This is a genomic window from Azospirillum humicireducens (genome assembly GCF_001639105.2).
In the GTDB taxonomy this organism is placed as follows: domain Bacteria; phylum Pseudomonadota; class Alphaproteobacteria; order Azospirillales; family Azospirillaceae; genus Azospirillum; species Azospirillum humicireducens.
This window is the reverse complement of the sequence record NZ_CP015285.1, coordinates 1,097,867-1,154,005: the sequence shown is the minus strand read 5'-3', so window position 1 is coordinate 1,154,005 and position 56,139 is coordinate 1,097,867. Positions and strand designations below refer to the sequence as shown.

Genomic DNA, 56,139 nt, shown 5'->3' with positions numbered 1-56,139 from the left:
TCTTCTACGGCTATTTCGCCGCCCATCATCTGGACGGGCTGAAGCCGCTGCCCGGTGCGGAGAGGCTGCTGGCCCATTTCCACGAGCGCGGGGTCTATCAGGCCGTCGTCTCCAATAAGAACGGCGGGTTCCTGCGGGCGGAGGCCGAGGCGCTGGGCTGGACCCGCTATTTCGGCAGGCTGGTCGGCGCCCAGGATGCGGAATTCGACAAGCCGCACCACGCCCCGGTGCGGATGGCGCTGGAGCCGGCGGGGATCGAACCGGGGCCCGACGTCTGGTTTCTCGGCGATGCCGACATCGACATGGAATGCGCCCATGGCGCCGGTCTCGTTCCGGTGCTAATAGGGCTTGGCGAGGGGAGCGGCTTCGACCGTTTTCCTCCCGCCCATCGCCACACCGACTGTACGGCGCTGCACGGCGTCCTGTATGGCTTGGTGGAAGGCAATGGTGATACCATATCCCTCCAAACGGCTGTCGAGACGGTACCTGCGCGCACCAAACCTACACCGTGAAACGGGGAGCGGACCGCCTTTAGCCAAGGGGTCCCAAGAACATTGAAGAAGGGGGCATGAAAAATGTCTGAAAAAAGCCAGAACGTGCAGGATGTGTTTCTAAATCACGTCCGCAAGAACAAGACTCCCGTAACCGTCTTTCTCGTGAATGGCGTGAAACTCCAGGGTATCATCACTTGGTTCGACAACTTCTCGGTACTTCTGCGGCGCGACGCGCACTCCCAGCTCGTTTACAAGCACGCAATCTCGACCGTTATGCCGGCCCATCCCATTCAACTTTTCGAGCCGCCCAAGGAAGGTGAAAGCGTCTGATCCCTTGACCAATGGTAACGGCGCGGCCCCGGAAGGCGCCGCGCGGGCCATCGTGGTCCACCCCGTCCTCCGCAATGAGGCGGATGGGGATATGCGCCCTCCCGAATCACGGCTTGAGGAGGCGGTTGGTCTTGCCCAGGCGATTCAGCTGGATGTCATCCATGCCGAATGCGCCAAGGTGAACCGGCCGCAGCCATCGACGCTGCTCGGCTCAGGCACGGTGGAGCAGCTGGCGCAGGTGGTGGAGGAGACAGAGGCGACGCTGGTCATCCTCGACCATGCCCTGTCGCCGGTCCAGCAGCGCAACCTGGAACGGTCGCTGAAGGCAAAGGTCATCGACCGGACCGGCCTGATCCTGGAAATCTTCGGCGCCCGCGCCCGGACCAGGGAAGGTATGCTGCAGGTCGAACTGGCATCCCTGACCTATCAGAAGTCCCGGCTCGTCCGCTCCTGGACCCACCTGGAACGGCAGCGCGGCGGCTTCGGCTTCCTCGGCGGTCCCGGCGAATCCCAGCTCGAACTCGACCGCCGCCTGATCGGCGACCGGATCATTAAGATCAAGAAGGAACTGGAGGAGGTGCGGCGCACCCGCGGCCTGCACCGCAAGGCGCGCGCCAAGGTGCCGTACCCGGTGGTGGCCTTGGTCGGCTACACCAACGCCGGCAAATCGACGCTGTTCAACCGGCTGGCGAATGCCGACGTCTTCGCCCAGAATCTGCTGTTCGCCACGCTCGACCCCACCATGCGGCAGGTGACGCTGCCGTCGGGCCGCAAGGTGATCCTGTCGGACACGGTCGGCTTCATCTCCGACCTGCCGCACGGTCTCGTCGCCGCCTTCCGCGCCACGCTGGAGGAGGTGGATGCCGCCGACATCATCCTGCATGTCCGCGACATCGCCCACATCGACAGTGACGCCCAGAAGGCCGACGTCCATGAAGTGCTGTCCGACATGGGCATCGATCCGGAAACGGACGACCGGGTGATCGAGGTGCTGAACAAGATCGACGCGCTGGACGACGAAAGCCGCGCGGCGATCCTGGCCCAGACCGGCCGCAACCCGCGCGCGGTTGCGGTGTCCGCCCTGTCCGGCGAGGGGATCGACGATCTCGACCGCCTGCTGGACCAGCGGATGAACGTCAACCGCCAGGTGGTCGACCTGTCGGTGGAGTTGGGCGACGGTGCGGCTCTGGCCTGGCTCTATGCCAAGGGCGAGGTGCTGGAACGCCGCGACGATGAGGAGCGGGCGCATCTGCACGTCTCCCTCGATCCGGCCGACCTTGCTCGATTCGAAAAGCGGTTCCAACCGCAATCCCAGGCCTGATCCGACAGTGGGGCCGATGCAGCCGAAGCAACCATAGGAAGGTTCAGACTGCATTGGCCAAACGGAAAGGGTGCAGCGGCGGGCTATGACCTGTAGCACCCCACTCCGGTCTTAAGACGAATGCGGCGTGGTCATTTCCCCGTTGGGGTCCGATTATGGGAACGGAGCAACGCGCTCCCCACGAGGAGGACTGCCAATGCGGTTGCAAACCGACCCGTCGTGTTTTTCGATCACGGCTTTCCTCGCTGATCAGGTCGCGCTGGTGGCCCGCGAAGAGAAATTGCCGCCGGGTGCGGCGCTGCTGCGGTTGCAGGATCTGTCGCGCACACCGGAAGGGCGTGCCAAGCTGATCCGCCTGATCGATGCCGCCGCGCAGCGGGAGCAGAATGCCGACGAAGCCGCCAAGATCGCCGCGATCTGCCGCGAACTTTCGGCCTGGGGCTATGGCGAAGGGCGGCGGTCCGCCGGATTCTCCGAAGGAAACCACCGCGCTGCCGCATGACGGTCATATGACACACGCTTGATGGATGACGACGCCGATGATGGCGGGCCATAATGGGCCGTTCGCCATCGCCGCGGTTCCGTCGTGCTCCGTTCCTCCCCCCGCTTCGTCCCGACCGGTGCCGGTCGCCTGCTGGCGGCCTTGCCGCTGCTTCTGGCGCTTGCCCAGCCATCCGCGGCGCAGCCGTTGCGGCCTGGAACGCACCTTCCTCCCGGCTATGTCGAAGAACCGGACGTCCCGCCCGAAGACCCTCTCCCCCCCCTGCCGCAGCCCCTTCCGGTGGCACCTGACGAGCCGCTGGTCATCGCACCGGACGCCGTCGAGCTGCTGAAGGAGTGCAAGCAGCCGGCTTTCACCGACTGTTTCCGGCTTTGGCAGCCGCCTCCACCGCCGCCGGAGCCCGAGAAGGAAACGGCCGGCCCGCCACCTCCGCCGCCCCCTCCGCCGCGGATCGACCCCAATGCGCCCCGGCAACCGGCGCAGGGCGGTCCGGTGCCGCCTCCGCCGGCCGATCAGGCCAAGGAGGCGGCAGCGGCGGCGGCTGACCGCGCCACGCTCGACGCGCTGTCGAAGGCGCTGAAGGACAGCGGCTTGGACGGGAAGGTCCTGCTGACAAACCCCGGCGACGGCGATCCGACATTGAAACTGGACAGTCAACCGGGCAGGCCGGCGGCGAAGCCGTGACCTCCCATCCCCTCGAATTCAGTGAGAGCGCCCAACCATGACGGGTTTCCCGCTTCCCGACATCGACCTCGTGTCCGACCTGATCCGCTCCGTCGCCCGGACGGAGATCATGCCCTATTTCCAAAAGCTGGACGCCTCAGGCATCCGGCAGAAGACCGGACCGACCGACCTCGTCACACTGGCGGACGAGGCGGCGGAACGCGCGCTGACCCCGGCGCTGACGGCCCTGCTGCCGGGCAGCCGCGTGATCGGCGAGGAAGCGGCGTCCGAGGACGAGCGCGTGCTCGACCGCATCCATGGCGACGATCCGGTCTGGATCGTCGATCCGGTGGACGGCACCATCAACTTCGCCCAGGGCCGGCCGATGTTCGCGGTGATCGTCGCGCTCGCCTGCAAGGGCGAGACGGTCGCCGGCTGGATTCATGATCCGGTCGATGGGCGGATGGCGACGGCGGTGAAGGGGCAGGGGGCATGGCTCGACGGGCGTCAGGTCCATGTCGCCCCCGCCGTGCCGCTGCCCCGGATGGTCGGCGCTCTGTCGACCCGCTTCTGCGCCGAAGCGATGAGCCGCCAGTTGGAGGAGCGCAGCGCCGGCCTCGGCGAGCGTGCCTGCCTGTCGAGCGCCGCGCAGGAGTATCTGCGGCTGCTGGAGGGGCGGGCCCATTACTCGCTCTATCACCGGCTGATGCCGTGGGACCACGCCGCCGGTGTGCTGCTGCATGCGGAGGCCGGCGGGTACTCGGCGCTGATCGACGGCACGCCCTATCGGCCGGGCCTGCTGCAGGGCAGCATCCTGCTCGCGCCAGACAGGGACAGCTGGCAGGCGCTGCACGGACAGCTGTTCGGGTGAGTGCCGGGCGGGGGAGTGTTCCCCCACCCCGACCCAATCAGTGGGTCATCAAGGCCGGTATGGAAAGCCCCTCCAGCACCGTGCGGGTGGCGCCGCCCAGGACCAGCTCGCGCAGGCGGGAGTGGCCATAGGATCCCATCACCAGCAGGTCGGCGCCCTGGTCGGAACAGCAGGACAGGATCATGTCGCCGACCTCGCCGCCGGATGCGATCACCGACTGCGGGCGGGCGGCGATGCCGTGGCGGTGCAGCCACTCGGTCAAGGCCGCGGCTTCGTCGCTGCGCTGGCCGGGCGGCTCCACGGTCAGGACGGTGACGCTCTCCGCCGCCTCCAGGAAGGGCATGGCGGCGCGGACGGCGCGGGCGGATTCGCGGCTGTTCTTCCAGGCGACCAGCACATGCCGGCCGATGGCGGCGGTCGCCGGCTGGCTGGGCGGCAGAACCAGCACCGGGGTGGCGGTCTCCAGGGGCAGGCGGTCGGGGATGTTGTGCAGGGAGACGCGTTCCCCCGCCCGGACGGCCGCCGATTGCGCCACCACGACCAGATCGGCATAGGAAGCCCGCTCGGCCAGCAGGTCGACGTGGTCGCCTTCCTCGATCGTCCAGTCGTAGGGCAGGCCGTTCAGCGCCTGCCTCACCTCCTGCTCGATCCGCTCGGCGTTCTCGTGGGCGATGGCGGTGGCTTCCGCCATGAAGCCGTAGGAGGCGGCGCGGCCGGTGGCGCCAGCCGGCATCGACACCGGCGTGGCGATGTAGAGCGCATGGATATGGGCGGAGAAGCGCTTGGCCAGAGCCGCGGCAACGGCCATCCGGCCGGCGTGGGCATCGTCGTTGGCCATGTGCAGCAGGATGGTCTTGATCGGCATGCCCTTGCGTCTCCCGATTCATGCCACCGCCGATCATTGGGCGGCGGAGCGGTTTCCCTCTAGGTAACGCGCCGCCGCCCCGGATGGCAACGCAATCGGATGGCCGGTTACTTCACCACCACCGCATAGTGATCGAGCGGCGCCACCTCCTTGATCAGGCCGCGCGCCTTCAGGAATTCGGCAAAGCGGGTGTAGCGGTCGGCATCCAGGGCGGCCGGGCTGTGGGCGAAACGCCGCAGCGTGTCCGCCCAGGCGCGGCGGTTCAGCTCGTCGTTCAGCTCCGGCCGGCCCTTGACGAAGGCGGCCTGCGACTCCTCCGGATGGTTCAGGATGTAGAGCGTCGCGCGTTCCACCGCCGCCAGGAAGCGCTTGACGCGCGGGTCGCTGGCCTTGGCCTTGTGGGCGACCAGGATCAGTTCGTCATAGGGCGGCACGCCTTCCTCTTCGGGGTAGAAGGCGCGGCCGGGATGCTTTTCGATGTCCAGCTGGTTCAGTTCGAAGTTCCGGAAGGCGCCGACCACCGCATCGACCTGCCCCGACAGCAGAGACGGCGACAGCGAGAAATTGACGTTGACCAACTCCACGTCCTTCAGGCTCAGCCCCTGCTTCTCCAGCATCGCGCCCAGCAGCGCATCCTCGAATCCGGCGATGGAAAAGCCGATCTTGCGGCCCTTCAGATCCTTCAACGTCTTTACCGGACCGTCGCGCAGGACGACGACGGAGTTCAGCGGGGTGGAGACCAACGTCCCGACACGGACCAGCGGCAGCCCTTCGGCCACCTGCAGGATCAGCTGCGGCTGGTACGACACGGCGAGATCGGCGCCGCCGGCGGCGACCAGCTTCGGCGGGTCGTTGGGATCGGCCGGGGCGGTCAGAGTCACCTCCAGCCCGGCGTCCTTGAAGAATCCCTTCTCCTGCGCCACCACCAGCGGGGCGTGGTCCGGGTTGACGAACCAGTCCAGCATCACGGACAGCTTGTCCTGGGCCATCGCGGGAAGCGCGGTCATCAGGCTGGCCGCCATCAGGCCGACGGTAAACAGGTGCTTCATCGGGTTTCTCTCCCCCCTTATCAAGGATTGGCGTCTTCGGCCGGTTGCGTATCGGGTTGCCAGGGCAGGGCGCGGCGGGCCAGCGCGTCGACGGCGGCATAGAGCGTCACCGCGAACACCCCCAGCACCAGCACGGCGGCGAACAGAAGGTCGATCTGCATGCGGGCGTTGGCGTGCAGCATCAGGTAGCCGAGACCGGAGGACGACCCCACCCACTCGCCGATCACCGCACCGATGGGCGCCACCGCCGCGGCCACCCGTACGCCGGACCAGAAGGCGGGCAGGGCGGCGGGCAGACGGATGCTCCACAGGATCGCGGCGGGCGAGGCGCCCATGGTGCGGGCAAGGTCGAGCCAACCGGGATCGGTGCGGCGCAGCCCGTCGAACAGCGCGGTCGTCACCGGGAAATAGATGACCAGCACCGCCATGGCGATCTTTGACGCCATGCCGTAGCCCAGCCAAAGCACCAGCAAGGGAGCCAGCGCGAAGACCGGGATCGCCTGGCTGACCAGCAGAAGCGGCATCAGCCAGCGCCGCGCCGTGCGGTATCGGGCCAGCAGCAGGGCGCTGACTCCGCCCAGGGCCACGCCGGCCACCAGCCCGATCAGAATCTCGGTCAGGGTGGTCAGCCCATGGCTCCACAGCAGGGGAGCCTGCCGACGCATGGCGTCCGCCACGGCCAGCGGACCGGGCAGCAGATAGCGAGGCAGGCCGGTGGCCCAGACCAGCGCCTGCCAGCCGGCGACCAGCACCGCGAGGGTGACGGCGGCGCGCAGCAGCGCCCTCATTCCGCCAACCTCCGCAGCAGCTCAGCCTGCAGCGCCAGCAATCCGGGATCGTCGACCCGGCGCGGCACCGGGCCGGACGGCTCCAGCGCCGGACCCATGATGGCGGGACGGCCGGTCATCACATGCAGGCAATCGCCGATGCGCAGAGCCTCCAGCGGATCGTGGGTGACCATCAGGACGGTGCGGCCGGCCAGCGTCTCCGCCGCCGTTTCCTGCAGCCTCAGACGGGTGAGGGCGTCGAGCGCGGAGAAGGGCTCGTCCATCAGAACCAGCGGTTTGTCCTCCATCAGCGTGCGGGCGAGCGCGACCCGCTGCCGCTGACCGCCGGAAAGCGCGGCCGGGCGGTCGCGCTCCCGCCCAGACAGACCGACGCGGCCAAGCAGCGCGCGGGCGCGTTCCACCCGCGCGGCGTCGGGACGGCGGTGGCGCAGCCGGTCGCCAAGCAGCACGTTGTCGAGAACGGTCAGCCAGGGCAGCAGCAGGTCCTGCTGAGCCATGTAGGCGATGCGGCCGGCGAGCGGCAGCCCGTCGCCGGTGGTGATGGTGGTCGGCGGCTCCGGCTCCGCCAGCCCGGCGAGGATGCGCAGCAGCGTGGTCTTGCCGACGCCGCTCGGCCCCAGCAGACAGGTGGTCCGCCCCGCCGGCAGCTTCAGCGTCAGGTCGGAGAACAGCAGCGTGCCGCCATAGGTCAGCCGAGCACGCGCCACGGTCACCGAAAGCGGCGTCATCGCCCGGCCCTGGCCAAGCCTGGTTGCGAGCCTGGGAGCGGGCAGGGCGGTAGAACGGAGACGGTGCGCTTGCGGTCTGGCATCACTGATCCCTACGCCGGCATGAACCGGATCAGGTTCCAGGGGTCGTCCCGCAACGGGACCTCTCAGCCGCCCATCGGCTCCCCCCAGTGAAGGCCGCGACTATAGGCGCGGACGTTCCGTGACCGCAAGCATTGCCGGAAGCCCTTCCAAGGCGTGGAAGCGCGGGCGGCGCTTGACCGGTGCGCGGCAGCGCCTAGTTTCTGACGGGACCGATGGAGATCCTCCCCTGACCACGCCTCTCCGAACCCCGCTGTTCATCGGCGGCGAGATCTATCGCGGCTCGACCTATGGCCCGAAGCATCCGCTGGCGATCCCGCGCGTATCGACCGTCATCGACCTCAGCCGCGCCATGGGGTGGCTGCCCGACGAGGTCTATCTCGATACCCATGTGGCGAGCGAACGCGAACTGTCGCGCTTCCATTCCCCCGATTACATCGCCGCCCTGAAACGGGCGGAGGCGGAGCAGCGGGTGGACGAGGCCACGGCGGCCCGGCACAATCTGGGCAAGCTGGAGAACCCGGTCTTCGCCGAGATGTACCGGCGGCCGGCGCACAGCAGCGGCTCTGCCCTGCAGGCGGCACGGATCCTGGGCGACCGGCCGGCCGGGCTGGTCTATGCACCGGCCGCCGGCACCCACCATGCGCGCCGCGACCGCGCCAGCGGCTTCTGCTATTTCAACGCGCCGGTTCTCGGCATCCTGGAACTGCTCGACCATGGGCTGGAGCGGGTTCTCTATGTCGATCTCGACGCCCACCATGGCGACGGGGTGGAGGAGGCGTTCGCCGACGACGACCGGGTGCTGACGGTTTCCATCCACGAGGACGGGCGCTGGCCCTATTCCGGCAAGGCGGAGGACCGGGCCGGCGGCATGGCCCGCAACCTGCCGGTCCCGCCGGGCTTCAACGACAGCGAGATGGAGCATGTGATGGCGGCGGCAGTGCTGCCGCTGGCCCGCGCCTTCCGTCCGCAGGCGATGGTGATCCAGACCGGCGCCGATGCGCTGGCCGAAGATCCCCTGAGCCGGTTGGAGCTGTCCAACCGGTCGCTGTGGGATGCGGTTGCCGCCTTGCTGCCCCTGGCGCCGCGGGTGCTGGTGGTGGGTGGCGGCGGCTACAATCCCTGGTCGGTCGGACGCTGCTGGACCGGCATATGGGCAGTGATGAGTGGCAGGGATCCCGCCGCCGTACCGCCGACTGCGGAGGCGGAGCGGGTGCTGCGCTCGCTCACCTGGAACCGTGCCGCCGGCCGCAACCCGCCGGAACACTGGTTCACCACGCTGGCGGACGCTCCCCGGCCGGGACCCGTGCGCGATGCGGTGAAGCGGGTGGCGGAGATGGCCGCATCCTGACACATTTCTGACGAATTTTGAACGATGCCGCGACGATTCGTTGACGGGGTTGGATTGCTCGTTGATCCTCGAAAGTCCGCAGCGATGCCGATCGCGCCGGTTCCGGCTCGTAGGGATGTGCGGATTCCGGGAGGAGAACGGGCGGGCGGATGTCGAACACGACGCTGTTCCTGATCGCCATCGTCATCATCATGCTGGCCGCCGTTCCGGTCGCCATGATGCTGAAGGATTTCCTTCCGAACATCCTGGAGAAGAGCAGCGGTCTGGAGCAGATCGAGAACCGCGTCTATGTGCTGCATGCCGAGGCGCACGAGCTTCAGAACCGCGTCAATCATCTGGTCCAGCGCCGCAACAGCCAGTCATCCGAACGTGCAAGGCTGGAAAGCGACATCCGCAAAGCGGAAAAGCTGATAAGGGACTTGGCGGAACAGCCCCCGCTGTTCGTGCATGAGGTCGGCGATCCCCAGGCCGGCCTGATGAAGTTCGTTGCGACCGTCACGCAGGAGAAGGCGTCGGCCGCCGCAAGGGCCGCCGGCGACCGCGGCCCGGTCAACCAGATCTGGCGCTGCGCCAACGTGGCGGAGGTGTGGGCCTCCAGCTTCGACGAGGCAAAGCAGATGGTCGACGTCGCCTTTCCCTTCAAGCTGGGCTTCCAGAAGTCGTTCATGCGCGGCGACGCGCGGACCGGTGGCGCGAAGGGCGCCGCGAAGGGCGGCGTGCCCCAGCCCCCGGCGACGGCGCGGTCCAAGGCTTCCGCCACATGATGATCAACTTCATCATCGTTCTTGGCATCGTCGCCGTCGGCGCCTGGCTGGGCAACGTCCTGCTGTCGGTCGAACAGCGGGTGTCGCAGGCCCGCCAGCGCGTCCGCGGCGTCCGCGGCACGCTGGACAAGCTGGACGCGACCATCCACCGCCTGCACCGGGAGGAGGAGAGCCTCCATGGCGAGATCGAGGAGCTGGTCCGCGACATGGTGGAATTGCGCAAGAAGCAGGTCGAGGTGCAGCAGCGCCTGACCGAGGCGCAGAGCCGCCGCCGTCCGCAAATCCTGATCCTGACCGACCGCCGCAATCCCGGCGACAAGGAATGGCTGGTCACCGTGGTGAATCAGCAGATTGGCGAGATCGACGCCGCCCATCCGATGGCTGTCGAATGGGCCCGCGGCCGCGATTATCTGGTTTGGGCGGAGTCGGAGCGCGAGGCCGCCGAGCGCGCCACCCGCCGCTTCAGCGCCCGCCCCGGCTATCAGGTGAAGTCGGTGGCAGCGGTGAAGGAAGACCTCTACAGCGCGAGCGCCGCCCGCAACGCGGCGGCCTGATCCCGGCAAAGAGAAAGCCCTTCTCCCGCGGGGGAAGAAGGGCTCCGATCAGCGTCCCTTGCGGACCTCAGCGCGCCTTGGCGGTCGCCGGGGTCTGGCGGAAGGCGTCGTGCAGATACGGCGACAGCGCCTGCCGCATGTTGCGCAGCCATTCATGGATGATGATCAGGGAACGGGAGGCGACGGGCGGGGTCATGCCCAGCTTCACCAGATCCTCGCGGGTCATCGTCGCCACCTGATCCAGCCGGTGCCCGGTCAGGCGGGCCCAGGCCGGGGCGGTGCAGGGCGACATGGAGATGACCTGCAGTCCCTCGCGCTCCACCATCTCCGCCTTGCGGCGGGCGTACTGACTGTCCTCGAGCTGCGAGAAGGGACCGGAGAAGCCGTTCTCCACCAGGACGCGCTTGGCCTTCGGGGCGATGGTCGCCACCCGCTCCAGCGTCGTCATGCCGGTCGACAGCGAGGCGAGATCGACGGTCACCGGCACCATGAAGGTCAGCCGTTCGCCGTCGCCGACATAATAGTCGAAACCCGACACCTCGGCCCAGTTGAAGAACCATTGCGAGATGTTGCCGCCGAAATCATAAAGGCGGCCGCCGCGCTGCAGCTCCGGCCCGATCAGATCCCAGAACTCGTAGAAGCCGTCGCCCGACCCCATCATGTTCATGAAATCCTGGGTGATGCGGCGGTGTTCGACCACGTCCGGGCCGAACAGGCGGGCGAGTCGCTCGTTCACCTCGTACTCGACGACCTTCAGCTGCAGGCCTTCCAGCATGGCGGTCGCCATCAGGTGATGGGACAGCAGCGTCTTGCCGACGCCGCCGCGGTCATTGAGGACGAAGATCGTGCCCAGCATGCGATCGCCTTTCCAGTATGCGTTTGTTGAGTCGTCTTGGTGCATCGGGGGGGACATCAAGGAGCCGGTGTTCTGCGCGGCCGCCGTGGACGTCGGTTGGGGAACCGGCGGCGGGGCCGGCTCAGCTGTCGGTTCGGGTTCGGGATCCGGGGCCTGCGCCTTTTCCGTCCCCACCTCTCGGGCGCCGTCGGGTTCCGGCGTTTCGGACGCCGGCTCCGGCACCGTGTCCGGCTCCTCGTCGGCATCCTTCGCCAGCCGGGCCAGCAGAGAAGGGGCAGGGGCGGCAGGTTCTTCGCCGGAGGGCTCGGAAGCGGAAACCGTCGGCTCCGCTTGGGCTTCAGACATTTCCACCGGCGGCTGGTCGGGAGGAGAGCCGGCAGACGCCGCCGCGGCCTCTTCGGCGCGATCGGAGTCGGCTGTCTCGCCGGTCTCTTCAGACTCGTCCTTCTTTCCGGCCGTCAGCGCAGCCTCATGGACGGCGGCAAGCGTTTCCGCCGACATGACCGCTGCGCCGCCATGATCTCCGCCCGCCTCGCCACGCCCCTCGCTCCCGACCAGGAAGAAGGCTGACCGCAGGGTGACCGGCGAAATCGGCTGGCTGTCACGGGCGGTGATGCCCAGCTTCGCCAGAAGGTCGGAGATCTCGGCCCAGGACAGACCGCGTTCGCGCATCAGCACGATATCGGCATAGCTTTCGCGCACCGCCTGCATGGCGCTGCGGTTGCCAGCCGGGCGATCGGCAAGGAGCCGTTCAAGTTCCGAGCGGTCGATCGACACCGTAAGGGATTCCGGCAAGATGAAATGGCGGCGGGGAGACGCCCGGATGTAGGATCACAAGGAATCCATTCCCCTGGGGCCGAAAAAATAGTACAAGCGGCCATCACGCGCAAACGGTTTCCAAACGACATCAACGGCGCTAAACATCGCTCTCCGTCCGAGGGTTCCGACCGTGACGTGCGGCAACTTCGCCGACGTTCCGGCAGGCCGTGCCATGACGTCGGCTTTTGGAACCGCCTTCCGATTGCGCGGTTTGCTATACGGACGTCCGGCTGTATTCGTCGCGACGTCGGTCATCACTGGGCTGGGCTTGGAACCGGGGTTGGGCAGGATGCCTCACGATTTTGGTTCGTCACGGGACCGGCGATCCGCATCCGCAGCGGGGGCGGGAATCGGCTTCCACGAGTTGCGGCAAGCCTGCGAGATCTCTGCTTTGCGCGAGGATCTGGAACGGCTGGCCCAAGAGGCCGGCGCATTGCGCAACGGCGTCGAACAGGCGGTGGAGGACGTCCGCGACCGGTTCGCCGCCCTGAATGCGGAGGAAATGGCCGATCCCATGGTCCTTGCCCCGCTTCTGCAGCTCGCGGTAACCACCTTGCTGGAGATTCGCGAGCAGGCGCGGCAACTCGATACACGCACCGGACCGTTGGCCGACGATGAGCGTCCCTCCTGGCTGGGGGCCGCAGAAGCCCCGCGCCGGCGTCCCTCCGCGCCGGCTGTCCGGGACGAGGCCTGGGATGACAGCACGCCGCCGTCCCAGCCGCAACTCATGGTCCCCCTCCCGCAATCCGAACAGTCGGCACCACCGCCGGCCGATCTGCCCGCCCGGCCGACGCAGAAGGCATTCGCGGCGCCGACGGCACCGGTTCGGGTCGCCGAGCCGTTCCGGCCGGCAACAGACCTCCAGGCACCTGCCGCCCCCACTGCCGTCTCTGCAGACACCCAGGCCGCCTGGCTCGCCAGCGAACCGGCTCCGCCACCACCGCCGTCGAGGGCGGCGGCGATGCGCAGCAATGGAGCCGGCAAGCCGCGTCAGCCCGGCGGCATCGACTGGCTCGGCCCGGCCGGGCGCTGATCGGATGTCCAGCCTCGCTGCTGCGCTTTGAGACTTTCCGTCGCAAAGTGATGTCTTTCGGCACCGATCGACGGAAAAGGTCGGATCCTGATCGTTTGATCTTGCAAATTCGGGGTGATTTAGTACAAATGGCATAGTGGTAAACGTAATTTTACCAAAATTTGCCACTTGTCACTCAACGCCGTAAGCCCCGGAGGTCGGTCGCATGCTCAGGATCGACACCATCGCCAAGCCGCACTCCACTTACCGGACACGCGCACCCGGCCAGCCCTTGCGCGTGATGGTGGTCGAGCATGACGAGGCCGCCGTCGGCGCGTTGGCCGTGGTGATCGGCGACCTTGGACATACCGTCTGCGGCGTTGCCCGGACCGAGGCCGAAGCAGCGGATATCGCCCTGCGCGAACGGCCGGATCTCGCACTGCTCGACGTTCGGCTCGGCGGCGGTGACGGCATCGCGGTGGCCCGGCGGCTGAATCTGGAGCATGGTCTGCGTTGCATCTTCCTGTCAGGCAACAGCGACCACGGCACCATGGCCCGCATCACCGAAACCTATCCGCTGGGTGTCGTTCACTGGCCATTTTCCCATGCCCAACTGAAAGTGGCCCTGGATCTGGCGGCACGGCGTCTGCGCTGACCGGAAGCGGGCGCGACTTTGAAGGATTCGGTTTTCCGGCGCCTCTCGCTCTGCTATGTTTGTTCCTGGAGCGTTCTGGTCCGGAACGGTAGGGCGAGTGCGCCGCGCCGGGGATCGTCAGAGCATTTCCGACGACGGTTGACCGGCCTTGGTCCCTCGTGCTTCGTTGCGCTGGACCGGGGGGATGGTCGCGATTGTGAACAGCCGGCCCTGCGAATGGGAACCCTCGGCATCTGGGTGCCTCCGCCGGGCATCCTGACGGGTCGGCATGGATGCTGGGACACTCGCGCTTAGGAGCAACGAGCGATGAATGTTTGGACGTTTACGGGACGCCTGGGCGCGGACGGCGAATTGCGCACGACCCAGAGCGGCGAGAAGGTGCTGGGTTTCCGCGTCGCCAATGACGTTGGCTTCGGCGATCGCAAGACGACCCAATGGGTCGATTGCTCCATCTGGGGCCGCCGCGCCGAGTCGCTCGCCCCACACCTGACCAAGGGCAAGAGCGTCGTCGTGTCTGGCGAGGTCACTTTGCGCGAATATGAGAAGCGCGACGGCACCCGCGGCGCCGGCCTCTCGGTCCGCGTGGCCGAAATCGACTTCACCGGCGGCGCCCGTGAAGAAGGCGGCGGCGGCAGCTACGGCGGTGGCGGCGGCTACGAATCGCGCGGTGGCGGAAGTGGCGGCGGCTACGGAGGTGGCAGCGGCGGCGGCAACTATGGCGGTGGATCGTCGGGTGGCCGCAGCAGCGGCGGCGGCGCTCCGCCCCGTCACGAAGATCTCGACGACGAGATTCCTTTCTGAGGCTGAATGCCCCAACGATAAGCACCATCGGCCGGATGCCCGTCATCCGGCCGATGTCGTTTCTGAGTTCGAGCGGATTTGAACAATCACTCCGCAAGCCGGGAGCGCAGGTGCGGGGTCATGTAGTCCAGGAAGGCGCGAACGCGGCCGGTGTAATACCGGCTCACGCCTGAACTGACTCTCATGCCGCAGGGGATTCCCAAATTATAGCGAGCATGCTTCACTGAAGCTCCACCGGGAGTGGGGGTGACCATGTCGGCAAGCCTGAAGATCGCGGACGGGATGACGGCGGCGGACCTGCGGCTCTGGGCACGGCGGTGCGGCAACGGTCGGGCGGCGGCGCGGGCGTATGCCAGCGCCAACGCCTTGGATGGGCTGGGCCGTGCGGAGGCCGCACGCTTGGCTGGGATGGAGCGGCAGGCGCTGCGGGACGCGGTGCGGCGCTACAACGTGGAAGGGGGTGCGGGCCTGTTCGACCGGCCCAAGGGGCACCGGGCGGAGTGGCTGAGCGACGCGGAGCAGGCGGCCTTGGCGGCCGCGGTCTTCAAAGGACCGGCCCCCGCCGTGGATGGGGTCTGCACCTGGACCTGCGAGGCCCTGGCGGTGTGGATCGCCGCCAAGTTCGGCAAAACCTTTCATCCGCACAGTGTCGGCCGGACGTTGCGGCGGCTGGGCCTCTCGCGCCAGAAGGCCCGGCCCGTTCACCCGAAAACCGAGAGCAAAGCGCAGGAGCGCTTCAAAAAAGGGGGCTTCGCCGCGCCCTGACGGCGGCCGCCGAGGCGCACCCGGGCAAGCGCCTGCGCGTGTTCTTCCAAGATGAGGCGCGGTTCGGGCAGAAGGGGCGGCTGTGCCATCGCTGGTGGCTGAAGGGCCAGCGTCCCCCCGGCCTATGCGACCAGAGGTTCGACTGGACTTACCTCTATGCCGCCGTCGAACCCAAGACGGGGGAAGGCTTTGCCCTCGTCCTGCCGACGGTGTCCACCGTCGCCATGAACCGCTTCCTCGCCGACTTCGCCGCCACCCTGGCCCCGGACGACCACGCCGTCATGATCCTCGACGGCGCCGGTTGGCACGCCAGCAAGAGCCTGGTCGTGCCCGCCAATCTCACCCTCGTGCCCTTGCCGCCCTATTCGCCCGAGTGCAACCCGGTCGAGCGGATCTGGCTCTTCCTCCGCGAAAAGCTGATGTCGCTGCGGGTCTTTCCCGATCAGGACGCCATCATCGACGCTTGTTGCGACGCCTGGAACGCGCTCGTCGCCGAAACCGGCCGCATCAAATCCCTCTGCTTCCCGCCTTGGCTCCAGAAGGTCATTTCATAGGAGAGGCGGTATGAGTTCCTTGGGAACAGCCCGCCGGAAATGAAAAATAACGCCGCGTCGCACGACGTTGGGCAGGGTACGCATGGCCTTTGCTCCAGTCCGACTGTAGCAGCCGATTGGAGCAAGCCGGGTCTGTGCCCTGTTGTTGGGCGACAAACCATAACGCAGTCAGTGTCTTGGGAGAAAGTTGGCTGGGGCGCCAGGATTCGAACCTGGGAATGGCGGTACCAAAAACCGCTGCCTTACCGCTTGGCGACGCCCCAACCGGCGCGGCGATCTCTCGTATCGCCGGAAGGAGCGGCACCATAATCGGAAGCCCGGCCGAACGCAACAGGCTGTTTTCAGAAAATTCTCGATGCGGAATCAGCCTCGCGATAGGTCAGCGCCCCTCCCGGCGCCACGCCATCAGCAGGCCGCCCAGCACCAGGGCCAGCACCGCGCCGACCGGCAGCAACGGCACCTCGGTCACGCCGGTCACCGTATAGTCGCCGTTGGCGCGCAGGCCGATCCAGCCGGAACCGCTCTGGCTGCGGTCAGCCTGGGTGCGGCGCACCTCGATGCCGGGATTGGGACCGCTGTCGGTGTCGGTGACCCAGTGAATGCCGCCGCCGCTCGCCTCGGCCACCGGCTGCATCCGGTCGCCGGTGGAGCGCACGTCAGCCAGCTCCGGCGTGTTGACAGCCCCAACCACGGCCAGCGTCGTCCGCTCCCCGTCGGATACGCGGTAGATGCCGGGGGCGGAGGCCGTCACCGTTGCGATGGCGCGTCCGCTCTTGTCGTCGGCCAATTGCAGCGTGCTGGTGCTGTCGGACGGATCGGTGAGCGTGACAGAGCGCGGATCAGGGGTTAGCGAACGGCGTTCGACCGTGATGCGGTTGCCGTCCACGCGGGCGCGCAGATCGTTCTCCTCCAGCTCCGGTTCCTTCATCAGCCAATGGGCAAGGCGGCGCAGAAGCTCCGCCTGTGGGCCGCCACCTTCGAAACCACGGCTCCACAGCCAGATCTGGTCGGAAGCGAGCTGCGCCACCCGGCCCTTGCCGACGCGGTCCAGCACCAGAAGCGGACGGTTGTCGGCGCCCTGCATCACCACAGTGCCGCCATTGGGGGCGACATCGACCTGATGGAACCAGCGGCCCCAGGTCGGCGGCGCATCGATGCGGTCGCCGGGCAGGCCGGCGGTAACCGGGTGGCGACGGCCGACATCGGTGACGGTCGGCAGGAAGGGGCGGTCCACCGTCTGTCCGCTGGGGGCGGCGGGGAGGATGGCACCCAGGGGCGTGCGGTAGAGCGACAGCGGCGAGGCATAGCCCTGGCCGGATGCCTCCAGCAGGGCGCCGCCCTTGCGGACATAATCGGCGATGTTCTCCAGATACATCTGGGGCAGCACACCGCGGCGGCGGTAGCGGTCGAAGATGATCAGGTCGAACTCGTCCAGCTTCACCTCGAACAGCTCGCGGATCGGGAAGGCGATCAGCGACAGCTCACGGATCGGCGTGCCGTCCTGCTTTTCTGGCGGGCGCAGGATGGTGAAATGAACCAGATCGACCGCCGGGTCGGCCTTCAGCAGGTTGCGCCAGGTGCGCTCGCCGGCATGGGGCTCGCCGGACACCAGCAGGACACGCAGCCGGTCGCGGACGCCATTCACCACCACCGCGGCACGGTTGTTGGCGAGCGTCAGCTCCTGCTTGGCCGCCTCGACCTCCAGTTCCAGGACATTCTGCCCGCCATGGGTGACAGGCAGATCGACGCGCACGTCGCGGCCCACCGGGACTCGGATGGTGCCGGGCGCGCCGCCGTCCTGGCGCAGGGTCACCGCAGCGTCAGGGGATTGGCGCCCGGGCATGTCGTCGACGCGGATGGTCAATTCCACAGACTTGCCGACCAGGCCATAGTTGGGCGCCTGCACGATGGCGATGCGGCGGTCGCCCTCGTTGCGGTCGCCGGTCAGCAGGGTGTGGACGGGGCCGATGTCGGCCAGCTTCGCCGGCACCTGCGGGACGTCATGCACCTGACCGTCGGTGATGAAGACGGCGCCGGCCATGCGGCGGCGTGGAACGTCAGCCATCGCGCGGTTGAGCGCATCGAACAGATGCGTTTCGTTGATCGTGCCGCCGGTCTCGGCCCCTTCGCCGGTGCGCGCGACGCGGACCTCCAGATCGTCGAAGCGCTTCAGCCGTTCGGTCAGCTGTTCCACCGCCCGGTCGGTGCGGGCGCGGCGGTCGCCGATGGCCTGGCTCGGCGAGTCATCGACCACGATCACCGCGACATCCTTGATCGGGTCGCGCTTCTCCCGCACCAGCGACGGGTTGATCAGGGCCAGCGCCAGCACGATCACGGCAAGCAGGCGAAGCAGCGTGCCGCGCGCCCGGCGCAGGGCGGCGACCAGCACCACCAGCAGGGCGAAGCCGATCAGGGCGCCCAGCACCGGCCAGGGCAGCAGCGGCGCCAGAGCCACCGAAAGTCCGGAGAGCAGATCGACGGGCATCACTGGCCGAACCTTTCCAGGATGGCGGGCACATGGACCTGATCGGCCTTGTAGTTGCCGGTCAGCGCGTACATCACGACATTCACGCCGAAGCGATAGGCCATCTCGCGCTGGCGCTCGCCGCCGGGAATGACCGCGTAGATCGGCTGGCCGTTGCGGCCGACCGCCCAGGCGGAGGCCCAGTCATTGCCGCCGATCACGACGGAGGAGACGCCGTCATTCGCCGGCCCCTCCCGCGCCTCGATCCACAGCTGGCCGCCGGCGTGGCGTCCGGGGAAGTCGGTCAGCAGGTAGAAGGACTTGCGCAGCACATGGTCCTGCGGAACCGGAGCCAGCGGTGGAATGTCCAGCCCTTGCACCAGACGCTGCAGGATGCCGGAACCGCCGCCCGGCGCCTGATCGCGGGTGTCGAACAGGATGGTGCCGCCGCTGCGCATATACTCGTTCACCCGCTGGCGGGCCCCGTCCGACAGCGGCCTCTGCCGGTCGGAGACGGGCCAGTAGAGAAGGGGGTAGAAGGCCAGCTCGTCCCGCTCCGGATCGACGCCGACGGCTCCCGCCGCCTCCACCGCCGTGCGCAGGCCGAGAACACTGACCAGACCCTCCAGCCCGGCGCGCGAGGTGTCGTCGACGCCGCTGTCTCCTGTCTGGACATAGGCGAGGTAGGTCTCCGCCGTCACCTTGACCGCGTTGTCCTGGTCCTGCGCCCGGGCCGGCTGCGGTGCGGCGGCAAGTGCGACCGCCAGCAGCAGTCCGGCCGCCGCTCCGCCCGTTCCACGGCGCAGGCGAGGGACGCGCAGCAGGCCGCGAAGCGCCAGCGCGATCAGCAGGTCGATGGACAACAGTGCGAGCGCCGCGGCCAGCAGCGACGGCTTCAGCGGCACCTCGCCCCGGCCGCCATAGCCGTCGCGCCCGACGCCGGCCGGCAGGGGCGGCAGCGGATCGATGGTGGTGACGGCGGAGGACAGGTTGAGCGCGCGGCGGGCGTCATCCGTTCCGTAAAAGCCCGGCGGGTGGCGCGGGCCGATCACGTCGGCACCGGCATTGCCGGGGATCGGGAAGGCGGTGGGCGGCGGCGGCACCAGTCGCCCGGTGCCGTCCAGCACCTCGACCGGGTCGAGCGAGGTGGTTGCCGCGGTGCCTGTCACGCCGCCGCTGAGTGCCACCAACCGGCGCAGCATGTCGACATACAGGCCCGACAGCGGCAGGTTCGACCAGTCCGGGTTTGCCGTGGTGTGGACCAGCACGATCCAGCCGTCCCCGCGCTTCTGCGAGGTCACCAGCGGCGTGCCATCGGCCAGACGCGCCCAGGTGCGGTCGGCCAGATCCAGCGCCGGTTCGGCCAGAACCTGCCGGTTGACCTGAACGTCGGCGGGAATCGCCAGCCCTTCGAAGGGCGATTTTGCCGGGAAGGGCTGGAGCCGCGCCGGCTCCGACCAGGACAGGGCGCCGCCCAGCGCGCGGTCGCCGATGCGCAGCCGGACCGGCACCAGCGTGTCGGCATGCTGGGCCAGACGCGGCCCGGCGAAGCGCAGCAGCACGCCGCCCTGCTTCACCCAATCCTCGATGTCCTGCACTTCGCTGCCGGTCAGGGCGCCGATGTCGGACAGGATCAGCACGGCCAGATCGCGCTTCAGCAGGTCCAGCGTGTCGCCGCGCCGGACCTCGTTGTAGGGCGACAGGGCGCGTTCAAGGTAATAGAGGTCCGACAGCAGCGGCTGGCTTTCCCCCTCCGACCGGCCGGAAACCAGCCCGACCGGACGGCGGCGCCAGCGCTCGTCCAGCAGCACGGTGGCGCCGGCGGTGGTGTCGCCCTCCACCCGCAGGGCGGCGGCGTCGTTGCGCAGTTCGGTGGGCACGTCCAGGCGGACCTCCCGCATCTTCTGTCCGGGCTCGAAGGCCACGGTCTGGCGGGTCAGCAGGCGGCCGTCGGCGGCGGTGAGGCGGACGGTCGCCGGCTCGGGCCGGGACGGATCGGCGCGGACGATGCGGGCGGTCAGCACCGTGCCCTCGCTCGACGGTGGAAGCAGCAGGTGAGGGGGACGCTCCGCCGAATCGTCGAGCACCTCGGCAGAGCCCAACCGCTGCAGCCCGGCGGCCAGCCCGGCGGCGCGGCCGTCGCCGACACCGTCGCTGAGCCAGACCGCATGGATGGAGCCGCGGCCGTTCGTCTGGACCGCGACCGCCTTCAAGGCCTCGAGCGCCGCGGCGCGGTCGGTCGGCCAGGGCAGGGGAGCCATCGCCTGGGCCAGACGGCGGGCCTCGGCGGCGGGCAGGACGGCGCTGGCATGGACCGGCTGGCCATCGGCCGGCGGGGCGGTCGGCAGCAGAATGACCGTGCGCTGCTGGCGCTCGGCCTGGGCGATCATCTCGTCCATCGTGCGCTTGCGCGTCGGCCAGTCGCGGCCGGAAGCCCAGCCATTGTCGACGACCAGCAGAAGCGGTCCGCCGCCCGGCAGCGCCGCCCGCGGGTTCAGAAGCGGCCCGGCCAGCGCCAGAATGATCAGCGCCGCCACGATCAGGCGCAGCAGCAGAAGCCACCAGGGGGTGCGGGCCGGCGTCTCCTCCCGCGCGGTCAGGTCGCGCAGCAGGCGGATGGCAGGAAACTGGACTGCGCGCGGCGCCGGCGGCGTGACGCGCAACAGCCACCACAGGACCGGCAATGCGGCCAGTGCGGTCAAGACCCAGGGGGCGGCGAAGGCGATCGGTCCGAGACCCAGCATTGGCGCGTCTTCACGAGGGTTAGGGGATCGGCCGCGCAAGCCACAAGTGCCTGCGGCCGTAAGCGACCGTCATCCCCGCGCAGGCGGGGATCCAAACCTTGGGCTGCGTGGTGCCGAGGGCAAGCCTGGTTCCCCGCCTGCGCGGGGATGACGGGGAGTGCGGGGCTGGGTTCGCCGGCCGCCGCTTCACACCGCCTCCATCGCCATCGCACCCCACAGGGTGAGCAGCGCCGATTGCGGAGAACGGTCGGTGCGGTGGACGGCGAAGCTCCATCCTGCGGTGCGGGCCAGCGCGGCCAAGCCGTCCTGCTGCGCCTTCAGGCGTTCGCGGTAAGCCTCGCGCACCGCCTCGACCCGCGGAACAAGCAGGTTCTGCTCGCCCTCCATCCCATGGAAATCGACGCGGCCGTCATAGGGCAGCGTCTCTTCCGCCGGATCGAGGATCTGGACCAGATGCCCGCGCAGTCCGCGCCCGGTCAGGCCGGCGACCGCTGCGTGGATGTCGGACAGGGGCGACAGCAGGTCGCCGAACAGAACGGTCTGGGCATGGCGGGGCAGGGGTTCCACCCGCGGCAGGGGATCCGGCGACGCGGCGGCGCGCGGGTCGGTCATCAGCCGGGCGATGCGGTCGATGGCGGACTTGCCATGGTCGGGGCGCACGCCGCTGTTCAGCAACGCCACCCGCTCGCCGCCGCGCGCCAGCAGGACGGCGGTGGCGAGCGTCAGCAGGTCGGCCCGCTCGCGTTTGGTCGGCAGGCCGGCGGCGGAGCGGAAATCCATGGAGGGCGAGCGGTCGCGCCACAGCCAGACGCTTTGCGCCGCCTCCCATTCATTCTCGCGCACATAGACCGGCTGGGTCTTGGCCGACTGGCGCCAGTCGATCATCGACGGAGCGTCGCCGGGCTGGTAGCGGCGGAACTGCCAGAAGGTCTCGCCCAGCCCGACACGGCGCCGGCCGTGCACACCCTGGGCGACGGTGGCGGCCACCCGCTCCGCCGCCACCAGAAGCGGCGGGAGGGCGGAGGCCAGTTCCTCCGCGCGATGCCGGGCAAGCAGCGTCGTCGCCGCCTGGGTCTTCTGCTGAGGGCTACGCGGCATCGCGGCTCCGCTCCGGGTTACATCAGGGGCGCGCAGAGGCGGTCGATGACGTCGTCCAGCGTCACCCCGTCGGCCCGTGCGGCGAAGTTCAGCGCCATGCGGTGCTTGAGGATCGGCTTGGCGAGCGCCACCACATCGTCGAGCGAGGGTGACAGCCGACCATCCAGCACCGCGCGGGCGCGGGCGGCGAGCATCAGCGACTGGCTGGCGCGCGGGCCGGGACCCCAGGCGACGTGCTGGCGCACCTCCATCAACTCGGAGGTTTCAGGCCGGCCGCGGCGCACGAGATCGAGAATGCCGTCGACCACCCCTTCGCCGACCGGAACACGGCGAACGAGGCGCTGCGCCGCCTGCAGGTCGGCGGCGGACAGCACCGTCACCGCGCGCTCATCGGTGGAGCCGGTGGTGGCGATCATCATCCGGCGCTCCGCCTCGCGGTCCGGATAGTCCACGTCGATCTGCATCAGGAAGCGGTCGAGCTGGGCTTCCGGCAACGGATAGGTGCCTTCCTGCTCCAGCGGATTCTGGGTCGCCAGGACGTGGAAGGGCTGGGGCAGGGGATGGTACTGGCCGGCGACCGACACGCGATGCTCCTGCATCGCCTGCAGCAGCGCCGATTGGGTTCGCGGGCTGGCGCGGTTGATCTCGTCCGCCATCAGAAGCTGGCTGAACACCGGGCCGGGCAGGAAACGGAAGGACCGGCGGCCGTTCTCGCCCTCCTCCAGCACTTCCGATCCAAGGATATCGGCGGGCATCAGGTCGGGCGTGCACTGGATGCGCTTTTCGGCCAGGCCGAGCACGATGCCCAGCGTTTCCACCAGCCGCGTCTTGGCGAGGCCGGGAACGCCGATCAGCAGCAGATGGCCGCCCGCCAGCAGCGTGACCAGCGTGCGGTCGATCACCTCCTGCTGGCCGAAGATCACGCGGCCGATGCGGTCGCGGACGGAGGCCAGCCGGTCGCCCAGCGCCTCGATCTCCTCCATCAGCCGTTGCGGGTCCTCCGGCACGGGTGGCTGCCCCCTCAGGATGTCCTGTGCGCTCAAGGTCTGCTGCTCCCCCGATGATGGGCTGGCCCGTCCATGGGCCGGTTCGGCGTGGCAGTCGCGGTCGTCCGCGACGAAACACGGGATCCGCATGGTTGGCCCTGTTCCTGCGCGTTGTCGACACCCATTTTCCGAATCCCGCTGCCGGACCGGGTGAGGCCGACAGGCCATTGGAGTGGACCTAACGGTCGAGTGTGGCGAAAATACGCATGTTCGGGGACAAAACCGTTCCCAATCCCATGAAGGTCGGTAACGCGATGGCGAAAGACAAGCGCGCAGATGGGCCACCCGTTCCGGAGACGGCGTCGGACTTGCCGGCAGCGCTGGGCCGGACTCCCACTCTGGAACAGTACGACATCCGCATTGCGCGCGACGGCACCTGGTTCCACAATGGCGATCCGATCCGCCGGATCGAGCTGGCGAAGCTGTTCTCTACCGTCCTCAGACGCGAGGAAGACGGCGAATACTGGCTGGTTACGCCGGTCGAGCGCGGCCGGATCGTGGTGGAGGACGCACCGTTCGTGGCAGTCGAGATGACGGTTGCAGGCAACGGGGCCGATCAGGTCCTTTCCTTCCGCACCAACCTCGACCATTGGGTGGAGGCCGGCCCCGACCATCCGATCCGTGTGGCCGTAAACCCTGAAACCGGGGAGCCGGCACCCTACATCCAGATCAGAAGCCGGCTGGAGGCGCTTATCCTGCGGTCCGTGTTTTACGACATGGTGGAACGGAGCGAAACGCGCCGCACCGAAACCGGCGAGTCCGAGGTGGGTCTATGGAGCAACAAGGTCTTCTTCGCGCTGGGCAGGCTGCCTGGCGACTGAGCCTGGAGGAGGTCCGCCGGCGCTTCCCGGCGATGAGCTCCGATGAGACGGCCGATGAGATGGCCAATGAGGCGATTGACGCGGCGGTCGAGAACGCGGTGCGGTCGAACCGGATGGCGCCGAAACACGCGGCCAAAATCCGCGGCGACCACGATCTGAATCCGGAGATGGGTCCGCCGACGACCCTGCGCGAGGCGGCGGTGCTGGTCCCCCTGGTCGACCGGCAGGAGGAGCTGACCGTCATCTTCACCCAGCGCACCACGACGCTGAGCGCGCATGCCGGCCAGATCAGCTTTCCCGGCGGCCGGATGGAACCGGAGGATGACGGCCCCGAGGATACAGCGCTGCGCGAAACGGCGGAGGAGATCGGGCTGGAGCGCGGCCGGATCGAAATCGTCGGCCGGTTGGACACCTATGTCACGCGCACCGGTTTCCGGGTGACGCCGGTGGTGGGGGTGGTGTCGCCGCCCTTCATCCTGACGCCCGACCCGACCGAGGTGGCCGAGGTGTTCGAGGTGCCGCTGTCCTTCATCCTCGATCCATCCAACCCGCAGCGCCACAGCCGCGAATTCCTGGGCAAGCCGCGCTGGTTCTACGCCTTCCCCTATCCGCAGCGCTACATCTGGGGCGCGACCGCCGGCATGCTGGTGAACCTGCGCGACGTGCTGGGTGCCGCCGCGCGCGAGGCCGGGGAGGGCGGGGCGTCCTCCGGCCCGCTCTGACGGCGGTGGAAGACGCCTTGGGAATGGGGTAGCGTCGCCGCGCCATGACCGTCGCCGCACGCCTGTCCCCCCAGCCCTGGATGACCGCGCCCGAAAGCCGGGCGGTGTTCGCCGCCCTCGACGCCGGCGGCGCCGATGCCCGCTTCGTCGGCGGCTGCGTACGGGACGCCTGGCTCGGCCGGCCGGTGAAGGACATCGACATCGCCACCCACGCACCGCCGGAACGGGTGATGGACCTGCTGGAGTCCGCCGGCATCCGCGTCATCCCCACCGGAATCGCCCATGGCACCGTCACCGCGCTGTGCGGCGGCAAGCCCTACGAAATCACCACGCTGCGACGCGATGTCGAGACGGATGGCCGCCATGCCCGCGTCGAGTTCACCGACGACTGGGTGGAGGACGCCGCCCGCCGCGATCTGACGATGAACGCGTTGAGTTGTGCGCCCGACGGCGCTGTGTTCGATCCGTTCGGCGGGCTTGCCGACCTTGCCGCCGGCCGCGTCCGCTTCGTCGGCGAGGCGCGGCGGCGGATCGAAGAGGATGTGCTGCGTCTGCTGCGCTTCTTCCGCTTCCACGCCCATTACGGCCGCGGCGAACCCGATGCCGAGGCGTTGGCCGCTTGCCGCGAGCTGGCGCCGCGCCTGCCGACCCTGTCCGGCGAACGGGTGCGGGGGGAGTTGTTCCGCCTGCTGACCGCGCCCTGCGCGGCGGCGGTCTGGCGGCTGATGATGGGGCAGGGGATCATGGTCCACCTGCTGCCGGAGGCGATGGACACCGGCCGGCTGGACCGGCTGATCGCCGTCGAGCGCGACCTGGGCATCACACCGGATCCCACCCGCCGGCTGGCCGCCGTTCTGGACAGCGACCGACCGGGAGCGCTGCGCGCCGCCGAGGCGCTCCGCCTGTCCAACCATGAGCGCGACCGCCTGCTTGCGCTCGTCGAGCCGCCGGTGGCGCTGGCGCCGTCCGACGACCGCAGGGCGCTGCGCCAGGGACTGTACCGCATCGGCGACGGCGAGCTGTTCGACGATCTGCTCCTGATCGCCGCCGCCATCCATGACGGCCCGCTCGACCTCACCGCATTGCGTGCCGCGATGTCGGTGGCCGGCGACCTGCCGAACCTGCGCCTGCCGATCGCCGGCCGCGACCTGCTGGATCTCGGCATCCCGCGCGGCCCGGCCATCGGCGAAACGCTGAAGCTCATCGAAGGCTGGTGGATCGCCGAGGATTTCCAGCCCGGCCACGACGCCTGCCTGGATATGGCACGCGGCCTGATCGGGGACCGGCTATCCTAATCCCGGCCAAAAGGGGCACGAAAAACACATAATGAAGATTATGGAAATAAGTGGGGAGTTGGGCTCTCTCGGCCTTGCGAATTCGGCAGCAAGAACCGGATAGCCGGCACTGGCCCCGGTTCGCGATTTTCGCACCGTTCATCACAACGGAGAGCGGATATGGCACAACTCGCTGGAAAGATCGCGATCGTCACGGGCGCCAGTTCCGGGATCGGGCGCGAGGCGGCGCTGCTGTTCGCAGAGCATGGCGCGAAGCTGGTGCTCGTGGCACGGCGGCTCAACGAACTGGAACGGTTGGCGCAGGAAATCCGGGACGGAGACGGCGAAGCGGCCGTGGTGGCCGGCGATGTCAGGGACGCCGATGTCGCGCGTGAAGCCGTCGCCCTCGCCACGCAGCGGTTCGGCGGACTGGATATCGCCTTCAACAATGCCGGCACCACCGGCGCCCAGACCTCGATTCCCGACATGACGGCAGAGAGTTGGCACGATGTGGTCGACACCAACCTGACCAGCGCCTTTCACGCCGCAAAGCACCAGATTCCGGCGATGCTTGACCGGGGCGGCGGATCGCTGATCTTCACCTCGACCTTCGTCGGCCACACGGTCGGCTTTCCCGGCATGGGCGCATACGCGGCCAGCAAGGCCGGGCTGATCGGTTTGATGCGGGTGATCGCCGCCGAATACGGCCCCCGCGGCATTCGTGCCAACGCAGTGTTGCCCGGCGGCACCGACACGCCGATGGGTCGGGCGGTGTCGAACACGCCGGAAGCCTTGGCCTTCGTCCAGGGCCTTCACGCACTGAAACGCCTTGCCACGCCGCGAGAGATCGCCCAGTCGGCGCTCTATCTGGCGTCGGACGCCTCCAGCTTCACCACCGGAACAGCGCTGTTGGTCGACGGCGGCGTTTCCATAACCAGGACCTGACGGACCAGGACCGCCCGCCATTCACCGGCGGGCGGCCCCGATCCACCTGCCCGCCCTCTACTCAGCCGCCTGCGGCCGCAGCGGCTGGACAACATCGCCCTTCACATTCATCGCCTTGGCGAGCGCGTCGATCCGGCGCTGCACTGCTTCGCCGGCCGGCACGCTGCCGTCGTCTGGCAGGGTCAGCACGATGCGCCCGTCACCGACCTTCAGGCTGGTCCGCTCCAGCAGCGCCGTGGCGCCGCCCGACAGCGTGTGCGCAAGGCGGAGTGCCAAGCCCAGCACCAGCGCCTTCATCCCCTGCCCTTCCGACACCAATGTCCGCACCGGCGCTGTCAGCGGCACGTCGATGGTGCCCGAATAGCGGGCATGGGCGGCAAGAGCCAGGAAGGCCCGCTCATCATGGTCCAGCGCCGGGAACGGGTAGCGCAGCACGCGCAGGAAAGCATGCTCGGCCCGGTAATCGGGATGGTCGGCCCAGCCGACATCGCTCAGCAAACAGGCGGCATGGCGCAGGCGGATGGCATTGTCGTCCTCGCCGGCGAACAGCCCGGCGGTCCAGGACATCAACAGGGCCGGGTCTCCCATCCGCACGAATCGGCGAGCCCAGTCGGCGGCCGAGGCCATCAGCGGATCCTCGCGCTGGCCTTCCGGCGACAGCAGCGAATAGAGGTGGCCTTCGCGCAGACCGTAGGCGGAAAACACCAGCTTCGACGGCTGGGCGATGCGCAGCAGCCGCTCCAGCACCAGCCCGGCGAAGGGCAGCGTGTCGAGCCGGCGGCGTGACCCCGCCATCTTCTCCAGCGACGAGCGGCTCTGGCGGCCGACAAGGCCGCTGAACTCCCGCGCATCGGCTGTCGGGATGGTGTAGTGGTGGATGATGTGCAGCGGGTGGCCGGACTGCTCCATATGCAGCTTGGCGATGGCGCGCCAGCTGCCACCGACCGGATAGAAGGGCCGGCCCTTCATGGTCGACAGCCAGGGCAGCGATTCCAGATGCTGGTCGATCAGCTTGACCGGCCCGCCCTTGGATGCGCCGACCTCCATCAGCCGCAGCGGACCGAGCGGCAGAGTCACCTGCTTGCCGATCACGCCGCGGTCGAGCGTGACCAGTTCCAGGCTGCCGCCGCCGAGGTCGCCGACGAGGCCGTCGGCGCCGGGGGTACCGGACAGCACGCCCATGGCGGACAGCCGCGCCTCCTCCTCCCCGCTGATGACGCGGACGGTCAGGCCGGCACGGCGGCGGATGGCATCGACGAAGGCGGCACCGTCGCGGGCGTCGCGCACGGCGGCGGTGGCGATCACATCGAGCCGGCCGACGCGCATGCCCTGGGCCAGCGTGGCGAAGCGCTCCAGCGCCGCCAGACCCTGGGCCACGCCGTCCGGGTTCAGCAGACCCGATTTCTCCACCCCGCGGCCAAGGCCGCACAGCACCTTCTCGTTGAACAGGGCGAGCGGCGAGCGGGTCAGCCCGTCATAGACGACGAGCCGGATCGAGTTGGACCCGATGTCGATCACGCCGACGCGCTCCGCCGCCCCCGCGGCCGACGAATTCCATGTTGCGGAAACGTCGCCCTGAACAGCGGCCGCGCGATTGTCCTGGCTCATACTCAGACTCCCGTCACCCGTCCTCAGGACACCGCGTGCAGCATGAGCCGCGGCGGCGTGCGCTTGCTGCTGAGCGCGCTGCCCCGGCCCGACAGGCTGGGGTTGGTCATGAAGTAATTATGGGCGCTGAACGCATCAGGGCCAGCCTTGACCCGATGGTACACGCCATCGGGGCCGAGCTTCCAGGTGCTTGCATCGTCCTTCATGTTGGCGACCATGATCTGGTCGAGCACCTGTTCATGCACCGTCGGGTTCTCGATGGGCACCAGTGTCTCGATGCGGCGGTCCAGGTTTCGGGTCATCCAGTCGGCCGAGGAGATGAAGATCTTGGCTTGGTTGCTGGGCATCGGGTGGCCGTTGCCGAAACAGATGACGCGGCCATGCTCCAGGAAGCGGCCGACGATGCTGCGCACCCGGATATTCTCCGACAGCCCCTTCACCCCCGGCCGCAGGCAGCAGATGCCGCGGATGATCATGTCGATCTGCACCCCGGCCTGCGAGGCCTTGTACAGCTTGTCGATGATGACCGGATCGACCAGCGAGTTCAGCTTCACCCAGATCGCCGCCGGACGTCCGGCGGCTGCATGGGCGATCTCCGCCTCGATCAGGTCGGACAGGCGTTGGCGCAGCGTGATCGGCGCGATGGCGATCTTCTCCAGCACCTTGGGCGTGGCATAGCCGGTCATGAAGTTGAACATGACGGCGGCATCGTGGCACAGCGCCGGGTCGCAGGTGAAGAAGGACAGGTCGGTGTAGATCTTCGCCGTGATCGGGTGATAGTTGCCGGTCCCGAAATGGACGTAGCTGCGCAGCGCCTTCTTCTCGCGCCGCACCACCAGCGACACCTTGGCGTGGGTCTTCAGATCGACGAAGCCGTAGACCACCTGGGCGCCGGCACGTTCCAGATCGCGCGCCCAGCGGATGTTCGCCTCCTCGTCGAAGCGCGCCTTCAGCTCGACCAGCGCGGTCACCGACTTGCCGGCCTCCGCCGCCTCGATCAGGGCGGCGACGATCGGGCTGTCCTTGCTGGTGCGGTAGAGCGTCTGCTTGATCGCCACCACCTGCGGGTCGCGCGCCGCCTGCCGGATGAACTGCACCACCACGTCGAAGGATTCGTAGGGGTGATGGACGACGATGTCCTTGTGGCGGATCGCCGCGAAGCAATCGCCGCCGAAATCGCGGATCCGTTCGGGGAAGCGGGCGTTGAAGGGGCGGAAGACCAGATCCGGCCGCTCGTCGACGATCAGCAGCTTGGTGTCGGTCAGGCCGATCAGCCCGTCCAGGATGAAGACGTCGTCCGACGCCACGTTCAGCTCATGGCGCAGGAATTCGCGCAGGTCGGCGGCCATGCCGCTGTCGGTGGCCAGCCTGATGACGCTGCCGCGACGGCGGCGCTTCAGCGCGCTTTCGAAGGTGCGGACCAGATCCTCCGCTTCTTCCTCGATTTCGATCTCGCTGTCGCGCAGGACACGGAAGACGCCGTGCGCCTTGACCTGGAACGGAGGGAACAGGCGGTCGATGAACTGCATCACCACCTTTTCCAGCTGGATGAAGCGGATATCCGAGCCGGGCAGACGCAGGAAACGCTCGAGCTGCGTGGGCAGCGGCACCAGCGCGTCGATATGCCGGCCCTTGACCGGATCGTGAAGCTGCAGCGCCAGCGAGAAGCCCAGATTGGGCAGGAACGGGAAGGGGTGGGCCGGATCGACGGCGATTGGCGTCAGGATCGGGAAGATATCGTCGAGGAACTTGGCTTCCAGCCAATCCAGTTCTCCCTCGCTGAGGTCGGCGGGATCGACGACGGAGATCCCGGCCTCGCGCAGCTCCTCCTTCAGCGAGCGCCACATGGCCTGCTGGCTGTCCATGAGCGCCGCTATGCGCTGCTTGACCGCCGTCAGCTGCTGGGCAGGGGTGAGATTCTCGGGGCTGGGCGCCTTCACGCCGGCGGCCACCTGCCCCTTCAGACCGGCCACGCGGACCATGTAGAATTCGTCCAGGTTGCTGGCGGAGATCGACAGGAAGCGCAGCCGCTCCAGAAGCGGATGGTTCGGATTGGCCGCCTCGTCCAGGACGCGCTGGTTGAAGGCCAGCCACGACAGCTCCCGATTGATGAAGCGTTCCGGAGCGTTGGGCTCGATGCCGACCGACTCGAGTTCCTGGAGATGCGTCACGTCAACCTCTGAAATCTTGGGATCCCCGTTTGCCCCCAGACCGCGATGCGGCGCAACGGGCAACCGTTATATGGTGGGCAGACAGAGTATCCCACATGCGTTACGGTTTCAGGACTCCCATTTGGCGATGGTCCGATCCATCTCCCACCCCTCCCCCGCCCTGCGGCCCGTCCAATAAGACCGAATCCCGCCATGAAGACGCTGTTCCTGCTGCGCCATGCCAAATCCTCCTGGGACGATCCGTCGCTGGGGGACCATGACCGTCCGCTCAACGCCCGTGGGGAGAAGGCGGCAACGCTGGTCGGCGGCTATCTCGCCAAGCACCATGCCGACATCGATCTCGTCCTGTGTTCGACCGCGGTCCGGGCGGTGGAGACGCGCAAGCGGGTGATGGCGGCGATGGGCGCGCCATACCCGCCGGTGGAGCATGAGCGCGGCCTGTATCTGTGCGGCGCCCGCACATTGCTGGAGCGGCTGCGCGACGCACCGGATTCGGCGATGGGGTTGATGCTGGTGGCGCACAACCCTGATCTGCATGAACTGGCCAATGCGCTTACGGGCAGTGGCGCCCATGGCCTGCGCCACGACCTGACCGACAAGTTCCCGACCGGTGCCTGCGCGGTCCTGGTCTTCGAAACGCCGCATTGGGCCGGGCTGGAGCTCGGCGCCGGCCGGCTGGCGGATTTTGTGCAGCCGCGTAAACTCTCTTAACCTGCGGCGGCGGTTGGAGTATCCACGGAACCACCGGTTCAATTCCAGGCCGCCTTGGCCGGATTCGGGAGGATGCCGCCCCTTGCCACCCGCCATTCCGCCCGCCAACCCGTCCGCCGCCCCCGATGCGCAGCCTTCGGCTCCTGCCTTCCGTGAGGTGGAGCTCAAGCTCCATGCTGCCTCGGCGGATCTGGCGCGGGTCGCCTCGCTGCCGGCTCTGCTGGCTCTCGCCGACGGGCCGGCGGCCACACAGCGCCTGCGCACCGCCTATTTCGACACGCCGGACCTGAAGCTGGCGGGCAACGGCGTGGCGCTGCGCGTGCGGCAGGAGGGCGACCGCTTCGTCCAGACGCTGAAGACGGTCAACAGCGCCAGCCCCGGCGATTCCGCCGCGGTCGCGGTGCGCAGGGAGTGGGACTGGACCGTCGCGGGCGAGGCGGTGGACCGCGCTGTTCTGACCGATCCCGGAGTCGCCGGTCTGGTGCCGGCGGCGGCTCTCGACGAGTTGGATTGCCTGTTCATCACCGATTTCAAACGCACCACCCTGCTGCTCCGCCCCGATCCGCTGACGGCGGTGGAGATGGCGGTCGATGACGGACGGGTCTATGCCGGCGGCAACTCGCTGCCGATCAGCGAGGTGGAACTCGAACTGAAGGCCGGCAAGGTCGCCAGCCTGTTCGATCTGGCGCTGACCCTGCAGGCCGCCATCCCCATGCGCATCGGTAATGACAGCAAGGCGGAAGCCGGGCTTCGGCTGGTCACAGGCAAGGCACCCGGACCGGTTGAGGCCGAGCCGCTCGGTCTGTCGCCCCTGACCACGGTGGCCGAGGCCTACCGCCACATCATGCGCCAAGCGCTGCGCCAGTTCCTCGCCAACGAGGCCTGCGCGCTCGGTGGCAGCGATGTGGAGGGGCTGCACCGGATGCGAATCGCGCTGCGCCGGCTGCGCATCGCCCATCGCCTTTTCGCGCCGCTGATCGCGTCACCGGAGGCCGACCGGCTGGTGGAGGAAAGCCGGGCGCTGGCGAAACGGCTGGGCCCGGCGCGGGGCTGGGACGTGCTGATGTCCGGGGTGATCGATCCTCTTCTCGCCGACACCGCGGCATTGCCGGGCACCGACCGCAAGGCGCTGGACCGGCTGGCCTCGCTCGCACGCTCCGCCGGGGCAGGTCCGGCGCGGGAAGCGATGGCGGCGATCCTGGCGCCCGGCTGCACCACCATGGTCCTGGCGCTGGGGGCGTGGCTGGAGCATGGCCGCTGGGTGTCGGAGGCCGAGGGCGACCGCCGCGCCATGCTGTCGGCGCCGGTCGGCACGCTGGCCGGCGGCTGGCTGTCCGCCCGCATGGCGAAGCTCGGCAAGACGGCCAAGCCGCCGGAGGATGCCAAGGCGCGCGACAAGCTGCGCCGCCGGCTGCGCAGCCTGCGCTACACCGCCGACTTCTTCCGCGGCCTTTATCCGGAGGCTGCCACCCTGCCCTTCTTCGCGGCGCTGGAACCGCTGCAGGCGGCGCTGGATGCCGAACAGGATGCCGTCATCGGCGCCCGCATGCTGGGCGAACTGAAGGCTGCGGACCCGAAGACAGCCACCGCCGTCGCCGCCTGGATCGAACGCCAATCGGACAAGCGGCGCAAGGCCCTGCCCGAGCTGTGGAAGCGCTTCCGCGCCGTGCCGCCCTTCTGGTCATGACCGACCCGCGCCAGGCGCCGGTGGCAATGGCGCACGCGGCGCATATATCGTCAGCCGGCCGGCGGCCAGCGGCTCCGCAAGGGTCTGCGCGAGGCGGTCCGCTTTTCGTCATGCGTCGCGGCGCCTTGCCGCTTTCCATCCGGATGGGCTTCGGGTAAAAGAACACTCCATGAACAAATACATCAGCGTCCGCGGCGCGCGGGAACATAACCTGAAGAACGTCGATGTGGATCTGCCGCGCGACGAGCTGATCGTCATCACCGGCCTGTCTGGATCGGGCAAATCGTCGCTCGCCTTCGACACGATCTATGCCGAGGGGCAGCGGCGCTATGTGGAGAGCCTGTCGGCCTACGCGCGCCAGTTCCTGGAGCTGATGCAGAAGCCGGACGTCGATTCGATCGAGGGGCTGTCGCCGGCCATCTCCATCGAACAGAAGACGACCTCGAAGAACCCGCGCTCCACCGTCGGCACGGTGACGGAAATCTACGACTACATGCGTCTGCTGTGGGCGCGGGTCGGCATTCCCTATTCCCCGGCCACCGGCCTGCCCATCGAAAGCCAGACGGTCAGCCAGATGGTCGACCGGATCATGGCGATGCCGGAGGGCACGCGCCTGCTTCTCCTGGCGCCCTTCGTCCGCGGCCGCAAGGGCGAGTACAAGAAGGAAATCCAGGACCTGCGCAAGCGCGGCTTCCAGCGCGTGCGGGTTGACGGCACCATGTACGAGATCGACGAGGTGCCGGCGCTCAACAAGAAGCTGAAACACGACATCGAGGTGGTGGTCGACCGCATCGTGGTGCGCGAGGGTCTGGGCAACCGTCTGGCCGATTCGCTGGAGACCGCGCTGGGGCTGGCCGACGGCATCGTCTGGGTCGAGAATGCCGAGACCAACGAGATGACCGTCTTCTCGCAGAAATTCGCCTGCCCGGTCAGCGGCTTCACCATTCCGGAGATCGAGCCGCGGCTGTTCTCCTTCAACAATCCGTTCGGCGCCTGCCCGGCCTGCGACGGCTTGGGCAGCAAGATCTATTTCGACCCGATGCTGGTGGTGCCGGACGAGCGGCTGTCGCTGGCGAAGGGCGCCATCGCACCGTGGGCCGGTTCGACCTCCAAATACTACGACCAGACGCTGGAAAGCATAGCTGAGCATTTCGGTGCGTCGATGTCCACCCCCTGGCAGGAACTGCCGGAGACGGTGCGCCAGACGATCCTGTTCGGTTCGGACGGCTCGCCGATCACCATGACCTACGATGACGGCCTGCGGCGCTACCAGACCAACAAGGCCTTCGAGGGCATCGTCAACAATCTGGAACGGCGCTACCGCGAGACCGACAGCGCCTGGACCCGCGACGAACTGTCCAAATACCAGTCCTCCCAGCCCTGCGAGGTCTGCAAGGGCGCCCGCCTGAAGCCGGAAGCACTGGCGGTCAAGATCCGCGGCCGCAACATCTCGGAAGCGGCGGAACTGTCCATCGCCGGCGCCGGGTCCTGGTTCAGCGAGCTGAACGAGCATCTCCGCCCCAAGGATCGGGAGATCGCCTACCGCATCCTGAAGGAGATCAACGAGCGGCTGGGATTCCTCAACGCCGTCGGGCTGGAGTATCTGACGCTCAGCCGCGGGTCCGGAACCCTGTCCGGCGGCGAGAGCCAGCGGATCCGGCTGGCGTCGCAGATCGGCTCCGGCCTGACCGGCGTGCTCTATGTGCTGGACGAGCCGTCCATCGGCCTGCACCAGCGCGACAACGACCGGCTGCTGGAGACGCTGAAGCGCCTGCGCGACATCGGCAACACCGTCATCGTCGTCGAGCATGACGAGGACGCCATCCGCAGCGCCGACTATCTGGTCGACATGGGCCCCGGCGCCGGCCAGCATGGCGGCACCGTCATCGCCCAGGGCCGGCCGGAGGAGGTTCAGAAGAACCCCGACAGCATCACCGCCCAGTACCTGAACGGCACCCGCTTCGTCCCGGTGCCGGAAACCCGCCGGCCCGGCCATCCCGGCCAGTTCCTGGAGGTGCAGGGCGCCCGCGCCAACAACCTGCAGAATGTCTCGACCAGGATCCCGCTCGGCACCTTCACCTGCGTGACCGGCGTGTCGGGCGGCGGCAAGTCGACGCTGATCATCGAGACGCTCTACAAGGCGGTGGCGCGCAAGCTGATGGGTGCCCGCGAGCATCCGGCCGACCATGACGCGGTGCTGGGGCTGGAGCATCTCGACAAGGTCATCGACATCGACCAGTCGCCGATCGGCCGCACCCCGCGCTCCAACCCCGCGACCTACACCGGCGCCTTCACGCCGATCCGCGACTGGTTCGCCGGCCTGCCGGAATCGAAGGCGCGCGGCTACGGGCCCGGCCGCTTCTCCTTCAACGTCAAGGGCGGACGCTGCGAGGCCTGCCAGGGCGACGGCGTCATCAAGATCGAGATGCATTTCCTGCCCGACGTCTACGTCACCTGCGACGTCTGCCACGGCAAGCGCTACAACCGCGAGACGCTTGAGGTCACCTACCGCGACAAGACCATCGCCGACGTGCTGGACATGACGGTCGAGGAGGGCAAGGAGTTCTTCAAGGCCGTGCCCGGCATCCGCGACAAGATGGACACGCTGGAACGGGTGGGCCTCGGCTACATCCACATCGGGCAGGCGGCGACCACCCTGTCGGGCGGCGAGGCGCAGCGCGTCAAGCTGTCGAAGGAACTCAGCCGCCGCGCCACCGGACGCACGCTGTACATCCTGGACGAACCGACCACCGGCCTGCATTTCGCCGACGTCGAAAAGCTGATGGAGGTGCTGCATGCTCTGGTCGACCAGGGCAACACGGTGCTGGTGATCGAGCACAATCTGGAGGTCATCAAGACCGCGGACTGGATCATCGACCTGGGGCCGGAGGGCGGCACCGGCGGCGGCGAGATCGTCGCCGAAGGTACGCCGGAGGATGTCGCGAAGGTGGAACGCAGCTACACCGGCCGTTACCTCGCCCCCTACCTGAAGGCGAAGCCGGCGGTGCGGAAATCGGCAACCCGAAAGAGGGCGTGAACAAACGCAAGCTGCGCCGTGTTCTCCCCTGCAGAGTTCGCACTGCATGGGAGAACACGGCGCATGAAGACGATTCTGACCGGTGTGGGCACCGCCCTGGGAGCCGCGCTGCTGCTGGCCGCCTGCGGCTCCGACGGCTCCACCACCAGCACGACGACCACCACGACCACCACGCCGAGCTACGGTTCGACCACCGTGACCCCGGCCCCGTCCGGCGCCACCACCATCGAACGCAGCACGACGACCAAGAGCGAGTGAGCCAACGCTCGGCGTCACGGTTCTGGCCAGATGTTCTGATTGACTCCTGATCGACTTGCGGCCGGCCTTCCCTGTGGGGGCCGGCTTTTTCCTATGTCCGCCTTCCGGTCGGAGATGTGTTAAACTGGACGGATGATGAACCCGGTACGCCTGCGCGCGCTCGACACCGTCAAACGCATCGTGTTCGATCATTTGGCCGAACACCCCGCGCGCGTCTATCTGTTCGGCTCCTGCGCGCGTGGAGATGTCGGGCATTGGAGCGACATCGACGTCGCGATCGATCCAATGGAACCACTGCCCCCCGGATTGATCAGCGAGATCACCGAGGCGCTGGAAGAAAGTACCGTTCCCTACTTCGTCGATGTGGTCGATCTCCGTTCCGCCCGGAGTGAATTCCGGCAAGAGGTCGAACGGGAGGGCGTCGAATGGACAAAGTAGGCCGAAAACTCGACAACGCGCGCCAAGCCTTGGCCCGATTACAGGAAGTTCTTGAGCGGCCAGTTGACGATGTGGTCCGCGACTCCGCAATCCTGCGGTTCACCTTGGCGACCGAAACCGTGTGGAAAGCCGCGAGGTCGGTTATTGCCGACCAGATGGGCGCTGAACGCCTGAATTCGGCTAGTCCGAAGGCCATGGTGCGCGAAAGCCAGATCGCCGGCCTGCTGACCGAGGAGCAAGCCGAAGCGGCGATCGAAATGATGAATGACCGGAACCTGACGGTTCATACCTACGACGAGGAAAAGGCGAACGAGCTGTTTTCGCGCCTTCCCGCCCATTCCGCGTTGATTGAGGCCTGGATCTTGGCGATGCAGAGCGCCATAACCCGCCCCTGATCCGCCTGCTCTTCGTCCCTCTGCCTTCGCACAGTATTCTGGAAAGCCCAATGACCGACACCCTTCGCCCCGTCCACGTCATCGGCGGCGGTCTCGCCGGATCGGAAGCCGCCTGGCAGCTCGCCTCGCGCGGCGTGCCCGTCGTGCTGCACGAGATGCGGCCGGTCCGCAAGACCGAGGCCCACGATACCGACAAGCTGGCGGAGCTGGTCTGCTCCAACTCCTTCCGCTCGGACGATGCCGAGTACAATGCGGTGGGGCTGCTGCATGAGGAGATGCGGCGCTGCGGCTCGCTGATCCTGCGCTGCGCCGACGCCCACAAGGTGCCGGCCGGCGGCGCGCTCGCCATGGACCGTGACGGCTTCGCCGATGCGGTGACGGAGGCCATCGCCTCGCATCCGCTCATCACCCTCCAGCGCGAGGAGGTCGCCGGCCTGCCGCCGGAAGAGTGGGACAGCGTCATCGTCGCCACCGGCCCCCTCACCTCCCCCGCCCTGGCGGAGGCCGTGCGCGACCACACCGGCGAGGAGTCGCTGGCCTTCTTCGACGCCATCGCCCCCATCGTCTATCTGGAGAGCATCGACCTGTCGAAGGCGTGGTTCCAGTCGCGCTACGACAAGCCCGGCCCCGGCGGCACCGGCAAGGACTATATCAACTGCGCCTTCGAGAAGGACGAGTACCGCGCCTTCATCGCCGCCCTGATCGAGGGCGAGAAGCTCGACTTCAAGGAGTGGGAGAAGAACACCCCCTACTTCGAGGGCTGCCTGCCGATCGAGGTGATGGCGGAACGTGGCGTCGACACCCTGCGCTACGGCCCGATGAAGCCGGTCGGCCTGACCAACCCGCACAAGCCGGAACGCCGCCCCTATGCCGTGGTGCAGCTGCGCCAGGACAATGCGCTGGGCACGCTCTACAACCTCGTCGGCTTCCAGACCAAGCTGCGCCATGCGGAACAGGCGCGCATCTTCCGCATGATCCCCGGCCTGGAGAATGCCGAGTTCGCCCGGCTGGGCGGCATGCACCGCAACACCTTCCTGAACAGCCCGCGCCTGCTCGACGACGCCCTGCGGCTGAAGTCGCTGCCCCGCCTGCGCTTCGCCGGACAGGTCACGGGCTGCGAGGGCTATGTCGAGAGCGCGGCCGTCGGTCTGCTCGCTGGCCGCTTCGCCGCGGCGGAACGTCTGGGCCAGGAGATCGGCAGGCCGCCGGCCACCACGGCGCTCGGCGCCATCCTCGGCCACATCACCGGCGGGGCGGAGGCAGAGACCTACCAGCCGATGAACGTCAATTTCGGCCTGTTCCCGCCGGTGGACGACAAGATCCGCGGCCGCGACCGCAAGCTCGCCTACACCCGCCGGGCGCTGGCCGACCTCGACGGCTGGTTGAAGGGCTGAGGAAATCTATTCGTCGATCACCATTCCCGGCGGCATCCGCCGCCGGTAGTGATCCAGTCGGCTGGCAAGATCGCCCACATGCAACTCGATCCGGTGGCCGTCCGGATCGAGCACATACAGCGAATGGCCCTCGCTGCGATTCTCCTTCCAGACAGGCGCCGCCTCTTGCACCGAACGGCACAGCGCCGGGAAATCCGCCAGGGCCACATCGAAGGCAATGTGGGTGTAGTCGCAGCGCACCGCGTCAGCTGCATTCCGATCGACCGATAGACAGAGCCAGAGCGAGCCTGCCTCGAGATAGGCGCCCTCACCCCAGCGCGCACGCACGCTCATTCCCAGAAGATCCCGGTAGAACCCGAGCGACCGCTCCAAATCGGTGACGGCCAGCGTCAGATGATTCAGACCACGGACCGCCGCCATCTCAATACCGCCCGCGCATCGCCGCCCAGCCCAGCTTCAACTGCCGGAACGGGTTGGGCAGCAGCACGCGCGGGGCGAACACGTCGTTGCCCTCACGCGCGATCACGCCGAGATGCAGGTCGGCCAGCGTGGCCGGCAGCAGCGCCGGCACCGCCGCCTTCGGCACGTCCCGGCGCAGGGCGCGTGCCTCGGCCAAGTGCCGGCGCGCAACGTCGGCGATCTCGCCGACCACCCGCCGCAGTTCCGGGGTGAAGCGGCCGGCGAACAGATCCTCGCTCTTGCCGCCGTGGCGCTGCATCAGGTCCTCCGGCAGGCGCTGGCGGTGCTGACGGGCCAGAAAGGGGGCGGCGCGCAGGATGCCGGCGAGGGCATAGGCGATGCCGACATGGCGCCCGGCCGCCATCGCCGCCTCGTCCCGCACGCCCAGGATCTCCAGCGCCAGTTGGACCAGCGGCGCCCCGGTCACCTCGGCATAATTGACGAGGCAGGCAAGATCGGCCGGCGGCGCGTCGTCCAGGTCGGCCTCCCGCGCGTCGATCAGCCGGTCGAACAGGGCGCGGCTCAGCCCCAGCCCGCGGGCGGCCTCGGCAAGCGGGTCCATCACGCCATGGCGGGGTACGGGTCCATCCTCATAGACGGCCTCTATGCCGTCGCGCCAGAATTGAAGTCTCATCTGGCCCAGGATCGGTTCGCTGACGACCTCACGGGTCTTCGCGATCTCCAGGTTGAAGGCGTACAGGGCGAACATCGCCTCACGCCTGTCGGCGGGAACGAACAAACCTGCCAGAAAGTGGTCGTTGTCATATTTCCGAACCTCCCGTCCGCAATAGGACAGGTCGGTCGCAGCCTTCACCATGGGATGCCTGATTGGAAAAAGAGGGGAGGATCGGCGGAAGGACGGGCCAAAGCCTGTTGCCACGCCTATATGAAGCACTCAAGGTCGCATCGCCAGCCCCGACGCGCAGCAGGCAGGGATCCCATGACGGATTTCAACATCGCCCCGACGAAGCCCCGCAAGACCGGCCCGGTCGCCCGCAAGGACGAGACCGGGGAGAATTTTCCGGTCGCCTCCCGCCTGATTCCGAAACACCTGCGCCCGCATGTGATCGCCTTCTACCGCTTCGTGCGGCTGGCCGACGACATCGCCGACGACCCCGATCTCGAACCGGAGACCAAGCTGGCCTATCTGGAGGCGCTTGAACGGGCGTTGACTTCCGGTCAGGCCAAGCACGCCTACCTGAAACCGGCGACCGAACTGCGCGAGAGCCTGCAGAAGACCGGTGTCAGCGACCGCCATGCCCGGCAGGTGCTGCGTGCCTTCCGCCGCGACGCCGTCGGCGCCCGCTGCCACAGCTGGAGCGACCTGCTGCTCTATTGCCGCTTCTCCGCCAATCCGGTCGGCCGCTTTCTGCTGGAACTGCATGGCGAAGGGGCGGCGGCCGGCCCGGCCTCCGACGCGCTCTGCTCCGCCTTGCAGGTGCTGAACCATCTGCAGGACGTGCGGGAGGACTGGACCCAGCTCGGCCGCTGCTACATCCCGCTGGTCTGGTTCGACGATGCCGGCATCAGCGTCGAGCGTCTGGTGGAGTGCGAGAGCGACGTCCGCATGCGTGCCATCTTCGATCAGGCGCTGGAGCATACCGACCGGCTGCTCGAACGCGCCGCCGCCCTGCCAGGCCTGATCCAGCATCGCGGCTTGCGGATGGAGGCGGCGGTGATCCTCAGCCTTGCCGAATCGCTGTCGCGGCGGCTGAAGGCCCGCGACCCGATGAAGACGAAAGTCAAGCTGGGCACACACCACAAGCTGGCGGCGGTGGCGCGGGGGCTGGCGCGGAGCTTCTCCGCCGCATAAACTCCCGGGCCACACGTCACGGCGTGCACCGCCAGGCACGTCCCCGCGTGCAATGCCCAGGATGCGACAGATGACCCCTCCGCCGCTGGAGACGGCCCCGCTGGAACCGGTGTCCACGACATTGCCGGACGAGAAGGCCCCCGATACGGCATCGGCCGTCACCGCCAAGTCGGGCAGCACCTTCTACTGGCCGATGCGTCTGCTGCCAGCGTCCAAGCGGGCGGCCATGTTCGCCATCTACGCCTTCTGCCGCCGCATCGACGACATCGCCGACGAGCCCGGAGAGACGTCTGCGAAGCGCGCCGCACTCGACGTCTGGCGCCGGGACATCCGCGACCTCTATGTCGGCGGCGCCCCCAACGGCCCGCTCACCGCCGCCCTGAAGGGCGCCATCGAGCGCTACGGTCTTCCGCGGGCGGAGCTGGAGGCGCTGATCGACGGCATGGCCATGGATGTCGCAGGGGAGGACTCCGGCGGCATGCGCGCCCCCGACCTCGACACCCTGCGCCTTTATTGCCGCCGTGTCGCCGGCGCCGTCGGCATGCTGGCCATTCGCGTCTTCGACCGCGCCGATCCCGCCACCGAACGCTTCGCCCTGGCGCTCGGCGAAGCCCTGCAGTTGACGAACATCCTGCGCGATCTGGCCGAGGACGCCGACCTCGGCCGGCTCTACCTGCCGCGCGAGCTTCTGCAGGCCGCCGGCATCACCGGTGACAGGCCGGAGGAGGTGTTGGCACACCCCGCCCTGCCGCAAGCCTGCGCGGCGCTGGCGGAGCTCGCGGAGACCCGCTTCGCCGAGGCCAGGGCGGCGATCGGCGGACAGGCACGGGGCTCGCTCTGGGCGGCCACGGCGATGATGGTGCTGTATCACCGGCTGCTGCGGCGCCTGCGCGCGGCCGGCTGGCGCGACCTGAATGCCCGCGTCCGGGTCGGGCGGCGGGAGAGCGCCTGGGTGGCGGTGCGCTGCATGCTCGGCCTTCCGCCGGCCACCTGAATGACTGCCCCCCAGACCGTCCCCCAGACCGTTCATGTGGTCGGCGCCGGGCTGGCCGGGCTGGCCGCCGCCGTCCGGCTGGTGGAGGCCGGCAGACGGGTTGCAGTCTACGAACAGGCTCCGCAGGCCGGAGGCCGCTGCCGCAGCTTCCACGACGCCACGCTCGGCCGCTCCATCGACAACGGCAACCATATGGTGCTCAGCGGCAATCGGGATCTCCTCGACTATGCCCGGTGCACCGGTGGAGCCGACGCCCTGGAGGAGGTGCGCCCGGCCGCCTTCCCCTTCATGGACCTGCGCAACGGCGCCACCTGGAGCTTGAGGCCCGGCGGGCTGTGGCTGTTCGATCCGGCCCGCCGGGTTCCGGGCAGCCGGCCGCTCGACTACCTCGCCGCCCTGCGCTGCCTGACCGCCGGCAGGCGCCAGTCGGTCGCCGACCGGCTGCGGCCCGCGGGCCGGCTGTTCGAGCCGCTGTGGCGTCCGCTGGCGGTCTCCGCCCTCAATGGCCCGGTGGAGCGTATCTCCGCCCGCCTGTTCGGCGCGGTGTTGCGCGAGACGCTGCTCCGCGGCGAGGCGGCTTGCCGCCCGGTACTGACGCCCCGCGGCCTGTCAGCGGCCTTCGTCGATCCGGCGCTGGCCCGGCTGCGCGCGGCCGGCGCGGCCGTGCATCTCGGCGCGCGGGTGGATGGGCTGAGCTTCGACGGCGACCGGGTTTCCGGCTTGTCCGCGGGGGGAAGCACCGTGACGCTCGGCCCGGAGGACGCGCTGATCGTCGCCGCGCCGGCCTGGGCGGCGGAACGGCTGGTGCCCGGCCTGACCGTGCCGCCTCCGGGTGCGGCCATCGTGAACCTGCATGTCCGGCTGGACGGCCCGTTGCGGCTCCCCGGCGGCCTGCCCTTCCTGGGGCTGGTCGGCGGAACGGCCGAATGGCTGTTCGCCCGCGACGACCTGCTGTCCGTCACCGTCAGCGACGCCGACAGGCTGGCCGAACGTCCAGCCGACGAGGCCGCTGCGATGCTGTGGGCGGAGATCGCGCCGCGACTTGGGCTGGATCAGCGACTCGGCCCCCCGATTCGCCCCTTCCGCATGGTGAAGGAGCGGCGGGCGACGCCGGACCAGTCGCCCGAATCGGTCGCACGCCGGCCGGGACCGCAAACCCGCTGGCGCAACCTGGCGCTGGCAGGAGACTGGACGGAAACGGGACTTCCCGCCACGTTGGAGGCTGCCGTACGCTCGGGATACCGGGCGGCGGAGGCCGCTTTGGCAAACGGAAATAACCCCATACGGCGTTCCGCACCGTTTCCGGCCTTCACAAGCTTCCGTCATCGGCCTATTTGGTCGGACGGAGGTGCCGTGCCCGCAAGGCCCGGCCCGGAAGGACAATCAAAGAAGAGAGGGTGAATTAAAATGGCGTTCGAACTTCCGCCGCTTCCGTATGCGTACGACGCTCTGGCTCCGTACATCTCGTCGGAGACTCTGCACCTGCACCACGACAAGCACCACCAGACCTATGTCACCAACCTGAACAACCTGACCAAGGACACCCCGCTGGCCGACGCCAGCCTGGAGGAGGTCATCAAGGCTTCGGCCGGCGACGCGTCCAAGGTCGGCATCTTCAACAACGCCGCCCAGGTGTGGAACCACACCTTCTTCTGGCAGTGCCTGAAGAAGGACGGCGGCAAGATGCCGGCGGCCCTGGAGCAGCGCATCGTCGCCGACTTCGGCAGCGTCGAGAAGTTCAAGGAAGAGCTGACGCAGGCCGCCCTGACCCAGTTCGGTTCCGGCTGGGCCTGGCTGTACCTGGACGGCGACAAGCTGAAGATCGGCAAGACCGGCAACGCCGACACCCCGCTGGCGCACGGCCACAAGCCGCTGTTCACCATCGACGTGTGGGAGCATGCCTACTATGTCGACTTCCAGAACCGCCGCGCCGACTTCGTGAAGGCCGTCATCGACAACCTCGCCAACTGGGACTTCGCCGCCGAGCAGCTGGCCGCGTGATCCTTTCGGTCGAAGGGTGAAAAACGCAAAGGCGCCCGAGAGGGCGCCTTTGTCGTTTCTGGAACCGTGTCGTGCTTCTAGACCGGCAGCATCGCCGCAGCCACCCGCCGGCCCTCGGCCAGCAGGACGTTGTAGGTCCGGCAGACCGCGCGGCTGTCCATCGGTTCCACCACCACGCCCTGCTCGCGCAGGCCCTGGCGGAGCGCCTTCGGAATCATCGTCATGGTCGGGCCGGTGCCGAGCAGCAGGATTTCCACTTTCGGCTCGGCCGCCAGCACCATGGCGAAATCTTCCAGGGTCAGGGAGGCGGCATCGGTCGCCCCCCAGGCCTGGGTGCGGTCGGGCAGCACGACGACCGCGCCGACGCGCCATTGGCCGGAGACGCAGAACTGCCCCGGACCATAGCCGTCGATGACCTGACGGTCGGACGGGATCATCGGCATGATGTCGGCCATGCTGCCCTCTCCTTACCTCTGTCGTCCGGCGTTACGGCGTGGTCGCCGGGGTGTTGCCCGGCGCCGCATCGGTCGGGGTGCCGCGGCGCAGGCGGTTCTCGCCCAGGAACAGCAAGATGGGTGCCGCGATGAACACGGACGAGCTGGTCGCCAGGACAACGCCGAAGATCAGCACGATGCCGAAGTCCTGCAGCGCCTCGCCGCCGAACAGCGCCAGCGGAATGATCGACAGCAGGGTACAGACCGAGGTGCCGACGGTGCGGTTCAGCGTCTCGTTGATCGACAGGTCGATCAGGTCGCGCAGCGGCATCTTCTTGTAGATGCGCAGATTCTCGCGCATGCGGTCATAGACCACGACCTTGTCGTTCACCGAATAGCCCATGACCGTCAGGATCGCCGCCACCGCCGTCAGATTGAACTGCATGTCGGTGATGGCGTAGAAACCGACGATCTTGGTGATATCCAACAGCAGCGTCACCACCGCGCCGAAGCCGAACTGCCATTCGAAGCGGAACCAGATGTAGACCAGCATCGCCACCATCGCGAGGCCGAGCGCCAGCATGCCGTTGGCGAACAGCTCGCCGCTGACCGACGCGCCGACGGCCTCGACGCGGCGCACCTGGGTGCCGGGAACGGCCTCAGCCAGTGTGCTCCGCACCTTGTCGGCGGCAACCTGCTGGGCGGCGTCGTCACCGGGTTGGCGTTCCAGGCGGATCAGCACGTCCTGGGCCGACCCGAACTCCTGCAACGCCACCTGCCCCATGCCAAGGCCGGACAGGGTGTGGCGGAGCGAGGCGAAATCGGCGGCCTGCGGCGTGCGCGCTTCGATCACGATGCCGCCGCGGAAGTCGATGCCGTAATTCAGACCGGGATGGAAGAACAGGATGACCGACGCGATGGACAGAACCGCCGACACGACGAGGCCGGCGATGCGGCCGTTCATGAAGGGGATCTTGGTGTTGTCGGGGACGAGGCGGAGATGGAACATCGGAAGACCTCTCAGACCGGCAACACGGCCGGACGCGTCCGGCGCAGCCACGTCACCATCATCAGGCGCACCAGCACCGTGGCGGTGAACATGGAGATGAGGATGCCGAAGGTGATGGTGACGGCGAAGCCCTTGATCGCGCCGGTGCCGAAGATGAACAGCAGCGCCATCTTGATGGCCGTCGTCAGGTTGGAGTCGACGATCGTGCTGTAGGCGCGGCTGAAGCCGGCCTCCATCGACGCGAAGACGCCGCGGCCCTTCTTCGTCTCCTCGCGGATACGCTCGTTGATCAGGATGTTGGCGTCGACCGCGAGGCCCAGCGACAGCAGGATGCCGGCGATGCCCGGCAGCGTCAGCGTGGCCTGCAGCAGCGACAGCGCCGCCAGCGTCAGCACGATGTTGACGAACAGCGCGAAGCAGGCGAAGGCGCCGAACAGCCCATAGCAGGCGATCATGTAGACGCAGACCATGGCGAAGCCGACGGCGACGGAGGTCAGGCCGGCGCGGATCGAATCGGCACCCAGGTCGGGACCGACGGTCCGCTCCTCGATCACCTTCAGCGGCGCAGGCAGGGCGCCGGCGCGCAGCAGAACGGCGAGGTCGTTGGCGTTGGCAGCGGTGAAGTTGCCGCTGATCTGGCCGCGCCCGCCGGTGATCGGCTCGCGGATGACCGGCGCGCTGATCACCTTGTTGTCGAGCACGATGGCGAAGGGCCGGCCGACATTCTGCTTGGTGACTTCGGCGAAGCGGTTGGCGCCCGCCGTGTTGAATTCGAAGTTGACCACCCATTCGCCGGTCTGCGGGTTGGTGCCGGCGGACGCGTTCTGCAGCGTGGCACCGTCGACCTCGACCTTCTTGCGGATGACGTATTTCGACTGGTAGCGGTCGCCCTCGGTGGACGGCAGGATCTCAGATCCCGGAGGGGCGCGGCCGCTGTTGGGGTCGGCATTCACGTCCACCAGCCGGAAGGTCATCTTGGCGGTGGTGCCGAGCAGGCGCTTGATCCGGTCGGGATCCTCCACGCCGGGAAGCTGGACCAGGATGCGGTCGGTGCCCTGGCGGGCGATGGTCGGCTCGTTCACGCCGGTCTCGTCGATGCGACGGCGGACGATCTCGATCGACTGTTCGATGGCCTGGGTGGCGCGGTCGCGCAGCGCGACCTCGCTCAGCGCCACGGTCACCGTGGAACCGTCGACCGACACGGTCAGGTCCGGTTGCCCGCCGCCCAGCGCCGTGCCGCCCACCGGGCTGGCAAGCTGGCGCAGAGCCTTCACCGCGTCGTCGGCCTGTGCCGGGTCGCGCAATTGAACGGTCACGGCGCGCTCGCCCGCGTTCAGGGCGGTATAACCGACATTGGCGGTGCGCAGCTGCTGCCGGGCGCCGTCGACCAGCCCTTCCACCCGGTCACGGATGACGGTGGCCATGTCGACCTCGAGCAACAGATGCGATCCGCCGCGCAGGTCGAGACCCAGCGACACCTTGCTGTGCGCGTACCAGGACGGCAGCGCCGCCAGCGTGTCGCGGCCCAGGAAGTTGGGCAGCATCATGATGAAGCCGGCGATGCAGGTCGCCAGGATCAGGTATATCTTCCAGCGCGAAAAATAGAGCATGCGTCACTCGAATCCGATCAGACACCCAAGCCGGGACGGCCGATCCGCCGCCGAAGGGCGGCGGGCGGACGGTCCGGTTGGGAAGCGCCTTCGGGCTGGCCCGCGTGAGAGGAGCCCGGCTGCGGCTTACTTGCGGCCGAACAGCTTGCCGATGCCGCCGGCGGCGGGAGTATCGGCCGGCTTGGCCTCGCCTTCCGGGGTGGCGGCCGGAGCGGCGTCGCCGCCGGACTTGCCGGCCGGCTCGGTCTTGGCCAGCACAAGGTTCACGGTCGAGCGCAGGCAGCGAACGCGCACGTTCTCGGCGATTTCGACGGTCAGTTCGTCGTCGGAGCCGACCTTGGTGACGACGCCGATGATGCCGCCGCCGGTCACGACGCGGTCGCCGCGGCGGATGGCCGACAGCATGGCCTTATGCTCCTTCATCTTCTTCTGCTGCGGACGGATGAGCAGGAAGTAGAAGACGACGAAGATCAGGATCAGCGGCAGAAACTGGACGAGCATGTCACCGCCGCCGCCAGCCGGCGCCGCCGTCTGTGCATAAGCCGTCGAAACGAACATCTGGAAGCTCCTTACAGGTTTGGTCTCGGCACCGGATCGGCGTTCCGCCGGGACGCCGCGACTATAAACGCCCATGACCGGGATGCAATGGTGATGCGCCACAATCCGCGGGCCCGCCACGGCTTGTGTGCTTGCCCTGCTGTGTTACGGTGCGAAGGCGTCGGAAAGATGGCTGCGCACGCGACCACTTTCCATGGAACATCCAGAAAAAATATCCGGAGAATTATGTCGCAATCCATCACTGGCTCCGGTGCTGGCCCCTCCGCTGCCGATCAGTCCCTGATTCCGCTGCTGACCCGCATTGCAGAGGCGCTGGAACGGCTGGCCCCGCCGCCGGACCGCCCGCTGGACTTCACCGCCGCCGATGCCTTCGTCTGGCACCCCGATCCCGACCGGCTGGAGCCGGTTCCGGTGGTCAACCGCGTCGACATCATGCTTCTGCAGGGCATCGAGCGGCAGCGGGAGATCCTGCTGGACAACACGCGGCGTTTCGCCGCCGGCCTGCCCGCCAACAACGCCCTGCTCTGGGGGGCGCGCGGCACCGGCAAAAGCTCGCTGGTCAAGGCGGCCCATGCCGCCATCTGCGGGGAGCGGCCGGGCGAACTGGCGCTGGTGGAAATCCACCGGGAGGACATCCCCACCCTGCCCCGCCTGCTGGCCCGGCTGAAGGGCGAGCCACGCCGCTTCATCCTGTTCTGCGACGATCTGTCCTTCGACCACGACGATGCGCATTACAAGTCGCTGAAAGCGGTGCTGGACGGCGGGATCGAGGGACGGCCGGACAATGTGGTGTTCTACGCCACATCAAACCGCCGCCACCTGATGCCGCGCGACATGATCGAGAATGAACGGTCGACCGCCATCAACCCGGCAGAGGCGGTTGAGGAGAAGGTATCCCTGTCCGACCGCTTCGGGCTGTGGCTGGGCTTCCACAACTGCGACCAGGACACCTATTTCGCCATGATCGAGGGCTATGTCGGCCATTTCGGCCTGGACATCCCGGCGGACCGGTTGCGCGCGGAAGCGGTGGAATGGTCGGTCACGCGCGGAAGCCGGTCGGGCCGGGTGGCCTGGCAGTTCATCCAGGACCTGGCCGGTCGTCTCGGCCAGCCCCTTCGCTGACCTTGCGGTCCATCTGATCGCTCGGGTCGACGGCCTGACTGCCTTTGCGCAGCTCGAAATGGAGCTGGGGCGAGGATACGCCGCCGGTCTGGCCGACCCGGGCGATCACCTGCCCCCGCTTCACCGTGGCGCCGCGCTCCACCTCGATCCTGTCGAGATGGGCGTAGGCGGTGATCCAGCCGTCCGAATGCTTCAGCAGCAGCAGGTTGCCGAAGCCGCGCAGTTCATTGCCGGCATAGGCGACCACGCCATTGTCGGCGGCGACCACCGCGGTGCCCTTGGGTGCCGCAATGTTCAGGCCGTCATTGTGCAGTCCGTCGGGCTTCGGCCCGAAGCCGGAAATCAGCTTGCCCTTCACCGGCCACAGGAAGCGGGCGCCGCCGCGCGGCGGGGTCGCGGCCTCGGCCTTCGGCTCCGGCTTGGGCGGCGGTGCGGCTGCCACCTCCTGCTGCGGAGCCGGTGCCGCGGAGGGGGCCGGGATCGGGGTCGGCGCCGGCTTGGCTCCGGGCGGGCGCAGCATGGTCGGCGCCTGTCCCGGCTGATAGGTGGTGTCGCCGGCGGGCGCCTGCGCCGCCTGGGCTGGCTCGACCGCACCGCCCGGCTTGGACGGTGGCGGCAACGGGGCGGCAGCGATGCCGCCGGACGGCGGAGCGGACGCACCCGGCGGCGGCAGTTCGGTCGCCTGAACGGAGCTGCGCCCGGCAGGGGAGCCTTGCGGCCCGGTCCCTTGAACACCATTCCCTTGCGGCGTGAGCGGCACCGCGCCACCCGACGCCATCATCGTGCCGCTGCCGTCGCTGGCACCCGGCAGGCGCAGGGGCTGGCCGGCCTGCACCGCGTAGGGCGGCGAAAGGTTGTTCAGCCGCGTCAACTCGCTGACATCGACATTGTGCATGCGCGAGATGCTGTAGAGGCTGTCGCCCTTCTGCACGATGTACTGGCGCGAGGTCGGCAGGATCAGCCGCTGGCCAACCTCCAGCCGGTAGGGCGGAGCCAGCTTGTTGGTTTCGATCAGGTCGCGCAGTGGCACATTGTAGCGGCGGGACAGGCTGTAGGCGCTGTCGCCCTTCTGCACCGTGATGGCTCCGCCGGCCGAATCCGGTGTTTCGGAGACATGGGTGAAGGGCGCCAGCCCGCCCACCCGGTCGCAGGCACCGAGTGCGAAGACAGCGGTGGACAGGACCAGAGCCGGCAGAAGGCGTGCGGACATGACGGGTCTCATGCGGAACGGACCGGTTGTGGCGGGTCGGACAGCAGCGGAACGAAACGGACGGGCCACAGGTCCTCCCGGATAAGGCCAGCTTCGGATCGCCGGAAACGCACCACCCTCTGATCGCGGTGATCGGTCCCCAGCGGAATGACCATGACACCACCAACGGCGAGTTGATCCGTCAAGTCTTTTGGCGGCTCGGGCCCGCCGGCGGCTGTGACCAGTATGCGGGCGAAGGGCGCCTGTTCCGGCCAGCCCCTCGTCCCGTCTCCGAGACGCGTGGTGATGTTGCCGATGCCCAGCGCCTTGAACCGGGCCTCCGCCTCGCCCAGCAGGGGCTTCAGCCGTTCGATGGTGAAGACCCGGCGGCAAAGCCGGGATAGCACCGCCGCCTGATAACCGGAACCGGTGCCGACCTCCAGCACCAGGTGCCGGGGATGCAGGTCCAGCGCCTGCGTCATCAGCCCGACCACCAGCGGCTGGCTGATGGTCTGGCCGAGGTCGATGGGCAAAGCCACGTCCTCCCACGCCCGGTCCTGGAAGGCCTCCGGAACGAACAGCTCGCGCGGGATCCGCTCGATGGCCGCCAACACCTTGGTGTCGGTGACGCCGGCCCCGCGAAGGGCCATCAGCAAGCGGATCTTGCGCGGGTTGTAGGTCACACGAAAGCCTGCCTCAACGTCTGCAGCGTCGGCGTGTGGGTCAGGTCGAGGTAGATCGGCGTCACCGAGATGCCGCCGTTGAACACGACATGGATGTCGGTGTCGTCGGACACGTCGGCCTCGCCGCGCAGCGTGCCGATCCAGATGTAGGGCTTGCCGCGCGGGTCGACCCGCTCGAACAGCTCGTCGCCGATCTTGCGCTTGCCGTGGCGAACCACCTGGATGCCCGTCACCTCCGCCGCCGGGCGGGCCGGGAAGTTGACGTTCAGCAGCACGTTCTTCGGCCAGGCCACCGTCACCGCCTTGCGCACCACCTCCGCCCCGTGGGCGGCGGCGGCGGACCAGTCGATTGGCTGGCCCGGCTCATAGTGCTGGCTCATGGCGATGGCCGGCACGTTCAGCAGCGTCGCTTCCATCGCCGCGGCGATGGTGCCGGAATAGGTCACGTCCTCGCCGATGTTGGAGCCCTGGTTGACGCCGGACAGCACCAGCGTCGGACGGGCGTCCTTCATCACCTGGTTGACCGCCAGCAGGACGCAGTCGGTCGGCGTCCCGTCGACGGTGTAGCGGCGCTCGTCCAGCTTGCGCAGGCGGAGCGGCCGGTTGATGGTCAGCGAATGGCTGGCCGCCGACTGCTCCATCTCCGGCGCCACCACCCAGACGTCGTCTGACAGTTCGCGCGCGATGGCTTCCAGAACCTTCAATCCCTGCGCATGGATGCCGTCGTCGTTGGTGACGAGGATGCGCGTCCGGGACAGGTCGAGCGGCAGGGTGAACATCAGATCGAAATCCTCTCCACTCCGCGCATGTAGGGACGGAGCGCTTCGGGAACCAGGATCGAACCGTCGGGCTGCTGGTAGTTCTCCAGCACCGCGATCAGGCAGCGCCCGACCGCCACACCCGATCCGTTGAGGGTGTGGACGAATTGAGTTTGCTTCTCGCCCTTGACCCGGCAACGGGCCTTCATCCGCCGCGCCTGGAAATCGCCGCAATTGGACACGCTGGAGATCTCGCGGTAGGCGTTCTGGCCCGGCAGCCAGACCTCGACGTCATAGGTCTTGCGCGAGGAGAAGCCCATGTCGCCGGTGCACAGCACGATGGTGCGGTAGGGCAGGCCCAGCCGCTCCAGGATGGTCTCGGCGCAGCGGGTCATGCGCTGGTGCTCGTCCTCCGACTGCTCCGGCGTGGTGATGGCGACCATCTCCACCTTCCAGAACTGGTGCTGGCGGATCATGCCGCGGGTGTCGCGCCCGGCCGAGCCGGCTTCCGCACGGAAGCAGGGGGTCAGCGCGGTGTAGCGCAGCGGCAGTTCCTCCGCCGCCACGATCTGGTCATTGACCAGATTGGTCAGCGGCACCTCGCTGGTCGGGATCAGGTAATGGTCGCTGGAGGTGGTCTTGAACAGGTCCTCCTCGAACTTCGGCAGCTGGCCGGTGCCGAACAGGGCGTTGTCGCGCACCATCAGCGGCGGCGCGATCTCGGTGAAGCCGTGCTCGCCGGTGTGGATGTCCAGCATGAAGTCGGCGAGAGCGCGCTCCAGACGGGCGAGCCCGCCCTTCAGCACGGTGAAGCGGGCGCCGGACATGCGGGCCGCCGCCTCGAAATCCATCAGGCCCAGCGCCTCGCCCAGCTCGTAATGCTGCTTGGGGTTGGCGATGTCGGCCGGGGTGCCCCAGCGGCGGACCTCGACGTTGGCGGTCTCGTCCGGCCCCTCCGGCACGTCGTCGGCCGGGATGTTGGGCAGGCCCGCCAGGATGGCGTCCAGCTCGGCGCCGAGCGCGCGTTCCTCCTCCTCGACCTGGGGCAGGCGGTCCTTCAGAGCCGCCATCTCGTCCAGGATCGGCTGGGCGTCGCGGCCCTCGCGCTTGGCGAGGCCGACTTCCTTGGCCGCCTCGTTCCGGCGGGCCTGCATCTCCTGCATCTGGGTCTGCGCGGCACGGCGGCGGCCGTCGAGGTCGAGCAGAGAGGACGACATCGGCGCCAGTCCGCGGCGGCCGAGACCGCGGTCGAAGGCTTCGGGATTCTCACGGATGGCGCGAAGGTCGTGCATGGCTCGAACAATCAACGAATTGTGTGGGGCATTGGTTATACGGCGCGGCCCGGCCAAGGTCCAGTGCAAGGCCGCGGCGGCACCACTCCCGATAGGGACCTGCGCGAACGTCATGGCGGCTGCGCCGTGGCGGCTGTTGGAAGGAAGGTACTCCACAGGGCAATGTCGCTGGTGCGCTGCAGCAGCCGGCGCGAACAGCGACCATGGAGCCGAGCGCGTGCGCGACGAGATCGAGACCGGTGCCGATACGGGCTATCTGCAGGCCGGCACCCCCGCCTATCGCCGTGCCAGCCGCATCCTGTTCGTCGCCGGCTTCTCCACCTTCGCGACGCTCTATTGCGTCCAGCCGCTTCTGCCCGACTTCGTGCGGGAGTTCGGGGTCACGCCGGCCGAATCCAGCCTGTCGCTGTCGCTGACCACCGGCGTGCTGGCCGGAGCCCTGCTGGTGGCGGGCGCCATCTCCGACGGGATCGGGCGCAAGCCGGTGATGGTGGCGGCCCTGCTCGCCGCCGGGCTGCTGGGCATCGTCGGCGCGCTGATGCCGGACTGGCACGGCTTCCTGGCGGTGCGGGCGCTGGAAGGGCTGGCGCTGAGCGGCCTGCCGGCCGTCGCCATGGCCTATGTCTCCGAAGAGGTCGATCCGAAATCGGCCGGCGTCGCCATGGGGCTCTATATCGGCGGCACCGCCATCGGCGGCATGTCCGGCCGCGTGCTGACCGCCATCGTCACCGATCTCGGCACCTGGAGGCTGGCGGTCGGGGTGGTGGGTGCGCTGGCGGTGGCCGCAGCGGTCACCGTCTGGTTCGCCCTGCCGCCGTCGCGCCATTTCGTCCGCCGCGCCGCCGGGCTGAAGGCGCTGGTGCGGGCCTGGCGCGGGCTGCTGACCGATCCGGCGCTGCTCGGGCTGTTCTCGCTGGGCTTCCTGCTGATGGGAGGCTTCGTCACCGTCTTCAACTATATCGGCTTCCGCCTGAGCGAGCCGCCGTTCGAGCTGCGGCCGGCGGTCGTCGGCGCGGTGTTCCTGGTCTACAGCTTCGGCGTCGTCAGCTCGCCGCTGTTCGGCGGCTGGTCGGGACGCTTCGGGTCGAACCGCAGCCTGGCGGCGGCGGTGGCGCTGATGGTCGGCGGTCTGCTCCTGCTGGAGGTTGACAGCCTGTTCGCCATCGCCCCCGGAATCGCCCTGTTCACCTTCGCCTTCTTCGGCGCCCATTCGATCGTGTCCGCCTGGATCGGCCGCCGGGCCATGGTGGCGCGGGGACAGGCGTCGTCCATCTACCTCTTCTGCTACTATCTGGGGTCCACGCTGGCCGGGACGCTGGGCGGCCTGTTCTGGCACGATCACGGATGGACGGGGGTGGCGGCTTTTGTCGGACTGCTTCTGCTGATCGCGGTCGCCGTGACCATAGGGCTCCAGCGCAGCCGCTGATCGCGCGGCGAAGGGTCGCGCTTGCGATTCGGCTTATTGCGCCGGAACCGGCATCACTTCAGGCTGTGTGGGATGGTTCGGCAGGAGTTCGGATATTGAGCAAGCTGACCGTGTATCTGGAAAGCGACGCGCGGCGGCCGGAACTGAGCACCGCCGATCCCGCGCTGATGGCCGGGCATCTGGCCCATGTCGGCATCCTGTTCGAACGCTGGACCGCCAGCACTCCCCTGCCTGCGTCCGGCGACGGGGATGCGGTTCTGGCGGCTTACGCCGCGCCGGTCGAGGCGCTGAAGGAGGCGCGCTGCTTCCGCTCCGTCGACGTGATGCGGGTGACGCCGGCAACCGAAGGCGTCACCGCCCTGCGCGCCAAATTCCTGGACGAACACACCCATGACGAGGATGAGGCTCGCTTCTTCGTCGAAGGGTCGGGCGCCTTCTACATCCATCTCGACCGCCGCGTCTTCCGCGTGGTTTGCGAAGCAGGCGACCTGCTGAGCGTTCCCGCCGGGACCCCGCACTGGTTCGACATGGGACCTCGGCCCCGCTTCACCACCATCCGCTTCTTCACGCGGCCGGAGGGGTGGATCGCCAGCCCCACCGGCGACACCATCGCCGCACGCTTTCCCCTGTTCGAGCCCGCGGCTGTGGACGCGGCCTGACTGCGCCTTGTTCCTGCCCTAAAAAATTCACTTGAATCACGGCGGGAAAAGCGTAAATCAGACGGCACGACGCACCCGCACGTGCCTATGGCCCTCTGTGGTTATGCTACGACGTACCGCGTCCTTTTTGGCAGAACCGGCCATTCCAGTGGGCCGGTCCCGAGAGGGAGGTCAGTATGTACGCTGCCCACGGTGGGGCTGTGAGACGGTAGCCCTTTAGCCGGTAAACGACGCGCTGTTGCCTGGAGCTTCACAGCCCGGGGCCGCTGCTCGCACCGGCTTTTTCCGTCTCCCCCCTTCCCATATCCGATCAATCGCCGATTCCGCTGCACCACCCCCGCAACAGCCTTGTGCTGTGCGGTTCGTGGCGCGGCAGCGAGTCGCCGTCTGCTCACCGGACCGGTTTGCACGCCGCCGTCCGGGGATAGGAGTGCGCCATGGGTTTCCTGCGTTCCCGTTCCGCCGTCACCCCGCTGCGCCGCGTCGGCCTCAACGACAGCAGCGCCGTTTCACTGTCCAGCGGCCGCCGGTCCACCGTCATGCAGGCCGTCGCCCTGCACCGCCCGGAAGAGCCGATGCACTGCATCCGTCCCGGCGTGCTGGCGGACACCGCCGGCAGTTTCCTGGCCGCCTTCGCCGAGGCGACGGACGCCGTCGCCCGCAGCGGCGACGTTCTCTATGCCGTGAAGTGCAATCCGGAACCCGCGGTGCTGCGTGCCCTGTGGGCCGGTGGCGTGCGCCATTTCGACGTCGCCTCCCCCGGTGAAATCCGGCTGCTCCGCCAGATGTTCCCCGACGCCGTCCTGCATTACATGCACCCGGTCAAGGGCCGTCAGGCGATCCGCAACGCCTATCGCCAGTATGGCGTCCGCGACTTCGTTCTCGACAGCCGCGAGGAGTTGGACAAGATCCTGGAGGAGACGGACAACGCCGCCGACCTCGGCCTCGTCGTGCGTCTGGCCCTGCCGAAGGGCAATGCCGTCTACGACCTGTCCGGCAAGTTCGGCGCGGCCATGACCGATGCGGTGGAGCTGCTGCGCGCCGCCCGCGCCGTGGCGCCGAAGGTCGGGATGTCCTTCCATGTCGGCTCTCAGATGCTCGACCCCTCGGCCTACGAGCGCGCCATCGCGCTCGCCGGCTACGTCATCGCCGAGAGCGGCGTGTCCATCGATGTGCTCGACATCGGCGGAGGGTTTCCCGTGTCCTATCCGGGCGTGACCCCGCCGCCGCTTGGCGACTTCATGGCCGCCATCGCCCGCGGCATCGCATCCATCGACCTGCCGGCGCAGTGCCGCCTGTGGTGCGAGCCTGGCCGTGCCCTGGTCGCACCCGGCGTCTCGCTGGTGGTCCAGGTGGTGAAGCGGCGCGGCGACGTGCTGTTCATCAACGACGGCGTCTATGGCGCCCTGTCGGATGCCGGCGTGCCGGGTTTCCGCTTCCCGGCGCGGCTGATCCGACCGTTCGAGGCGATGACCGACGCCGAGGATGCCGCCTTC

54 protein-coding genes, 1 tRNA gene and 1 riboswitch (2 of these 56 only partly in view) are annotated in these 56,139 nt (G+C 68.2%); of the genes, 33 read left to right on the top strand and 22 right to left on the bottom strand.

Annotated elements, in window-relative coordinates:
* The 6 genes from A6A40_RS05215 to A6A40_RS05190 all read left to right on the top strand — a co-directional run.
* A protein-coding gene (locus A6A40_RS05215; protein WP_063634449.1) for an HAD family hydrolase crosses the window boundary here: on the top strand, positions 1–512 show its 3' portion. It extends 217 nt beyond the left edge of the window; the window shows 512 of its 729 coding nt (coding positions 218–729); the start codon falls outside the window, past its left edge; the stop codon is at positions 510–512.
* A gap of 63 nt (positions 513–575) precedes the next feature.
* The gene (gene hfq / locus A6A40_RS05210; protein ID WP_012974114.1) at positions 576–824 is read left to right on the top strand and encodes an RNA chaperone Hfq; all 249 of its coding nucleotides are present in this window, start codon (positions 576–578) and stop codon (positions 822–824) included.
* 52 nt (positions 825–876) lie between these two features.
* A complete protein-coding gene (hflX, locus tag A6A40_RS05205; protein ID WP_082860857.1) occupies positions 877–2,145 on the top strand; it encodes a GTPase HflX in 1,269 nt (422 codons plus the stop codon).
* 196 nt (positions 2,146–2,341) lie between these two features.
* Positions 2,342–2,647 (top strand): hypothetical protein, encoded by a 306-nt coding sequence (locus tag A6A40_RS05200; protein ID WP_063634447.1) that lies wholly within the window; start codon positions 2,342–2,344, stop codon positions 2,645–2,647.
* A gap of 84 nt (positions 2,648–2,731) precedes the next feature.
* A complete protein-coding gene (locus A6A40_RS05195; protein ID WP_063634446.1) occupies positions 2,732–3,331 on the top strand; it encodes a hypothetical protein in 600 nt (199 codons plus the stop codon).
* Positions 3,332–3,368: 37 nt separating this feature from the next.
* Positions 3,369–4,181: an inositol monophosphatase family protein gene (locus tag A6A40_RS05190; RefSeq protein WP_063634445.1), complete on the top strand. Its 813-nt coding sequence runs from the start codon at positions 3,369–3,371 to the stop codon at positions 4,179–4,181.
* A 37-nt stretch (positions 4,182–4,218) separates the two neighbouring features.
* Here A6A40_RS05190 and A6A40_RS05185 read toward each other — a convergent pair whose 3' ends face one another.
* From A6A40_RS05185 to A6A40_RS05170, 4 genes are all read right to left on the bottom strand, one after another.
* Positions 4,219–5,046, bottom strand: a complete 828-nt coding sequence (locus A6A40_RS05185; RefSeq protein WP_063634444.1) for a universal stress protein — start codon at positions 5,044–5,046, stop codon at positions 4,219–4,221.
* Positions 5,047–5,153: 107 nt separating this feature from the next.
* Positions 5,154–6,095, bottom strand: coding sequence for an ABC transporter substrate-binding protein (locus tag A6A40_RS05180; RefSeq protein WP_063634443.1), 942 nt, complete (start codon positions 6,093–6,095; stop codon positions 5,154–5,156).
* Between the two features lie 20 nt (positions 6,096–6,115).
* Entirely contained in the window at positions 6,116–6,883 is a 768-nt protein-coding gene (locus A6A40_RS05175) for an ABC transporter permease (RefSeq protein ID WP_063634442.1), read from the bottom strand.
* Positions 6,880–7,611: an ABC transporter ATP-binding protein gene (locus tag A6A40_RS05170; RefSeq protein ID WP_063634441.1), complete on the bottom strand. Its 732-nt coding sequence runs from the start codon at positions 7,609–7,611 to the stop codon at positions 6,880–6,882. Before A6A40_RS05170 ends, A6A40_RS05175 begins: the two co-directional genes overlap by 4 nt.
* A 71-nt stretch (positions 7,612–7,682) precedes the next feature.
* Positions 7,683–7,789, bottom strand: a riboswitch (TPP riboswitch).
* Positions 7,790–7,813: 24 nt separating this feature from the next.
* Between A6A40_RS05170 and A6A40_RS05165 the strand changes: the two genes are divergently transcribed.
* The 3 genes from A6A40_RS05165 (at position 7,814) to A6A40_RS05155 (ending at position 10,361) form a co-directional block, all read left to right on the top strand.
* A complete protein-coding gene (locus A6A40_RS05165) occupies positions 7,814–9,043 on the top strand; it encodes an acetoin utilization protein AcuC (protein WP_418208606.1) in 1,230 nt (409 codons plus the stop codon).
* A 149-nt stretch (positions 9,044–9,192) separates the two neighbouring features.
* Positions 9,193–9,807 carry a hypothetical protein gene (locus A6A40_RS05160; RefSeq protein WP_063634440.1) on the top strand — a complete coding sequence of 205 codons (615 nt, stop codon included), beginning with the start codon at positions 9,193–9,195 and terminating at the stop codon, positions 9,805–9,807.
* On the top strand, positions 9,804–10,361 hold the full coding sequence (locus tag A6A40_RS05155) for a hypothetical protein (RefSeq protein ID WP_063634439.1): 558 nt from the start codon (positions 9,804–9,806) through the stop codon (positions 10,359–10,361). The genes A6A40_RS05160 and A6A40_RS05155 overlap by 4 nt, the downstream gene beginning before the upstream one ends.
* Before the next feature lie 67 nt (positions 10,362–10,428).
* On the opposite strand, the gene A6A40_RS05150 is transcribed toward A6A40_RS05155, so the two are convergent.
* Positions 10,429–11,994 carry a hypothetical protein gene (locus tag A6A40_RS05150; RefSeq protein WP_063634438.1) on the bottom strand — a complete coding sequence of 522 codons (1,566 nt, stop codon included), beginning with the start codon at positions 11,992–11,994 and terminating at the stop codon, positions 10,429–10,431.
* A gap of 331 nt (positions 11,995–12,325) precedes the next feature.
* Here A6A40_RS05150 and A6A40_RS05145 point away from each other — a divergent pair, with 331 nt between their 5' ends.
* The 5 genes from A6A40_RS05145 (at position 12,326) to A6A40_RS05125 (ending at position 15,823) form a co-directional block, all read left to right on the top strand.
* Positions 12,326–13,069 (top strand): hypothetical protein, encoded by a 744-nt coding sequence (locus tag A6A40_RS05145; RefSeq protein WP_236783737.1) that lies wholly within the window; start codon positions 12,326–12,328, stop codon positions 13,067–13,069.
* 205 nt (positions 13,070–13,274) lie between these two features.
* Positions 13,275–13,703 carry a response regulator gene (locus tag A6A40_RS05140; protein ID WP_063634436.1) on the top strand — a complete coding sequence of 143 codons (429 nt, stop codon included), beginning with the start codon at positions 13,275–13,277 and terminating at the stop codon, positions 13,701–13,703.
* 306 nt (positions 13,704–14,009) lie between these two features.
* Complete coding sequence (locus A6A40_RS05135) at positions 14,010–14,504, top strand: single-stranded DNA-binding protein (RefSeq protein WP_063634435.1); 495 nt, start codon at positions 14,010–14,012, stop codon at positions 14,502–14,504.
* 252 nt (positions 14,505–14,756) lie between these two features.
* Positions 14,757–15,269 carry a winged helix-turn-helix domain-containing protein gene (locus A6A40_RS05130; RefSeq protein WP_063634434.1) on the top strand — a complete coding sequence of 171 codons (513 nt, stop codon included), beginning with the start codon at positions 14,757–14,759 and terminating at the stop codon, positions 15,267–15,269.
* A 38-nt stretch (positions 15,270–15,307) separates the two neighbouring features.
* The gene (locus A6A40_RS05125; RefSeq protein ID WP_082860730.1) at positions 15,308–15,823 is read left to right on the top strand and encodes an IS630 family transposase; all 516 of its coding nucleotides are present in this window, start codon (positions 15,308–15,310) and stop codon (positions 15,821–15,823) included.
* Between the two features lie 188 nt (positions 15,824–16,011).
* On the opposite strand, the gene A6A40_RS05120 is transcribed toward A6A40_RS05125, so the two are convergent.
* From A6A40_RS05120 to A6A40_RS05100, 5 genes are all read right to left on the bottom strand, one after another.
* Positions 16,012–16,086, bottom strand: a tRNA-Gln gene (locus tag A6A40_RS05120).
* Positions 16,087–16,202: 116 nt separating this feature from the next.
* Positions 16,203–18,308, bottom strand: a complete 2,106-nt coding sequence (locus A6A40_RS05115; RefSeq protein ID WP_063634433.1) for a glutamine amidotransferase — start codon at positions 18,306–18,308, stop codon at positions 16,203–16,205.
* Complete coding sequence (locus A6A40_RS05110) at positions 18,308–21,031, bottom strand: DUF4159 domain-containing protein (RefSeq protein WP_063634432.1); 2,724 nt, start codon at positions 21,029–21,031, stop codon at positions 18,308–18,310. The genes A6A40_RS05115 and A6A40_RS05110 overlap by 1 nt, the downstream gene beginning before the upstream one ends.
* A gap of 186 nt (positions 21,032–21,217) precedes the next feature.
* Positions 21,218–22,129 carry a DUF58 domain-containing protein gene (locus A6A40_RS05105; RefSeq protein WP_063634431.1) on the bottom strand — a complete coding sequence of 304 codons (912 nt, stop codon included), beginning with the start codon at positions 22,127–22,129 and terminating at the stop codon, positions 21,218–21,220.
* A gap of 17 nt (positions 22,130–22,146) precedes the next feature.
* Positions 22,147–23,112 (bottom strand): AAA family ATPase, encoded by a 966-nt coding sequence (locus A6A40_RS05100; RefSeq protein ID WP_063636127.1) that lies wholly within the window; start codon positions 23,110–23,112, stop codon positions 22,147–22,149.
* A gap of 269 nt (positions 23,113–23,381) precedes the next feature.
* On the opposite strand from A6A40_RS05100, the gene A6A40_RS05095 reads away from it, so the two are divergent.
* The 4 genes from A6A40_RS05095 to A6A40_RS05080 all read left to right on the top strand — a co-directional run bounded on the left by A6A40_RS05095 (position 23,382) and on the right by A6A40_RS05080 (position 26,937).
* The gene (locus A6A40_RS05095) at positions 23,382–23,996 is read left to right on the top strand and encodes a DUF1285 domain-containing protein (RefSeq protein WP_236783736.1); all 615 of its coding nucleotides are present in this window, start codon (positions 23,382–23,384) and stop codon (positions 23,994–23,996) included.
* A 32-nt stretch (positions 23,997–24,028) separates the two neighbouring features.
* Positions 24,029–24,718: an NUDIX hydrolase gene (locus A6A40_RS05090; RefSeq protein ID WP_063634430.1), complete on the top strand. Its 690-nt coding sequence runs from the start codon at positions 24,029–24,031 to the stop codon at positions 24,716–24,718.
* Between the two features lie 44 nt (positions 24,719–24,762).
* Positions 24,763–26,013 carry a CCA tRNA nucleotidyltransferase gene (locus tag A6A40_RS05085; protein WP_063634429.1) on the top strand — a complete coding sequence of 417 codons (1,251 nt, stop codon included), beginning with the start codon at positions 24,763–24,765 and terminating at the stop codon, positions 26,011–26,013.
* A gap of 159 nt (positions 26,014–26,172) precedes the next feature.
* A complete protein-coding gene (locus A6A40_RS05080; RefSeq protein WP_063634428.1) occupies positions 26,173–26,937 on the top strand; it encodes an SDR family oxidoreductase in 765 nt (254 codons plus the stop codon).
* Positions 26,938–26,994: 57 nt separating this feature from the next.
* Here A6A40_RS05080 and A6A40_RS05075 read toward each other — a convergent pair whose 3' ends face one another.
* Positions 26,995–28,545: a Ppx/GppA family phosphatase gene (locus A6A40_RS05075; RefSeq protein WP_063634427.1), complete on the bottom strand. Its 1,551-nt coding sequence runs from the start codon at positions 28,543–28,545 to the stop codon at positions 26,995–26,997.
* 23 nt (positions 28,546–28,568) lie between these two features.
* A complete protein-coding gene (locus tag A6A40_RS05070) occupies positions 28,569–30,716 on the bottom strand; it encodes an RNA degradosome polyphosphate kinase (RefSeq protein ID WP_063634426.1) in 2,148 nt (715 codons plus the stop codon).
* A gap of 192 nt (positions 30,717–30,908) precedes the next feature.
* Between A6A40_RS05070 and A6A40_RS05065 the strand changes: the two genes are divergently transcribed.
* The 7 genes from A6A40_RS05065 to trmFO all read left to right on the top strand — a co-directional run bounded on the left by A6A40_RS05065 (position 30,909) and on the right by trmFO (position 38,636).
* On the top strand, positions 30,909–31,427 hold the full coding sequence (locus A6A40_RS05065; RefSeq protein WP_063634425.1) for a SixA phosphatase family protein: 519 nt from the start codon (positions 30,909–30,911) through the stop codon (positions 31,425–31,427).
* Positions 31,428–31,509: 82 nt separating this feature from the next.
* On the top strand, positions 31,510–33,114 hold the full coding sequence (locus A6A40_RS05060) for a CYTH and CHAD domain-containing protein (RefSeq protein ID WP_063634424.1): 1,605 nt from the start codon (positions 31,510–31,512) through the stop codon (positions 33,112–33,114).
* 169 nt (positions 33,115–33,283) lie between these two features.
* The gene (gene uvrA, locus A6A40_RS05055; protein ID WP_063634423.1) at positions 33,284–36,151 is read left to right on the top strand and encodes an excinuclease ABC subunit UvrA; all 2,868 of its coding nucleotides are present in this window, start codon (positions 33,284–33,286) and stop codon (positions 36,149–36,151) included.
* A 63-nt stretch (positions 36,152–36,214) separates the two neighbouring features.
* On the top strand, positions 36,215–36,409 hold the full coding sequence (locus tag A6A40_RS30890; RefSeq protein WP_063634422.1) for a hypothetical protein: 195 nt from the start codon (positions 36,215–36,217) through the stop codon (positions 36,407–36,409).
* Positions 36,410–36,541: 132 nt separating this feature from the next.
* Positions 36,542–36,847: a nucleotidyltransferase family protein gene (locus A6A40_RS05050; RefSeq protein WP_082860728.1), complete on the top strand. Its 306-nt coding sequence runs from the start codon at positions 36,542–36,544 to the stop codon at positions 36,845–36,847.
* Complete coding sequence (locus A6A40_RS05045; RefSeq protein WP_063634421.1) at positions 36,835–37,242, top strand: nucleotidyltransferase substrate binding protein; 408 nt, start codon at positions 36,835–36,837, stop codon at positions 37,240–37,242. Before A6A40_RS05050 ends, A6A40_RS05045 begins: the two co-directional genes overlap by 13 nt.
* Before the next feature lie 50 nt (positions 37,243–37,292).
* Positions 37,293–38,636 carry a methylenetetrahydrofolate--tRNA-(uracil(54)-C(5))-methyltransferase (FADH(2)-oxidizing) TrmFO gene (gene trmFO / locus A6A40_RS05040; RefSeq protein WP_063634420.1) on the top strand — a complete coding sequence of 448 codons (1,344 nt, stop codon included), beginning with the start codon at positions 37,293–37,295 and terminating at the stop codon, positions 38,634–38,636.
* A 6-nt stretch (positions 38,637–38,642) separates the two neighbouring features.
* Here trmFO and A6A40_RS05035 read toward each other — a convergent pair whose 3' ends face one another.
* Both A6A40_RS05035 and A6A40_RS05030 read right to left on the bottom strand, forming a co-directional pair.
* The gene (locus A6A40_RS05035) at positions 38,643–39,056 is read right to left on the bottom strand and encodes a VOC family protein (protein WP_063634419.1); all 414 of its coding nucleotides are present in this window, start codon (positions 39,054–39,056) and stop codon (positions 38,643–38,645) included.
* 1 nt (position 39,057) lies between these two features.
* Positions 39,058–39,912 (bottom strand): phytoene/squalene synthase family protein, encoded by an 855-nt coding sequence (locus tag A6A40_RS05030; RefSeq protein WP_063634418.1) that lies wholly within the window; start codon positions 39,910–39,912, stop codon positions 39,058–39,060.
* A gap of 123 nt (positions 39,913–40,035) precedes the next feature.
* Between A6A40_RS05030 and hpnC the strand changes: the two genes are divergently transcribed.
* The 4 genes from hpnC to A6A40_RS05010 all read left to right on the top strand — a co-directional run bounded on the left by hpnC (position 40,036) and on the right by A6A40_RS05010 (position 43,903).
* Positions 40,036–40,908, top strand: a complete 873-nt coding sequence (hpnC, locus tag A6A40_RS05025) for a squalene synthase HpnC (protein WP_063634417.1) — start codon at positions 40,036–40,038, stop codon at positions 40,906–40,908.
* Positions 40,909–40,978: 70 nt separating this feature from the next.
* On the top strand, positions 40,979–41,902 hold the full coding sequence (gene hpnD / locus A6A40_RS05020; RefSeq protein WP_082860727.1) for a presqualene diphosphate synthase HpnD: 924 nt from the start codon (positions 40,979–40,981) through the stop codon (positions 41,900–41,902).
* Positions 41,903–43,303: a hydroxysqualene dehydroxylase HpnE gene (gene hpnE, locus A6A40_RS05015; RefSeq protein ID WP_063634415.1), complete on the top strand. Its 1,401-nt coding sequence runs from the start codon at positions 41,903–41,905 to the stop codon at positions 43,301–43,303.
* Positions 43,304–43,309: 6 nt separating this feature from the next.
* Entirely contained in the window at positions 43,310–43,903 is a 594-nt protein-coding gene (locus tag A6A40_RS05010) for a superoxide dismutase (RefSeq protein ID WP_063634414.1), read from the top strand.
* A 77-nt stretch (positions 43,904–43,980) separates the two neighbouring features.
* On the opposite strand, the gene A6A40_RS05005 is transcribed toward A6A40_RS05010, so the two are convergent.
* From A6A40_RS05005 to yajC, 4 genes are all read right to left on the bottom strand, one after another.
* A complete protein-coding gene (locus tag A6A40_RS05005) occupies positions 43,981–44,358 on the bottom strand; it encodes an Mth938-like domain-containing protein (RefSeq protein WP_063634413.1) in 378 nt (125 codons plus the stop codon).
* A 31-nt stretch (positions 44,359–44,389) separates the two neighbouring features.
* Positions 44,390–45,346: a protein translocase subunit SecF gene (gene secF, locus A6A40_RS05000; protein WP_063634412.1), complete on the bottom strand. Its 957-nt coding sequence runs from the start codon at positions 45,344–45,346 to the stop codon at positions 44,390–44,392.
* An 11-nt stretch (positions 45,347–45,357) separates the two neighbouring features.
* On the bottom strand, positions 45,358–46,956 hold the full coding sequence (gene secD, locus A6A40_RS04995; protein WP_063634411.1) for a protein translocase subunit SecD: 1,599 nt from the start codon (positions 46,954–46,956) through the stop codon (positions 45,358–45,360).
* A 126-nt stretch (positions 46,957–47,082) separates the two neighbouring features.
* Positions 47,083–47,514 (bottom strand): preprotein translocase subunit YajC, encoded by a 432-nt coding sequence (yajC, locus tag A6A40_RS04990; RefSeq protein WP_063634410.1) that lies wholly within the window; start codon positions 47,512–47,514, stop codon positions 47,083–47,085.
* A 225-nt stretch (positions 47,515–47,739) separates the two neighbouring features.
* Between yajC and A6A40_RS04985 the strand changes: the two genes are divergently transcribed.
* Entirely contained in the window at positions 47,740–48,636 is an 897-nt protein-coding gene (locus A6A40_RS04985; RefSeq protein ID WP_063634409.1) for an ATP-binding protein, read from the top strand.
* On the opposite strand, the gene A6A40_RS04980 is transcribed toward A6A40_RS04985, so the two are convergent.
* Genes A6A40_RS04980 through serS form a run of 4 tightly spaced genes read right to left on the bottom strand, consistent with a single transcriptional unit; the run spans position 48,593 to position 52,558 of the window.
* A complete protein-coding gene (locus A6A40_RS04980; protein WP_236783735.1) occupies positions 48,593–49,846 on the bottom strand; it encodes a M23 family metallopeptidase in 1,254 nt (417 codons plus the stop codon). The genes A6A40_RS04985 and A6A40_RS04980 overlap by 44 nt on opposite strands.
* 8 nt (positions 49,847–49,854) lie before the next feature.
* Complete coding sequence (locus tag A6A40_RS04975) at positions 49,855–50,508, bottom strand: protein-L-isoaspartate(D-aspartate) O-methyltransferase (protein WP_063634407.1); 654 nt, start codon at positions 50,506–50,508, stop codon at positions 49,855–49,857.
* Positions 50,505–51,287 carry a 5'/3'-nucleotidase SurE gene (gene surE / locus A6A40_RS04970; protein WP_063634406.1) on the bottom strand — a complete coding sequence of 261 codons (783 nt, stop codon included), beginning with the start codon at positions 51,285–51,287 and terminating at the stop codon, positions 50,505–50,507. The genes A6A40_RS04975 and surE overlap by 4 nt, the downstream gene beginning before the upstream one ends.
* Positions 51,287–52,558 carry a serine--tRNA ligase gene (gene serS, locus A6A40_RS04965; protein WP_063634405.1) on the bottom strand — a complete coding sequence of 424 codons (1,272 nt, stop codon included), beginning with the start codon at positions 52,556–52,558 and terminating at the stop codon, positions 51,287–51,289. The genes surE and serS overlap by 1 nt, the downstream gene beginning before the upstream one ends.
* A 217-nt stretch (positions 52,559–52,775) precedes the next feature.
* On the opposite strand from serS, the gene A6A40_RS04960 reads away from it, so the two are divergent.
* The 3 genes from A6A40_RS04960 to A6A40_RS04950 all read left to right on the top strand — a co-directional run.
* Complete coding sequence (locus A6A40_RS04960) at positions 52,776–53,984, top strand: MFS transporter (RefSeq protein ID WP_063634404.1); 1,209 nt, start codon at positions 52,776–52,778, stop codon at positions 53,982–53,984.
* Between the two features lie 95 nt (positions 53,985–54,079).
* On the top strand, positions 54,080–54,643 hold the full coding sequence (locus A6A40_RS04955) for a 1,2-dihydroxy-3-keto-5-methylthiopentene dioxygenase (protein WP_063634403.1): 564 nt from the start codon (positions 54,080–54,082) through the stop codon (positions 54,641–54,643).
* A 437-nt stretch (positions 54,644–55,080) separates the two neighbouring features.
* Positions 55,081–56,139, top strand: the 5' portion of a protein-coding gene (locus tag A6A40_RS04950) for a type III PLP-dependent enzyme (protein ID WP_063634402.1). It continues 225 nt past the right edge of the window; only the first 1,059 of its 1,284 coding nucleotides appear in the window; its start codon is at positions 55,081–55,083; the stop codon falls past the right edge of the window.

Coding starts and splice junctions, on each gene's coding strand:
- hfq (WP_012974114.1), top strand. CDS start 576: ATGTCTGAAAAAAGCCAGAACGTGCAGGATGTGTTTCTAAATCACGTC.
- A6A40_RS05200 (WP_063634447.1), top strand. CDS start 2,342: ATGCGGTTGCAAACCGACCCGTCGTGTTTTTCGATCACGGCTTTCCTC.
- A6A40_RS05190 (WP_063634445.1), top strand. CDS start 3,369: ATGACGGGTTTCCCGCTTCCCGACATCGACCTCGTGTCCGACCTGATC.
- A6A40_RS05185 (WP_063634444.1), bottom strand. CDS start 5,046: ATGCCGATCAAGACCATCCTGCTGCACATGGCCAACGACGATGCCCAC.
- A6A40_RS05180 (WP_063634443.1), bottom strand. CDS start 6,095: ATGAAGCACCTGTTTACCGTCGGCCTGATGGCGGCCAGCCTGATGACC.
- A6A40_RS05175 (WP_063634442.1), bottom strand. CDS start 6,883: ATGAGGGCGCTGCTGCGCGCCGCCGTCACCCTCGCGGTGCTGGTCGCC.
- A6A40_RS05170 (WP_063634441.1), bottom strand. CDS start 7,611: ATGACGCCGCTTTCGGTGACCGTGGCGCGTGCTCGGCTGACCTATGGC.
- A6A40_RS05160 (WP_063634440.1), top strand. CDS start 9,193: ATGTCGAACACGACGCTGTTCCTGATCGCCATCGTCATCATCATGCTG.
- A6A40_RS05155 (WP_063634439.1), top strand. CDS start 9,804: ATGATGATCAACTTCATCATCGTTCTTGGCATCGTCGCCGTCGGCGCC.
- A6A40_RS05145 (WP_236783737.1), top strand. CDS start 12,326: ATGCCTCACGATTTTGGTTCGTCACGGGACCGGCGATCCGCATCCGCA.
- A6A40_RS05140 (WP_063634436.1), top strand. CDS start 13,275: ATGCTCAGGATCGACACCATCGCCAAGCCGCACTCCACTTACCGGACA.
- A6A40_RS05135 (WP_063634435.1), top strand. CDS start 14,010: ATGAATGTTTGGACGTTTACGGGACGCCTGGGCGCGGACGGCGAATTG.
- A6A40_RS05130 (WP_063634434.1), top strand. CDS start 14,757: ATGTCGGCAAGCCTGAAGATCGCGGACGGGATGACGGCGGCGGACCTG.
- A6A40_RS05115 (WP_063634433.1), bottom strand. CDS start 18,308: ATGCCCGTCGATCTGCTCTCCGGACTTTCGGTGGCTCTGGCGCCGCTG.
- A6A40_RS05110 (WP_063634432.1), bottom strand. CDS start 21,031: ATGCTGGGTCTCGGACCGATCGCCTTCGCCGCCCCCTGGGTCTTGACC.
- A6A40_RS05105 (WP_063634431.1), bottom strand. CDS start 22,129: ATGCCGCGTAGCCCTCAGCAGAAGACCCAGGCGGCGACGACGCTGCTT.
- A6A40_RS05100 (WP_063636127.1), bottom strand. CDS start 23,112: ATGGAGGAGATCGAGGCGCTGGGCGACCGGCTGGCCTCCGTCCGCGAC.
- A6A40_RS05095 (WP_236783736.1), top strand. CDS start 23,382: ATGTTCGGGGACAAAACCGTTCCCAATCCCATGAAGGTCGGTAACGCG.
- A6A40_RS05090 (WP_063634430.1), top strand. CDS start 24,029: ATGAGCTCCGATGAGACGGCCGATGAGATGGCCAATGAGGCGATTGAC.
- A6A40_RS05085 (WP_063634429.1), top strand. CDS start 24,763: ATGACCGTCGCCGCACGCCTGTCCCCCCAGCCCTGGATGACCGCGCCC.
- A6A40_RS05080 (WP_063634428.1), top strand. CDS start 26,173: ATGGCACAACTCGCTGGAAAGATCGCGATCGTCACGGGCGCCAGTTCC.
- A6A40_RS05075 (WP_063634427.1), bottom strand. CDS start 28,545: ATGAGCCAGGACAATCGCGCGGCCGCTGTTCAGGGCGACGTTTCCGCA.
- A6A40_RS05065 (WP_063634425.1), top strand. CDS start 30,909: ATGAAGACGCTGTTCCTGCTGCGCCATGCCAAATCCTCCTGGGACGAT.
- uvrA (WP_063634423.1), top strand. CDS start 33,284: ATGAACAAATACATCAGCGTCCGCGGCGCGCGGGAACATAACCTGAAG.
- A6A40_RS30890 (WP_063634422.1), top strand. CDS start 36,215: ATGAAGACGATTCTGACCGGTGTGGGCACCGCCCTGGGAGCCGCGCTG.
- A6A40_RS05050 (WP_082860728.1), top strand. CDS start 36,542: ATGATGAACCCGGTACGCCTGCGCGCGCTCGACACCGTCAAACGCATC.
- A6A40_RS05045 (WP_063634421.1), top strand. CDS start 36,835: ATGGACAAAGTAGGCCGAAAACTCGACAACGCGCGCCAAGCCTTGGCC.
- trmFO (WP_063634420.1), top strand. CDS start 37,293: ATGACCGACACCCTTCGCCCCGTCCACGTCATCGGCGGCGGTCTCGCC.
- A6A40_RS05035 (WP_063634419.1), bottom strand. CDS start 39,056: ATGGCGGCGGTCCGTGGTCTGAATCATCTGACGCTGGCCGTCACCGAT.
- A6A40_RS05030 (WP_063634418.1), bottom strand. CDS start 39,912: ATGGTGAAGGCTGCGACCGACCTGTCCTATTGCGGACGGGAGGTTCGG.
- hpnC (WP_063634417.1), top strand. CDS start 40,036: ATGACGGATTTCAACATCGCCCCGACGAAGCCCCGCAAGACCGGCCCG.
- hpnD (WP_082860727.1), top strand. CDS start 40,979: ATGACCCCTCCGCCGCTGGAGACGGCCCCGCTGGAACCGGTGTCCACG.
- hpnE (WP_063634415.1), top strand. CDS start 41,903: ATGACTGCCCCCCAGACCGTCCCCCAGACCGTTCATGTGGTCGGCGCC.
- A6A40_RS05010 (WP_063634414.1), top strand. CDS start 43,310: ATGGCGTTCGAACTTCCGCCGCTTCCGTATGCGTACGACGCTCTGGCT.
- A6A40_RS05005 (WP_063634413.1), bottom strand. CDS start 44,358: ATGGCCGACATCATGCCGATGATCCCGTCCGACCGTCAGGTCATCGAC.
- secF (WP_063634412.1), bottom strand. CDS start 45,346: ATGTTCCATCTCCGCCTCGTCCCCGACAACACCAAGATCCCCTTCATG.
- secD (WP_063634411.1), bottom strand. CDS start 46,956: ATGCTCTATTTTTCGCGCTGGAAGATATACCTGATCCTGGCGACCTGC.
- yajC (WP_063634410.1), bottom strand. CDS start 47,514: ATGTTCGTTTCGACGGCTTATGCACAGACGGCGGCGCCGGCTGGCGGC.
- A6A40_RS04985 (WP_063634409.1), top strand. CDS start 47,740: ATGTCGCAATCCATCACTGGCTCCGGTGCTGGCCCCTCCGCTGCCGAT.
- A6A40_RS04980 (WP_236783735.1), bottom strand. CDS start 49,846: ATGTCCGCACGCCTTCTGCCGGCTCTGGTCCTGTCCACCGCTGTCTTC.
- surE (WP_063634406.1), bottom strand. CDS start 51,287: ATGTTCACCCTGCCGCTCGACCTGTCCCGGACGCGCATCCTCGTCACC.
- serS (WP_063634405.1), bottom strand. CDS start 52,558: ATGCACGACCTTCGCGCCATCCGTGAGAATCCCGAAGCCTTCGACCGC.